The organism is Sphingomonas sp. UYP23, from assembly GCF_054059235.1.
Genome location: NZ_JBSSBX010000001.1, coordinates 1848776 through 1904057 on the forward strand (window position 1 = coordinate 1848776; position 55282 = coordinate 1904057).

Consider the following 55282-nt stretch of genomic DNA (forward strand, 5'->3'; position numbering starts at 1 on the left):
CGTTCTTCGACAAGGGCTTCGTCAAATGGATCACCGACCAGCCCGCCTCGCTGTTCGGGCTCGGCATTCCGCCCGCGCAATATGAAGCGCTGGCCGGTGACGAAAAGATGGCCGTTGTGTTGCGCGAGCGGCTCGAAAAGCTCGCCTGCGACTTCGACATCAAGGACAATTATTTCGCCTGGCAGGCGTTCGGCCGCGGCTATGGCAAGGACGCAAGCGCGCCGCTGCCACCGTATCTCCAACGCGACCATTATGCCGAGATCGTCAAGCGCGCCTCGCGGATCGAAGTGCGCCACACCAATTTCACCGATTATCTGCGCGAGCAGGCCGACGCCTCGCTCGACCGGTATATCCTGCTCGATGCGCAGGACTGGATGACCGATGCGCAGCTGACCGAGCTGTGGAGCGAGATCACGCGCACCGCCAAGCCCGGTGCCCGCGTGCTGTTCCGCACCGCAGGCGAGCCGACGATCCTGCCCGGGCGCGTGCCCGACGCGATCCTCGGCCAATGGCAGTATCGCGCAGAAGACTCGCTCGACTACACCAAGCGCGACCGTTCCTCGATCTATGGCGGCGTCCACCTCTACGTGCTCGGATGAGCGACACGACGATGGCGGCGGGCCATGCCGGGCATATGGATGCGATCTACCGGTCGCAGCGGCATATCTATGATCTGACCCGAAAATATTACCTGCTCGGACGCGATTCGCTGATCGCCGGAATCGCGCCGCCAACCGGGGGCAGCGTGCTCGAGATCGGCTGCGGCACCGGACGCAACCTGATCGCGGCAGCGCGCGAATGGCCCGATGCCCGCTTCTTCGGAATCGATATTTCGGAGGCGATGCTTGAGACCGCACGCGCGAAAGTCGCGGCGGCGGGGTTGAGCGGCCAGATCGTACTTGCGCAGGGCGACGCGACCGCATTCGACGCGACCGCGCTGTTCGGCGTCGCGCACTTCGACCGGATCTTCCAAAGCTACACGCTGTCGATGATCCCCGACTGGCGCGGCGCGATCCGCGAAGGTGCCGCAAAACTCGCGGCCGGTGGGCGGCTCGACGTGGTCGATTTCGGCCAGCAGGAACGTTTGCCGCGTGCCTTCCGCGCCGCCTTGTTCGCCTGGCTCGCCAAGTTCGACGTGGCGCCCCGCGCGACGCTGCAACCCGCGCTGATCGAAGCGGCGAGCGAGGCCGGCGCAACCGCGCGCTTCCGCCCGCTCTATCGCGGCTATGCCTGGTCGGGCAGCATCGTGCGCCCCGCCGCATGAACCCGCCGCAGCTGCCGCGCTGGCTCGGGCTTGCCGGGCTGCTGCCGCAGCTCGCGGCGGCGGCGATCGTACTGAGCGGGGATCCGGCCCTGCGCTTTGCCGCGCTGTCGCTCGGCTATGCTTATGCTGCGCTGATCCTGAGCTTTCTCGGCGGGCTGTGGTGGGGAATCGCGGCGGGCAAGGAGCGCCCGCCCGAATGGCTGTGGGTCGCCGCGATCGTCCCCTCGCTCGTCGCGCTCGCCAGTGCGGTTCCCTGGGCGGTGGGCGAGCCGTGGCCGGGGCCATCACTGATCCTGCTCGGCATCGGCTTGATCGCGGCGCTTGGCGTGGACTGGCTCCTCGCCAAGCGCGGCCTCGTTCCGATCTGGTGGATGCGGCTGCGCATCCCGCTGTCGCTCGGCCTGGGGCTGCTGACACTGTTGATCGGGGCGGTCTGATCAGTGGCCGAAGAGCAGCCACAGCAGCAGAATGACCGGGATCGGCACGCCGATCAGCCACAAGATACAACCCTTACCCATATATTCCTCCATTGATTTCAGAGGCGTAACGAAGCTCGGGCAGGGCGGTTCCGCCGCCGGCGTAGCACGGGAGCCGGTTCGCCGCGTCGGCGAGCCTGTGCCAGAGATGCGGTCGACAGGACGCGACCATGTGCGAATGGATGGCGCCAGGGCCTTCAACGTCATGGATGGCCCGAGGGCCATAGCTATGCCGAGCGCTTGGGCGTTTCGGTCGATCAGATGTTGGCGGAACCGGCCACGTCCGCGACCATCGTCGCCGCTCAGGCGGCCTTGCGCAACTCCAACCGGCTCCAGATCTCGACCAGGGCATTGGTCAGATCACGCATCATCGCCGTGTCGTGCGCCGGACCGGGCGTGAAACGCAGTCGCTCGGTGCCGCGCGGCACGGTCGGGTAATTGATCGGCTGGACGTACACGCCATATTCGGCGAGCAGGATGTCGCTGATCTTCTTGGCCTTGATCGGATCCCCGACCATCAGCGGCACGATATGCGTGGTCGAATCCATCACCGGCAGCCCGGACTCGGCGAACAGCGTCTTGAGCATCGTCGCCGCAGCCTGCTGCCCGTCGCGCTCGACGCTCGACGCCTTGAGGTGGCGCACTGCGGCCAGCGCGCCCGCGACCAGCACCGGCGACAGCGAGGTCGTGAAGATGAACCCCGGCGCGTACGAGCGGATCACGTCGATGATCGTCTGGTCGGCGCTGATATAGCCGCCCATCACGCCGATCGCCTTGCCGAGCGTGCCCTCGATGATCGTCAACCGGTGCGCGACGCCGTCGCGTTCCGAAATGCCGCCGCCCCGCGCGCCGTACATGCCGACCGCATGGACCTCGTCGAGATAGGTCAACGCATTGTAGCGGTCGGCGAGATCGCAGATCTCGGCGATCGGCGCGACGTCGCCGTCCATCGAATAGACGCTCTCGAACGCGATCAGCTTGGGTACTGAAGGATCAGTCGCGGCGAGCAGTTCCTCGAGATGCGCGACGTCGTTGTGGCGGAAGACGTGCTTCTCGCACCCCGAATTGCGGATCCCCGCGATCATCGAGGCGTGGTTGAGTTCGTCCGAGAAGATCACGCAGCCCGGCAGCACCTTGGCGAGGGTCGCCAGCGTCGCCTCGTTCGAGACATAGCCGCTGGTGAACAGCAACGCGCCTTCCTTGCCGTGCAGATCGGCAAGCTCGGCTTCGAGATCGACATGGTAATGCGTGTTGCCGCCGATATTGCGCGTGCCGCCCGAACCCGCGCCGACATCATGCAGCGCGCCTTCCATCGCCGCGATCACATCGGGATGCTGGCCCATCGCGAGATAATCGTTCGAGCACCACACCGTGATCGGCTTGGGGCCGTTATGCCCGGCAAAGCAGCGCGCGTTGGGAAACGCACCCTTGTTGCGCAGGATGTCGATGAAGACGCGATAGCGCCCCTCGACATGCAGACGATCGATCGCCTGCGTGAAGATTCGGGAGTAATCGACTCCGCGAGGCGGTGTGTCCACGTCCATCGCCGCGATCTAGACCTTGATCGCGCGAAATTCCAGCGGGTTTACGCGATCAGCGTGATCGAACGGGTGGTCATAATGTCTCACGTCGTCCGAGACCGAACCGCGCCAGCGCGGACGCCAGCGCCTCGGTCGTCGCGTCGCTCGCGGTGAACACCGCGCGCCCGTCGCCCGCAGCCTTAGGCCAGCCCTGCCCCCGCGTGAGGAACGCGATCCGCCGCGCGATCCCAGCACTGCCATCGACGAAGATCACCGGGTGCGGCGCGGCGGCCGCCAATTCGTCTGCGACGAGCGGGAAATGCGTGCAGGCGTTGACGATCGTGTCGATTCGCCCGCCGCCGGGCTGGCCGAACAATCCGTCGAGGATCGCGGCATAGCGCGCCGGGTCGGTAGCATGGCCGTGGAGCTTGGCCTCGGCGAGCTCGACCAGTTCGGCCGAGCCATGCCGCAACACCGTGCAATCGGCGGCGAATCGCGTCGCGAGATCGTCGACATAGGGCTGGCGCACCGTCGCATTGGTGCCGAGCACCCCGATCACGCGCGTCTTGCTGACCAGGGCGGCGGGCTTGATCGCGGGCACCGTCCCCACCACGGGCACGTCGAGCGCCTCGCGCACCGCGGCGAGCGCGATCGTCGAGGCGGTGTTGCACGCGATCACGATCAGCCGCGGGCGATAGCGCTCGGCAAGCCGCCCGAGCAGCGCTGGCACGCGCGCGGCGATCTCGGCCTCGCTCTTGGTGCCGTACGGAAACCCCGCCGAATCGGCGACATAGACGACCGGCATCTGCGGCAGCAGCGCGCGCGCCGCGGCGAGCACCGACAGGCCGCCGATCCCGGAATCGAAAAACAGAACGGGTCGTGAATCCATCGCCGCGCCATAACCCAGCGCAGCGATTTGACAAATCATCCCGGTCCGGGAGAGGTGCCCAATATCCGCGCGATATGCTATGCGCAGGGCGCTTGGGGGCTGAAACCGTGTCGATCGTTACTCTCTGGATGGCACCTGCCGCCGCGCTGGTGCTTGGCTATCTGCTGGGCTCGATCCCGTTCGGCGTCTTGCTGACGCGGATGGCGGGCGCGGGCGATCTGCGCACGATCGGATCGGGCAATATCGGCGCGACCAATGTGCTGCGCACCGGGCGCAAGGGCCTGGCGGCGGCAACGCTGCTGCTCGATGCGTTCAAGGGTTTTGCGGCGGTGTGGATCGCCGAGCGCTATCTCGGCGGGAACGGCGTGATCGCCGCGGCGGCCGCGTTCCTCGGGCATTGCTACCCCGTCTGGCTCGGCTTCAAGGGCGGCAAGGGCGTCGCGACCTTGCTCGGGATCGTGCTCGCGCTGCATTGGCCGATCGGGCTGGTCTATGCGCTGGTGTGGATCGCCTTGCTCGCGATCTTCCGGATCTCGTCGCTCGCCGGAATGCTCGCCGCGGTCAGCGCGCCGCTGAGCGCGGCGTATTTCTCGCAGTTCGACGTCGTCCTGCTGCTGCTTGCGCTCGCGTTGCTGGTGGTGTGGAAACACCGCGCGAACATCGAACGGCTGGTCAGCGGGGTCGAGCCGCGCGTCGGCAGCAAACATGGCTGATGGCGGGCGGGAGACCGGCGCTATCGCCCGCCTCCGCCTGATTCGCACCGCGCAGATCGGCCCGGTCAGCTATGCGCAGTTACTCGCGCGCTTCGGCAGTGCCGCCGCCGCGCTCGAGGCGCTGCCGCATTTGGCCGCACGCGGCGGCGGCACCCCGCCACCCGTCGCCCCGGTCGCGCTCGCCGAGCGCGAACTGGCGCTCGTCGCACGACTCGGTGCGCGCCACCTGTTTCTCGGCGATCCCGATTATCCCGATCTGCTCGCCCAGCTCGATGATGCGCCGCCCGCCGTCATCCTGCGCGGGCGAAGCGAGCTGCTCGCGCGCATGACGATCGCCCTGGTCGGCGCGCGCAATGCGTCGGCCGCGGCGTGCCGCTTCGCCCGCCAGCTCGCCGCCGAACTCGGGCAGGACGAGGTCGCGATCGTCTCGGGGCTCGCGCGCGGGGTGGATACCGCGGCGCATATCGGTTCGATCGAGACGGGCACGATCGGCGTGATCGCGGGCGGGATCGACGTGGTCTATCCACCCGAAAACGCCGCGCTGCAGGAGCGGATCGCGCGCGAAGGGCTGCTGATCGCCGAGCAACCGCCGGGCACCGAGCCGCGCGCGCGCCATTTCCCCTATCGCAACCGCATCATCGCGGGTCTCGCGCTCGGCACGGTGGTGGTCGAGGCGGCGCCCAAATCGGGGTCGCTGATCACTGCGCGATTGGCCGGCGAGCTCGGCCGCGAAGTGATGGCGGTCCCCGGCAGCCCGCTCGACCCGCGCGCGCAAGGCTGCAACGGGCTGATTCGCGACGGCGCGACGCTGGTGCAGAGCGCCGCCGACGTGCTCGAAAGCGTACGCCCGATCGACCGGCGGATGGTCCGCACCAGCCGCACGCCGTTTGCCGCCCCCCCGCCCGCCGATGCCAGCGCCGAAGAGCGCCGGGATATCGTCGGCTTGCTCGGCCCCGTTGCGGTCGCGATCGACGAACTAATCCGGCAGTCGGGCCATGGTCCGGCGATCGTCCAGACCGTGCTGCTCGAACTCGAACTCGCCGGCCGGCTCGAGCGCCACGCCGGAGGGCGGGTCGCTTTGCTCTTCTCTGCCGACGGATGAACATCGGCCACCCGAGCCAAGCGTAACCGCCGTCGCGACACACTTGCGCTCCGACTATCGCGCTTATCGGGCGCCATAGAAACTTCGGCTTGCGTCGATTGTTACTGCAGCGCAGCAGACCTGCTCATCGCCGGAGCCGATTCCTTGCCCTTTCTGCACAGTCCGACACGGTTTTTGATCCACTATGTCGCCGCGCGCCCGTGGATCTTCCTGGCGCTCGGCCTGCTCGTCGCCGCCGCCTCGATCAGTTCTATCGGGATCCAATATGCGATGAAGCTGCTGATCGACGCGATGACCGGCGGGGTTCGCGCGCGCGGCACGGTCTATGCGTCGCTCGCGGTGTTTCTCGGCTTGGTCATCGTCGAAAGCCTGTTGCAGCGCGCCTCTGCGCTGACGCTCGGGCAGGCGACGGTCAGCTCGGGGGTCGGCATCCGGCTCGACATGGTCAACTACCTGACCGGCCACCAGATGCCCTTCTTCCAGAACCAGCGCGCGGGCTCGCTCGGCCACCGCATTTCAGGGCTGGCGGGGATCTTCGGCGCGATCATGCACCGGCTGCTGCGCGAAGTGACGCCGCCGCTGATCGCCTTTGCCGGCGCGATGCTGATCTTCGTAACGATCGATGCCGCGATGGCGGCGATCCTCGGCGGCGTCTTCCTGCTCGTCACCGTCGCGCTGATCCTGCTGGGCCTGCGCGGCCATGTCCACCACACCGCCTTTGCGCAGCATGCGGGGCGCGCGGGCGGCGAGCTGATCGACATGATCGGCAATATCTGGGTGGTCAAGGCGTTCGCCGCGCGCGACCGCGAGCTCGACCGCCTCGAGGGCTTCCTCGACAAGGAGGCCGATGCACAGCGCCGTGGCTGGTTCTTCGTCGAACAGATGCGCGGGCTGCACGATCTCGCGCTCGCCGTGCTGGTCGGCGGCACGCTGATCTGGGCGATCGGTCGCTGGTCGACCGGCGCGATCTCGACCGGCGACGTCGTCATCATCAGCACGATGACCTTCCGCATCCTCAACGGCTCGCGCGATCTTGCGATGGCGGTGATCGATACCAGCCAGCAGTTCAGCTATCTGCGCGAGACGCTCGACATCATCGGCGTTCCACAGACGCTGAGCGATGCGCCCGACGCGACGCGGCTGCGCGTCGGCGAGGGCACCGTCGATCTTGCCAACGTCACCTTCGGGTACGATCCGCGCGACCCGATCATCCACGATCTCTCGCTCACCGTCCCTGCCGGACAAAAGGTCGGCATCGTCGGCGCCTCGGGCGCGGGGAAATCGTCGCTGCTCCAGCTGATCCAGCGCTTCCACGATCCGCAGATCGGCCATCTGACCATCGACGGCCAGCGGATCGACCATGTCACGCAGGAATCGCTGCGCGACGCGATCGCGGTCGTGCCGCAGGAGGTGCTGCTGTTCCACCGCTCGGTGATGGACAATATCCGTATCGCCCGCCCCGATGCGAGCGACGAGGACGTTCATGCCGCCGCCGACGCCGCGGGCTGCGACGATTTCATCCGCCGTCTCTCGCACGGCTACGACACCGTCGTCGGCGAGCGCGGTGCCAATCTATCGGGCGGGCAGCGCCAGCGCATCGGCATCGCGCGCGCCTTCCTCAAGAACGCGCGGATCGTACTGCTCGACGAGGCGACCAGCGCGCTCGATTCGGAGAGCGAGCTCGAGGTGCAGAACGGGCTCGACGCGCTGGTGCGCAACCGCACGGTGATCGCGGTGGCGCATCGGCTGTCGACGATTGTCGGGTTCGACCGCGTGATCGTCGTCGACAAGGGCCGGATCGTCGAGGACGGGCCGCCGCAGCTACTGCTGCGCCAGAAGGGCGGGGCGTTCCGGCAATTGTGGGTGATGCAGGTCGAAGGGCTCGATCGAGCGCAGAGCCGCTCGCTCGATCTCGCCGCGGCGGGCGGGCGGCTGCGCGACGCGTCGGTGGAGCACGGGCGCAAATTGGGCGGCGCGATGCTGACCGCCTGGAGCAACCTGGCCGAGCGCGAGCGGGGGTAACGCCCCCCTTGCGCGGCGCAGCCGGCGCGGCGCGACAAATCGCTGTCCCCCGGCGCGGCGCTTGTGGCAGAAGGCGCCGCGATGCGCCTCCCCCTCCCCTTCTTGCCGCGGCGCGCACCACCCCCGGAAACGCTGTGCCGGCGCGTGGCAGGGTGCAGACGTAGCGATCCGCCCGTTTGCGTGTTCGAGCCGGCCGCCTGGCCACGGCTTGACGCCGCCGCCTTCGTCTCTCCATCCTCGCGCGTACACGTAAGGACGCTTTGAACCACCATGCAGCTTGTCATCGTAGAATCGCCCGCCAAGGCGAAGACCATCGAGAAATATCTCGGTTCTGACTATCGCGTCCTGGCCTCCTACGGCCATGTCCGTGATCTGCCGCCCAAGGACGGATCGGTGAACCCCGACGCGGGCTTCGCGATGGAGTGGGAGAATTACGCCGACAAGACCAAGCAGTTGAAGGCGATCACCGATCTCGCCAAGACCGCCGACCGCCTGATCCTCGCGACCGATCCCGATCGCGAAGGCGAGGCGATTTCGTGGCACGTCCAGGAAGTGCTGCGCAACCGCAAGGCGCTCCCCAAGGACGTCCAGCGCGTCACCTTCAACGCGATCACCAAGGCGACGGTGACCGAGGCGATGAAGCATCCGCGCGAGCTCGATACCGATCTCATCGACGCGTACCGCGCGCGCCGCGCGCTCGACTATCTCGTCGGCTTCACGCTCTCGCCGGTGCTGTGGCGCAAGCTCCCCGGCGCCAAGTCGGCAGGCCGCGTCCAGTCGGTCGCGCTGCGCCTGATCGTCAGCCGCGAGCGCGAGATCGAAGCCTTCCGCGCGCAGGAATATTGGTCGGTCGTGGCCGACATGGAGCAGGACGGCACCCCCTTCCAGGCGCGCCTCGTCCAGTTCGAGGGCAAGAAGCTCGACCGCCTGTCGATCGGCGAAGAGGGCGTGGCGATGCGCGCCAAGGCTGCTGTCGAAGCCGGCAAGTTCACCGTGCAAACGGTCGAAGTGAAGCCCGCGACGCGCAACCCGCCGCCACCTTTCACCACCTCGACGCTGCAGCAGGAAGCTTCGCGCAAGCTCGGTTTCTCGGCGGATCACACGATGCGGATCGCGCAGGGCCTCTACGAGGACGGCGCGATCACTTACATGCGTACCGACGGCGTGCAGATGGATTCGAGCGCGATCTCGGCCGCGCGGCTTGCCGTCGCCAACCGCTATGATGCGAGCTACGTCCCCGACAAGCCGCGCGTCTATCAGACCAAGGCGAAGAACGCGCAGGAAGCGCACGAAGCGATCCGCCCGACCGACTTCGGCAAGGACAAGGCCGGCGGTGGTGACCATGCGCGGCTGTACGATCTGATCTTCAAGCGCGCGCTCGCCAGCCAGATGGCGTCGGCGCGGATGGAGCGCACCACGGTCGAGATGCTCGATGGTACCGGCCAGACGGGCTTGCGCGCGACCGGACAGGTCGTGCTGTTCCCCGGCTATCTCGCGCTTTACGAAGAAGGTTCGGACGACACGCAGGACGAGGACGCGCGCCGCCTCCCGCGTCTCCGCGAGGGCGATGCCCCCGCCAAGAAGGGCGTCACCGCCGAGCAGCACTTCACCCAGCCGCCACCGCGCTTCTCCGAAGCCTCGCTGGTCAAGCGCCTCGAAGAACTCGGCATCGGTCGCCCGTCGACCTATGCCTCGATCATCAAGACCTTGAAGGACCGCGAATACGTCCGCGTCGAGAAGAACCGCTTCTTCGCCGAGGAATCAGGTCGCCTCGTGACGGCGTTCCTCGAACGCTTCTTCGAGAAATATGTGAGTTACGATTTCACCTCGGGCCTTGAGGACGAGCTCGACGAAGTCTCGGGCGGGCGCGCCGAATGGCAAGCCGTGCTCGAGGCGTTCTGGCGCGATTTCAAACCGCGCACCACCGAGGTGATGGAGCAGAAGCCGTCCGAAGTGACCGCCGAACTCGACAAGTTCCTCGCGCCCTACCTTTTCCCGCCGATGGCCGATGGCAGCGATCCGCGGCTGTGCCCGAATTGCGGCAAGGGCCAGCTCGCGTTGCGCGGCGGCAAGTTCGGCGCGTTCGTTGCCTGCTCCAACTATCCCGACTGCAAATACACGCGGCGCTTCGGCCAGCCCGGCGCAGACGGCGAGGGCGTGGATACGGGTCCGGAGACGCTCGGCAACGATCCTGAAAGCGGCCTGCCGGTCGAGCGCAAATCGGGACGCTTCGGTCCCTATATCCAGATCGGCGAGGGGGAGACGCGCAAGATGGCGTCGATCCCGAAGGACATTGGCGAGCTCGATCTCGAATGGGCGTTGAAGCTGCTGTCGCTGCCGCGCACGATCGGCACGCATCCCGAAACCGGCGAGCCGATCACGGCGGCAATCGGTCGCTATGGCCCGTATCTGAAGCATGCCGGCAAATATGCGCGGCTGACGTCGACCGACGACGTGTTCGAAACGGGCATGAACGCTGCGGTCGTCAAGCTCGCCGAGGCGGCAGCAGGCGGCGGGCGGCAGCAGCGCGGCGCGCAGGCACCGCTGAAAGTGCTCGGGCTGCACCCGCGCAGCGAAGCCGAGATCAAGCTGATGGAGGGGCGCTACGGCGCGTACGTCACCGATGGCACGACCAACGCTACGCTGCCCAAGTCGATCGAGAAGGATGCGCTGACGCTTGAGGAAGCGGCGGAACTGATCGACGCGCGCGCGGCGGCGGCACCGCCAGCCAAGGGCAAGAAGAAGGCAGCGGCCAAGAAGGCGCCTGCCAAGAAAGCGGCCGCCAAGACGCCTACGGCCGCAGCCGCAGCCGCAGCCGCCGCAGGAGGCGAGCCCGCCGTCAAGAAGGCGCCCGCGAAGAAGCCGGCGGCTAAGAAGCCCGCGGCTAAGAAGGCCCCTGCCAAGAAGGTCGTGGCAGCGGCGGAGTAAAAATCAGGCCGCGCGGCGCTGTCGGCTGACGAGCACGGCACGCGCCGCGGCCTGGGCGGCGGCGATCTCGCGCGCCGTCATGTCCTCGGCGATGTCGCGGCGGCAATCCTTGGCGATCTCGCTGCCGGCGACGGCGGCGAGGTTGAACCATTTATGCGCTTCGATCAGGTCGACCCCGACACCGGCGGCGCCGCTCGAATAGACCATGCCGAGTTCGTAACAGGCGTCGGCATCCCCCAGTGCCGCGTCGGCGACGCGACTGTCGGTCAGGAATTGTGCGTGCTTCAGGCTCGTGCCCATGTCGTAAACCCCCGTTAACCATTTCTGTTGAAACGACCATGCCGCAGCGGTCTCAACAAATGGTTAACGGCAATTAGGCATGATTGCGCGGCGGCACGGCGAGATTGTCGATCAGCCGCGTCGCGCCGATTTTCGCCGCCGCGACGAGCCGGCGCGCGCGCTCGGGGTCAGTCCCGGGAGTCAGCGTGAGCGCGTCGACCAGCTCGAGATAATCGACCGCGAATCCCGCCGCGATCAGCGCCTCGCGCGCGCTCGCCAGCGTTCCGTCGGTATCGTCGCCGCGTACGATCGCCTTGGCCGCGACGCCGAGCGCACGCGGCAGCGCGACCGCAGCGGCGCGCTGCGCATCGTCGAGATAGATGTTGCGCGACGACAGGGCGAGCCCGTCATCGTCGCGCTGCGTCGGTACGCCCTGGATCTCGATCGCGAAATCGAGATCGGCGACCATCTGGCGGATCACCGCGAGCTGCTGGAAATCCTTCTCACCGAACAGCGCGACATCGGGCCGGACCTGGTTGAACAGTTTGGCGACGACGGTCGCGACGCCGTCGAAATGCCCGGGTCGCGAAATCCCGTCGAGCCCCTCGCTCACCCCCGAGACCGAAATCTTGGTGGCGAAGCCCGCCGGGTACATCACCTCGACCGGCGGCAGCCACAGCAGGTCACAGCCCGCCTCGGTCAGCATGCGCGCATCCGCGCTCTCGCGGCGCGGATAGCGTGAGAGGTCCTCATTGGGCCCGAACTGGGTCGGATTGACGAAGATCGACGCGATCACCTTGCGCCCCGGCCGCTTCGCCGCCTCGATCAGCGCGAGGTGCCCGGCATGCAGCGCGCCCATCGTGGGGACGAGCGCGATGCTCGCACCGCCGTCGCGCAAGGCGCCAATCCCGGAACGGAGCGCTTCGAGGGTACGGATGGTTTGCACGGGTCGGTGCCCTTCGGTAAAGACGCTTGGATTGGGCGCGCCTTCTATGAGGCTCGCCCCCACCGAACAAGACGGGAAGCAACCACGTTGGCGACTGCTGCGCGAAAGCCACATATCATTGTCTTTGCCAACGAAAAAGGCGGCACGGGCAAATCGACCACGGCGGTTCACGTCGCGATCGCGCTGCAGACGCGCGGCGCGCACGTCGCCGCGTTCGACCTCGATCATCGCCAGCGCACGATGGGCCGCTACTTCGACAATCGTGCCGCAACGGTACAGCGCACCGGCCGCGAGCTGCCGATTCCGCGCCACGCGACGCATGACGGCGAAAGCGACGACCGCTTCAACGAGGTTTTCGAGTCGCTGGCACAAGGCGCCGACTTCCTGGTGATCGACACGCCCGGCCGCGACGATCCGTTCGCACGACTTGCCGCGAGCCGCGCCGATACGCTGGTCACCCCGATGAACGACAGCTTCGTCGATTTCGACCTGATCGGCCAGGTCCATCCCGAGACCTACAAGGTCACCCGCCCGAGCTTCTATGCCGAATTGATCTGGGAGGCGCGCAAGGCGCGCGCCAAGGCCGACGGCTCGACGATCGACTGGGTCGTACTGCGCAACCGCGTCCAGCACATCGAGGCGCGCAACATGCGCCGCGTGTCCGAAGCGCTCGACCAGCTCGCCAAGCGCGTCGGTTTCCGCATCGTGCCGGGTCTCGGCGAGCGCGTGATCTATCGCGAGCTGTTCCCCGCCGGCCTGACGATGCTCGATTCGGGCGAATTCGGGTCGATGGGGCTGGCACACGTCGCCGCGCGGCAGGAGCTGCGCGAGATGATGGGCGCGCTTGCCTTGCCCGAAACGGTCCCGCCGCTCTTCGCCTGATGGGCAAGCTGCTCCTCATCGCCGCGATCCTGATCGGCGGATGGCTGCTGCTGCGCCCGCGGCCCAAGCCGGTCGTGCGCGTCGACGAAGCCGAAGCGCGCGCGGTGCTCGGCGTCGGCGCGGGGGCCGACGAAGCGGCTATCCGCGCGGCGCATCGGCGGCTAATCAGCGCGGTGCACCCCGACCGGGGTGGCTCGGCCGATCTTACACGGCGGATCAACACCGCCCGCGACGTCCTACTCAAACGCTAACGTATCGACCCATCCTCCCTTGCCGCCAGGCAAGCGATTCCACAGCAGGAGCCCGCATGACGCATCGTTTCGACCCTACCTCGCTGCGCGAATATGACATTCGCGGAATCGTCGGGAAGACGCTTGGCGTCGCCGATGCCGATGCGATCGGTCGCGGTTTCGGCACGCGCGTGCGCCGCGCCGGCGGCACCCGCGTCGCGGTCGGCTATGACGGCCGCCTGTCGTCGCCCGAGCTCGAGGCCGCGCTCGTCGGCGGACTGACCGCGGTCGGCGTCCATGTCGTGCGGATCGGCATGGGCCCGACGCCGATGCTCTATTACGCAGAGGCCACGCTAGAAGTGGATGGCGGCATCGAGATAACCGGCAGCCACAATCCCGCCGAGTATAACGGCTTCAAGATGGTGCTGCAGCACAAGCCGTTTTTCGGCGCCGACATCCAGGAGCTCGGCCGCATGGCGGCGGACGGCGATTGGGACACGGTTGCCGACGACGCCGACACGGGCACCGTGACGACCGCCGATATCGAGGACGACTATGTCGGTCGCCTGGTCGCGGGCTACGCCGGCGGCAGCTACAAGATCGGCTGGGACGCGGGCAACGGCGTGTCGGGCCCGATCATCGAGAAGCTCGTCAAGCTCCTGCCGGGCGAGCATCATCTGCTGTTCACCGATGTCGACGGCAATTTCCCCAATCATCATCCCGATCCCACGGACGAAAAGAACCTCGTCGATCTCAAGCGTCTCGTCGCCGAGAAGCAGCTCGATTTCGGACTGGCGTTCGACGGCGACGGCGACCGGATCGGCGCGATCGACGGCCAGGGCCGCGTGATCTGGGGCGATCAGATCCTCTCCATTCTGGCTGAACCTGTCCTCAAGGAGATTCCCGGCGCGACGATCATCGCCGACGTCAAGGCCTCGCAGATGCTGTTTGACCGGGTGAGCGAGCTCGGCGGCACGCCGCTGATGTGGAAGACCGGCCATTCGCTGATCAAGATGAAGATGAAGGAAACCGACAGCCCGCTCGCCGGCGAGATGAGCGGCCACATCTTCTTCGCGCACGAATTCTATGGCTTTGACGACGCGCATTATGCCGCCGTCCGGCTGATCCGCGCGGCGCACATGATCGGCCGCTCGATCACCGAGCTGCGCGGCGCGATGCCGGCGCTGGTCAATACCCCGGAAATGCGCTTCCAGGTCGATGAGAGCCGCAAGTTCGCAGTGGTCGAGGAAGTGCTCGCGCGGCTTGAGGCCGAGGGCGCCGACGTCAACCCGACCGACGGCGCCCGCGTCAACACGCCCGACGGCTGGTGGCTGCTGCGCGCCTCGAACACGCAGGACGTGCTCGTCGCGCGCGCCGAGGCGACCGACCAGGCCGCGCTCGACCGCCTGTTGGGCATGATCGATGACCAGCTCGGCAAGAGCGGCGTCGTGCGCGGGGAGCAGGCGGCGCACTAAGCCGGTTTGTTCGTGCGCAGGCGCGCGACGCGGAGGGGGTGGGCGCAAGCTCGCCTCTCCCGCGTTCCCCGCATCGGATCTCGCTGCTGTGGTGGCGCAGGCGTATCCGTGGGTTGGACGCGGGACTGCGCATGATGCGCAACACCTCCGCGTCCTCCGCGCCCCTGCGCGAACAAACCGTCTTCTTCGCTCGCAATCGCGCCCAGAACACGCCACCTAGACGCGATGCCTCCCCCGCCCCCCCAGATCATCCGCGTCATCGATCTCGAAACCACCGGTGAAGCCCCACCGCTCCACGGCGTCTGCGAGATCGGCTGGCAGGACGTCGCGCTCGGTAAAGACGGCCGCTGGGATATCCAGGGCGAGGGCGGATCGCGGCTCGTCAATCCCGGCCGCCCGATCCCGCCGTTGACGCAGGCGATCCACCACATCCTCGACGAACAGGTCGCCGATGCCCCCTTCTGGCACGACGTCGCGCGCGGCGTGCTCGATCCCTATCCGCGCCGCGTCGCGCTCGCCGCCCATCGCTCGGCGGCGGAGGAGAAGTTCTGCACGCCCGCGCTGACCCGCGACGCGCCGTGGATCTGCACCTGGAAATGCGCGCTGCGGCTGTGGCCCGACACGCCGAGCTTCTCGAACCAGATGCTGCGCTATTGGCGCAAGCCCGAGGGCCTCGAGCACGAACGCGGCCTACCCGCGCATCGCGCCTTTCCCGATGCCTATGTCACCGCATTCCATCTGCGCGACATGCTCAATCTCGTCGGCCCGGCGCAGTTGATCGCCTGGTCGAGCGTCCCCGGCCTACTCCCACGCGTGATCCGTCCCGGGCCCGATCGCGGCAAGGATTGGGACGAGCTCAGCGACGACTCGCTCGCCATCATGCTGGGGGACCGCGACGAAGACGTACGCTTCACCGCCGAGACCGAGCTCGCGCGACGGCGTGGCGGCGGGCTGCGCGCCTGACACGCGAACGATCCGGCCAAACTTGATTTGGGTCAACCCAGCCATACTGGTTATTTTTGTTGTCGCTGCGTAAGGACGTGTGGATGTTCAAGCGTTTCCCCCTCGGTTTCGGCGTAAGCGAGGGGCGCATGGGCCGATACCTCGTGGCCTGTATGGCGCTTGGCTTCGCAGCCTTGATTGCGGCCGGTATCTCCGCCGCCTGGTCGACTGCGCAGAACGAAAGCCACACGCGCGACGTCAACCATACCTATGAGGTCGAACTCGCGATCGGTCGCGCACGGATCCTGATCGAGCAGACCGAGACCGCGCGGCGCGGCTATGTCCTGACCGCCAAGCAGGTCTATCTCGACACCTATCGCAAGACGATGGGACAGCTGCCCGCCAACCTCGACATGATCGCCAGGTTGACGCAGGACAATGCGCGCCAACAGCGCAACATCCTGAGCCTGCGCATCTTGGTCGACGCGCTCTCGCGTCAGCGCGAGCAAACAATCGCGCTGACGCGGAGCGGCGAACGCGAACGCGCGGTCACGCTCTTCCAGGGTGAGAGCAACGCGCAGCGCATGCTCGTGATGCGCGCGCGCGCCGATGCGATGATTGCCGAGGAGCAGCGCCTGCTCGCGATCCGCGACGCCGCGCAACAAGCCAGTGTGCGCATTTTCTACGCGACGCTCGCCATCGCCGGGCTGCTGCTGGTGCTTGTGGCGGCCGCCACGTTGCTGACCGTGCTGCGCTATACGCGCGATCTGGCCACCTCACGGGATGCGCTGCGCGATTTTGCCGATACGCTCGAGGAGCAGGTTCAAGAGCGTACCGCCGATCTGACGCGCGCGAACGAGGAGATCCAGCGCTTCGCCTATATCGTCAGCCATGATTTGCGCAGCCCGCTGGTCAACGTGATGGGCTTCACCGCCGAACTCGAAAGCGCGACCACGGAGATCGGCGCGCTGATCGACCGCGCCGAAGCACATGCGCCCGAGATTGTCACCGAGGATGCCAGGCTCGCTGCGCGCGAGGATCTGCCCGAGGCGATCCGCTTCATCCGCACATCGACGCAGAAGATGGACCGGCTGATCAATGCGATCCTCAAACTGTCGCGCGAGGGCCGCCGCGTCATCGCACCGCAGCGGCTCGACGTCACCGCGATGGTCGAGGCGATCGGGGCGAGCCTGCAGACGCAGATCGAGGCGCGCGGCGCGACGCTGGTGATCGACGCGCCGCTGCCAGGCCTTGTCAGCGACAGGCTCGCGATCGAGCAGATCTTCTCGAACCTGATCGAGAATGCCGTCAAATATCTCAGCCCCGATCGCGCCGGCCATATCGTCGTGCGCGGCAAGACGCATGGCAAGCGCGTGACCTTCGAGTTCGAGGACGACGGCCGGGGCATCGGACCCAACGATCACCAGCGCGTGTTCGACCTGTTCCGGCGTGCCGGGAATCAGGATCAACCCGGCGAGGGGATCGGACTCGCGCATGTCCGTGCCTTGGCGTATCGCCTCGGCGGCGTTATCGACGTCACCTCGGAGCTCGGGCGGGGCTCGACCTTCCGGTTGAATTTGCCCAAGATCTTCGTCGACCCCAACACTGCAGACACGCGGGAAACCCAGAGATGACCGATCATAAGAGCGTCAGCATCGTGATGATCGAAGACGATGAGGGGCATGCGCGCCTGATCGAGAAGAACATCCGCCGCGCGGGCATCCTCAACGCGATTACGCATTTCACCGACGGCACGACCGCGCTCGATTATCTGTTCAACAGCGAGGACGGCCCGCAGCGTAACGGCCCCGCGCTCGTGCTGCTCGATCTCAACCTGCCTGACATGAGCGGCACCGACATCCTCGCCAAGATCAAGGCGGCCGACGGTCCGCTCCGTCGCACTCCCGTCGTCGTCCTGACCACGACCGACGACAAGGTCGAAATCCAGCGCTGCTACGATCTCGGCTGCAACGTCTACATCACCAAGCCGGTCAATTATGAGAGCTTTGCGACGGCGATCCGCCAGCTCGGCCTGTTCCTTTCGGTGATTCAGGTACCTGACATCGAGCCCAAGGGGTGAACCAAGCCGCCGGCGCTGCGATCCTCTATATCGACGACGACGCGGGCCTGCGCCGCCTCGCCGTTCGCACGCTCGCGCGTTACGGCTACACGCTCACCGTCGCCGAGGGCGGAGCCGAGGGGATTGCGCTCGCTCAGGCGGCGGTCGCCGAGGGCCGGCCGTTCGATCTGATCGCGGTCGACCATTACATGCCGGGGATGGATGGACTCGAGACGCTCGAGCGGCTGCGGGTCCTGCCGGGGATGCCGCCGGTCGTCTATGTCACCGGCTCCGAAGAGGGCCGGATCGCGGTCGCCGCGCTGAAAGCGGGCGCGGCCGATTATGTCGTCAAGACCGTCGGGACAGACTTTTTCGACCTGCTCGCCAGCGCCTTCGGCCAGGTGCTCCAGCGCGCCGCGCTCGAACGCGACAAGACCGCCGCCGAGGACCAGCTGCGCGCGAGCAACGCTCGGCTCGAGGCGCTCTTGCGCGAGGTCAATCACCGCGTCGCGAACTCGCTGCAGATCGTCTCGGCGATGGTCCGGATGCAATCGACCGCACTGACCGACGAAAACGCGCGGCTGGCGCTCGAGGATACGCAGCGCCGCATCGCTGCAATCGCGCAGGTCCATCGCCGGCTCTACACCAGCAACGATGTCGAGCAGGTCGACATGCGCGAATATCTCGGCGCGCTGGTCGACGAACTGGGCGAGACCTGGTCGACCCCGGGCGCGCCACGCGTGCTGTCGCTCGCCGCCGAGTCGATCCGGCTGTCGACCGATCGTGCGGTGTCGCTCGGCGTGATCGTTACAGAACTGGTCAGCAACGCCTGCAAATACGCCTATCCAGCGAGCGGCGGCGAAGTGCGCGTTTCGCTCACCGGCGATGGCGACGGGCATTTCCGGCTCGCGGTCGAGGATGACGGGGTCGGCATGGTCGCCGACGCCGCACCGCGTGGGACGGGGGTCGGGACCAAGCTGATCCGCGCAATGGCGCAGAGCCTGCAGACGATCGTCGAATACGAGACCGCGAGCCGCACCGGCGTCCGCGCGACGCTCCGAGCCGCGCTCGATTAAACCATCAGGGCCGTCACCCCGGCCGCGTGCCGGGGCCCACGGCAGCGGCAAACAATGGCTTCAGTATCTGCGGCGCGGTGGGATGCCGGGACGAGCCCAGCGTCCCACCGATGGGTGAGTGCTTACCGTCAGCGCGGCTTGCGGAACTTCAAGACGAACTGGTCGGTCTTGCCGCGGATCGCCGGGTCGAACACCTTGGCGCTGTGATCGTCGGCCGGATTGCGCAGCACATCGCTCTCTCCGACGAACTGGAAACCGGCCTTGGCGACCTCGGTCTTGACCACTGCCGGGTCGATCCGGTGCTTGGTGTCGGTCCCGGTCAGTCCCGTGCCCGCGGCATCGGCATGGTCGATCACGAGATAGGTGCCGCCCGGCTTGAGCGCCTTGAACGCCTCGGCATTCATCTGGTCGATCCCGGCTTCGCCCGCGCCGTTATTGGCGAGATCGTGATAGTTCTGCACGCTCCAGACCAGGTCGACCGGCTCGGACGCCGCGACGATGCCCGATCCGAGCACCTTGACGGTCACGTTCGACAGATGCCGATCCTCGAGCGCGGTCGCGCCCTTGCCGGCATATTTCGCCATCGCCGCAGGCCATACCGAATAGACATGCCCCGACGTGCCGACGACGCCCGTGAAGATGCGCGTCCAATAGCCAGAACCCGGCAGGAAATCGAGCACCTCGTCGCCCGGACCGACGCCCGAGAAAGCGAGCACTTCGGCCGCCTTGCGCCGCGCGTCATCGGTCGCCTGATCGGCCCGCGCTGGGCTGGCGAGCGCGGTCGCGACCGCCTTCTGGGTCTGCTTCGCGTTGTGCACCGAGGCCGGGACCCCGGCTGCGCTTGCCACCGTGGCGATCAACGCCGTTGCCGCCACGCCCGTCAGAAATGCTCGCATGTGCCGTCTCCCCTCGTGTGATGCTCCCGCTAGACGTCGAGATTGGCGACGTTCAGCGCATTCTCCTGGATGAACTCGCGCCGCGGCTCGACCACGTCGCCCATCAGCCGCGTGAAGATCTCGTCGGCGACGTCGGCCTGTTCGATCTCGACACGCAGCATCGAGCGGACCTGCGGATCGAGCGTAGTTTCCCACAATTGCTCGGCATTCATCTCGCCGAGACCCTTGTAGCGCTGGATCGCGAGCCCCTTGCGGCCCGCAGCGAGGATCGCATCGAGCAGCTGCGACGGGCGTGCGACCATGGTCGAGCCCTTGGCAGCGGTCGCCACCGGCGCCTGCGCCGGCGCCTCGGTCGCTGCCGTCTCATCCTCGGCCGCATCGGCTTCGGCCTGCGCAGCGGCGGCCGCCTTGGACGAGACGATCCGCGCGGTCTGCTCGTAGGCTTCCTGCTGCTCGACCGCGAGGCCGTGCAGCTTGCGCGCCTCGGCCGAGCCGAGGAACGCGCCTTCGATGATGTGATGATCGGTCACGCCGCGCCACACGCGCTCGACATGGAAGCCGCCATCTTCGGCGAGCCTGGCCGACCAGCGCGCCTCGGGATCTCCGGCGTCGAGCCCGCGCACGACCTGGACGACGACTTCGCGCCGCGCCTCGAGATCGAGCGCCGGATCGAGCGCACCGCCCATCGCCAGCGCCTCGACGATCGTCGGATCGTAGCGCCGCGGGATGTAGCGCATCAGCGTCCGCATCCGCCGTGCATGGTCGACCAGCATCCGCAGATCCTGCCCCGAGCGCGAACCGCCCTGCACGCCCTCGAGCACGGTGCCGGCGACACCCGCCTCGACGAGATATTCGTCGAGCGCGCTATCGTCCTTGAGATACACTTCCGACCGCCCGCGCGTCGCTTTGTAGAGCGGCGGCTGCGCGATGTAGAGGTGGCCGCCGGTGATGATCTCGGGCATCTGGCGATAGAAGAAGGTGAGCAAAAGCGTGCGGATATGCGCGCCGTCAACGTCTGCGTCGGTCATGATGACGATCTTGTGGTAGCGCAGCTTTTCGACGTTGAAATCGTCGCGGCCGATGCCGGTGCCCATCGCCTGGATCAGCGTGCCGATCTCCTTCGACGACAACATCCGGTCGAACCGCGCGCGCTCGACGTTGAGGATCTTGCCGCGCAAGGGGAGGATCGCCTGGAAGTGGCGGTCACGCCCCTGCTTGGCCGAACCACCGGCCGAGTCACCCTCGACCAGGAACAGCTCGGACTTGGCGGGGTCACGCTCCTGGCAGTCGGCGAGCTTGCCCGGCAGCGAGGCGATGTCCATCACGCCCTTGCGCCGCGTCAGTTCGCGCGCCTTCTTGGCGGCTTCGCGCGCGGCGGCGGCGTCGATGATCTTGGCGACGATCGCCTTGCCGTGCGCCGGGTTCTCCTCGAGCCACTCAGCCAGTTTGTCTGCCATCAGCGATTCGAGCGGCTGGCGCACCTCGGACGAGACGAGCTTGTCCTTGGTCTGCGAGCTGAACTTGGGATCGGGCAGCTTGACCGAGACGATCGCGGTCAACCCTTCGCGCATGTCGTCGCCGGTCAGCGTGACCTTCTCCTTCTTGAGGAGCCCCGATTTCTCGGCATAATTGTTGAGCGTCCGCGTCATCGCCGCGCGGAACGCCGCCATGTGCGTGCCGCCGTCGCGCTGCGGGATGTTGTTGGTGAAGGCGAGGACGTTCTCGTAATACGAGTCGTTCCACTCGAGCGCGACGTCGATCGTCACGTCGTCGCGCGTCCCCGAGATCGCCACCGGCTCGGGCATCAACGGCACCTTGTTGCGATCGAGATACTTCACGAACGCGGCGATCCCGCCCTCGTAATAGAGCTCGACCGTCTTGAGGTCGGCATGGCGCGCATCGTTGAGATACAGCCGCACGCCCGAGTTGAGGAAGGCGAGCTCGCGGTAGCGATGCTCGAGCTTGTCGAAGTCGAATTCGGTGATCTTGAAGGTGGCGGGGCTCGGGAAGAAGGTGACGCGCGTCCCCTTCTTGCCCGGCGCGGGGCCGACGATCTTGAGCGGGGCAACGGCATCGCCGAACGCGAAGCGCATGTAATGCTCCTGCTCGTCGCGGAAGATCGTCAGATCGAGCCATTCGCTGAGCGCGTTGACGACCGAGACGCCGACGCCGTGCAGGCCGCCGGAAACCTTGTACGCATTGTCGTCGGAGGTGTTCTCGAACTTCCCGCCGGCGTGGAGCTGGGTCATGATGACCTCGGCCGCCGAAACGCCTTCCTCGGTGTGGATGCCGGTCGGGATGCCGCGGCCGTTATCCTCGACCGAGACCGAGCCGTCGGCGTTGAGCGTGATGTCGATCCGGTCGCAATGCCCGGCGAGCGCTTCGTCGATCGCGTTATCCGAAACCTCGAACACCATGTGGTGGAGGCCCGAGCCATCGTCGGTATCGCCGATATACATGCCGGGGCGCTTGCGGACTGCGTCGAGGCCTTTGAGCACCTTGATCGAGTCGGCGCCGTAATCATTCGTATTGGGGTCTTCTGCCATGCCGAGCATATAGGGTCGATGGCCGGAAAACGGAAGCAAAATGGCACTTTCCGGCCCGGGACTCGCGGTCCCGGGCCGGATGCGCGTCACTTGCCCATGATGAAGGGCAATTGCCCGCCGCCCGCGCTATAGGTGGGCAGCTTGCCGTCCCATTTCTCGATCGCGCGCTGGCGCAGGATCTCGGGATTGGCGCGCAACGCATCACCCTCGATCTGCGACGATTTCGCCTTGCCCTCGGCGTCGGCGATCCGCGCATCGGCATTGGCTTTGACCGTCGCAACGTTCGCCTGCGCCGCCAATGCCGCCTGCTCGTTGGCGATCTTGGTGTTGATCTGGTTCAGCACCTGATCGGGCACGCGGATGTTCGACGCCCAATAGAGCTGCTCGACATGCAGCCCGACGGGTTCGAAATAGCGATCGACGTCGCGCTGCACTTTAGACAACAAGGCCGCCTTTTTCGGGCCATAGATCTCCTCGACGCCGAGCCCGGCCGCCTCCTCGTTGAGCGCGCTGCGCACTGCGTTGCGCAAGGGTCCCGCGACGATCCCCGCCATGTCGATCCGGTATTTCTGGAACAGGATCGGCGCCTTCACCGGATCGACGCGATACGCCACCGACACGTCGGCCGAGAGGTTCAGGCCGTTGCGATCCTGGAAGGGGAATTCCTCGTCGACGCCGGTCTGTTCGGTCGCCGACTTGGTCCAGGCATAGGTCGAGGTGTAGATCGGATATTCGAAGATGTTGGTGCCGAACGGGGTGAAATACCAGCCGACTCCCAGGGCTTGGTCGGCAACGCCTGCCGAACTGCCGAAATTGCTCACCTTGATTCCGACATGCCCTGGCTCGACGCGGCTGCACGAACTCATCGGCAGGATCGCGAGCAACGGGATCAGCAACAGCGGTGCGAAACGAACGAGTTTAGTCATGGTCCTTGTCCAGCAGGAGGAGGGTGAATTCGCGCGTCAGCGCGGTCACCGACAGAAAGCCGGCGACGAGCGCGATCAGCGCCGCGCCGACATCGGCCGCGTCGCTATGCAGGTTGAACAGCGAGGGGATGACGAAGCCGAAACAGGCCAGCTCGCAGACGAGCAGCCCCGCGCAGCGCAAGCCAAAGCCGACGAGCCACAGATCCAGCGATTTCATGGGAAGACCGAGCCTTCGAACGCCCCCGATTGGATGCCGGGGCCGCAGTGCATCGAGGGATGCGCGAGGCGGAATATCTGCTTGTTACGGGAGCGCTACAACGGGAATCGGCATCCGCGGAGCGCAATCATGCATGCAGTGGCTGCACGATGAAAAACGGCCCCGGCGAGGATCGCCGGGGCCGTGAGTAGGATCAGAAGCGGTCGGCGCGCTGGCCGAGCAGGGTGACCTCGACGCGGCGGTTCTGGCGCATCCCCTGGGGCGTGGTGTTGGGCGCGACCGGGCTCGCCTCGCCATGCCCGACGACCGAGAAGCGCGCGCGCGTCACCCCCATCTGGTCGAACGCGGTGCGGACCGCATCGGCGCGGCGCTCGGACAGCGCCTGGTTGTGCGCGTCAGTGCCACGCGAGTCGGTATAGCCGTCGATCGCGACGCGCACGCCCGACTCCGAGCGCAGATAATTGGCGAGCGTGCGCAGCTTGTCGATCGCGCCGGGGCGCAGCACCGCGCTGTCGGTCGCGAACAGCACATCCTCGTCGAGCCGCATCATCGCACCGCGCGAGGTCTGGCGAAAGCCATAGCCGCGCATCGCGCCGCGATCCCAGCCACCGCCCTGTGGGCCGCGCTGCTCGACAACGACGACACGGTCGCGCGATTCCCAGTCGAAGCGGTCGCGACGCGGGCCGGCGACCTGGGCGAAGGCGCGATTGGCGGCGTCGGCCTCGCGCGGCTGGACGCGCCCGTCGCGGTTATAGTCGAAATTGCGCATCACGAACGCGCGGCCACGGTTGGTCGAGCGCAATTCGGGGTAGAGGATCGGCACGCCGGCGCCGATCAGGCGGTACTCGCGGTCGCCGTGGCGGCCACCACCCCAGTCCCAGCGGTCCTGCGCGGATGCGGGGGCAACGCCCGCGCCAAGCGCGATCGCGGCAGCGGTTGCGGCGAGAATGGTCTTGCGGAATGTCGTCATCGCATACTCTCCATGGCCCCCGCCATGCAGGGAGCGATGCAGCCGATCGCTTGAACGCGGCGTGAGTTCCGCCGACAGGCTGCGTTCAGGCGCCGCGCAGCGTCAGCCGCACCGCATCGTCCCCGAGATCGGTGAACAGCGCATCCTCGGTTCCGGTCATCCACACCTGGCCCTTGCCCGCGAGCCGTTCGAACAGCGCCGCGCGCCGCACCGGATCGAGATGCGCCGCCACTTCATCGAGCAGCAGCACGGGCGCGCTGCCGGTCCGCTCGGCGACGAGCTCGGCATGCGCGAGGATGATGCCAAGAAGCAGCGCCTTCTGCTCGCCGGTCGAACACAGGCCCGCCGCCTGGTTCTTGCCGAGATGGGTCACCGCCAGATCTGCGCGATGCGGCCCGATCAGCGTGCGCCCCGCAGCGGCGTCGCGCGCGCGGCTCTGCGCGAGATCGGCGGCGAGCGTCGCACCTGCGCCGGTCCACCCCTCGAGCGCAAGCCCAGCGCGCGCGAACGGTCCGTCGGCCTGTCCCGCCAGTCGCTCGGCAAGCGCCGCCACCGTGTCGCGCCGCGCCGCATCGATCGCCGCGCCATGCTCGGCCATTTGCGTCTCGAGCGCAGTAAGCCAGTCCCGGTCGGGCGGCACGTCGTCCGCCAGCAACCGGTTGCGCGCACGCATCGCAGCCTCGTAGCGATTGGCGTGGACCGCGTGCCCCGGCGCGAGCGCCAGCGTCAGCCGGTCGAGGAAGCGGCGTCGCTCGCCCGCGGGTTCGACGAACACTCGGTCCATTGCCGGGGTCAGCCACAGCACCGTCAGCCACTCGGCGAGCGCGGTCGCGGCGACCGGCGATCCCTGGACGCGGACGATGCGCCGCTCGGGCGCTGCGGCTTGCGCGCCGGTCGCGATCGCGACGTCGCCGGTCAGCTCGGCGGCGACGCCGAAGCCCCCTGCCCCGCTTTGCCGCGCCATCTCGCCCAACGCCGCGCGGCGTAGGCCGCGGCCCGGCGCAAGCAGCGATACCGCTTCGAGCACATTGGTCTTGCCCGCCCCATTCTCGCCGGTGAGGACGATGAAGCCGGGTCCTGCCGCGATCGTCAGATCGGCGTGGTTGCGAAAATCGGTCAGGACGAGACGCGTCAACATTGTCGAGGGCCTTAGCCGGTTTCGCGCAGAGATCATGAGCCTTTTGTCATGGAACGTTTCGCCAGCACCACGCGCTACCCGATCGATCTTCCAAGGAGACCCGCCTTGCGTTTGCCCCCGATCGCGCCCGCCGACCTTACCGACGCGCAAAAGCCGCTCTACGACGATATGAAGCACGGCATCGCCTCGAGCTTCAGCGCCTTCAAGACGATCGGCGCGGGTGGCGCGCTGATCGGGCCGTGGAATCCGTGGCTGCACGAACCGGTGATCGGCAAGGCCGTGTGGGACCTGACCAAGGCGATGACCGCGCAGGCGACGCTCAAGGACAAGCCGCGCCAGATCGCGATCCTCGTCACCGGCGCGCATTTCGATGCCGCGTATGAAATCTACGCCCATGTCGCTGTCGCCGAAAAAGAGCAGATGTCGCCGCAGCGTCTGTCGCAGCTGTGCGCCAACATCAAGCCGGGCGACCTCAACGCCGAGGAGAGCGTCGCGTACGACGTCGCCTTCGCGCTGGTGAACGGCGGGGTGCTGCCCGAGCCGTGCTACGCGCTCGCGCTCGATACGTTCGGGCAGCATGGCACCAACGAACTGATCTACCTTGTCGGGCTGTACGCGCTCGTGTCGATGACGCTCAACGGCTTCAACGTGCCGGTGCCCGAACGCGCGTAACCGCCGCGGCACCCCTCAAAAAAGTCGTGTCTTATCCAATGGATCGCACGGAACATCCCGCCAGTGCGATCGTATTGACCCAAGGCCCCGACCGCGCGCGCCGAACGAAAGGTATCCCGTGACCGATACGAACCGAACCGTGGCGGTGCCCGTCATCCGCCACCCGATCCATGCGTTTCTGGGGCCGGTGCCGATCGTCTGCGTCACCGGCGCGCTCGCCACCGACCTCGCCTATGCAGCGAGCGCCGATATGCAATGGGCGAACTTCTCGGCGTGGCTGCTGTTCGTCGGCATGGTCTTCGCAGTCCTTGCGGCGATCGCCGGGATCATCGATTTTAGCCGCAAGCGCGGGATCCGTCAGCAGCGTCCCGCACGGTTACACAGTGTCGGAAATTTGGTCGTGATGGTGCTCGCGCTCATCAACAACTTCGTTCACAGCCGCGACGCCTGGACCTCCGTCGTCCCCGCCGGACTGACGCTATCGGTGCTGACCGTCGCGGCGATGATCGTCACCGCGCTGATCGGTCGCCCGATCGCCTACCGCACCACACATGGGGAGATCCAGTAATGCGCGCTCTGCTTCGCACCGCCGCGCTCCCTTGCGTCGCGCTGCTCGCTCTGGCCGGCTGCACCGATAGCGGCGCGTCGTTCGATCGCGACAGCCAGGTCGGCCCCAATCCGGTGCTGCCCGCGCCCAACCAGTATCTCATCCCCCCGATGCACATCGCCAAGGCGGTCGGCTGGAAGGCGGGCGAAACGCCGCACGTTCCAGCCGGGCTGCAGATCCGCGCCGTCGCCACCGGGTTGCAGCACCCGCGCCAGCCCTATGTCCTTCCGAATGGCGATATCCTCGTCGTCGAATCGAACGGCCCGGGCACCGAACCGATCGAGCGCCCAAAGGACTTCATCATGGGCTGGGTCCAGGGCTTCGCCGGCGCCGGCGCCAAAGGCGGCAACCGCGTGACGCTGCTGCGCGATACCAATGGTGACGGCATTCCCGATCAGCAGAGCGTCTTCCTTGACCACCTCTATTCGCCGTTCGGGATCGTGCTTGTCGGCGGCGATCTGTACGTCGCCAATACCGATGGCATCGTGCGCTTCCCCTATGTCACCGGCCAGACGAAGATCACCGCGCGCGGCACGCTGCTGACCGCGCTGCCGGGCGGGCCGATCAACCATCATTGGACCAAGAGCCTCACCGCCAGCCCCGATGGCAGCAAGCTCTATGTCGGCATCGGCTCGAACAGCAACATCCTCGAGAATGGCCGCGCCGCCGAGGAAGAGCGCGCGCGGATCTGGGAAGTCGACCGCGCGACCGGCGCGCACCGCCCCTATGCGACGGGACTGCGCAACCCCAACGGGCTGACCTTCAACCCGCAGACCGGGCAGCTCTGGGCGGTGATCAACGAGCGCGACGAGCTCGGGCCGAACCTTGTGCCCGATTACATGACCTCGGTGAAGGACGGCGCCTTCTATGGCTGGCCGTACAGCTATTATGGCCAGCACGCCGACCCACGCGTGCGTCCGCAGCGTCCCGACATGATCGCGCGGGCGATCGCTCCCGATTATGCGCTGTCGAGCCATGTCGCACCGCTCGGCCTGACCTTCTATACCGGCGCCAATCTGCCCGCCGCCTATCAGAACGGCGCCTTCATCGGCGAACATGGCAGCTGGGATCGCGGCGAACTGAACGGCTATCGCGTATCGTTCGTGGCGTTCGCCAATGGCAAGCCGGTCGGCAAGGCCAAGACGATCGTCGACGGCTTTATCGCGGCCGATGGCGTGGCACGGGGTCGCCCGGTCGGACTCGCGGTCGACAAGCAGGGCGCGCTGCTGATCGCCGACGATCTCGGCGATACGGTGTGGCGCGTGAGCACGGCAGGGAAATAGCACTTAAGCCCCTCCCCTTCAGGGGAGGGGTTTGGGGTGGGGCCGTGCCTGCACCCCAGCGTCGGATTCGTTGAGACGTCCCCACCCCAACCCCTCCCCTTCAGGGGAGGGACCAAGGTAGGTTCAGACGCGCATCGGCATGAGCACGTACAGCGCCGACGACTTGTCATTCTCGCGGATCAGCGTCGGAGCTGCGGCATCGGCAAGGTGGACCTCGATCGTGTCGCCTTCGAGCTGACCGAGGATGTCGAGCAGATAGCGGCTGTTGAAGCCGATCTCGAACCCGAGCGCGACGTATTCGCCGGGCACTTCTTCGGCGGCGGTGCCGTTTTCGGGGCTCGTCACCGACAGGATGATCTTGTCGCGATCGAGCGCCATCTTGACTGCGCGCGTCTTCTCGGTGGCGATCGTCGAGACGCGGTCGACGCCTTCTTCGAAGCTGCGCGGATCGATCTTCAGGATCTTGTCGTTGCCGGTCGGGATAACGCGGCTGTAGTCGGGGAAGGTCCCGTCGATCAGCTTCGAGGTCAGCAGCGCCTGCCCTAGATCGAAGCGAATCTTGGTCGGCGACAGCGACACGCCGACCGAACCATCGACCTCGTCGAGCAGCTTGCGCAGTTCGGCGATGCACTTCCGCGGGATGATCACGTCCGGCATGTTTTCGGCGCCCTCGGGCCGCGGCATCGTCACGCGCGCAAGACGATGGCCGTCGGTCGCGGCGGCCTTGAGCACGGGCACGGGATCGTCCGACACGTGCCAGAAGATACCGTTGAGATAGTAGCGCGTTTCCTCGGTCGAGATCGCGAAGCGCGTCTTGTCGATGATCTGCTTGAGCGTCTCGGCCGGCAGTTCGAACGACACCGGCAGCTCGCCCTCGGCGATCACCGGGAAATCGTCGCGCGGCAGCGTGCCGAGCTGGAACTTCGCGCGGCCGGCCATGATCGTCATCTTGCCGTCAGCCGCGGCCAGGCTGACCTGGCTGCCCTCGGGCAGCTTGCGGCAGATGTCGAAGAAGGTGTGCGCCGACACCGTCGTCGCGCCGGGCTGATCGACCGCGGCGGCGATCGTCTCGTTGATCTGCAGGTCGAGGTCGGTCGCCATCAGCTTGAGGCCGCCCTCGGCCGTCGCCTCGATCAGCACGTTCGACAGGATCGGGATGGTATTGCGCCGCTCGACCACGCTTTGCACGTGGCTGAGGCCCTTCAACAGGGTCGCGCGTTCGATCGTCGCCTTCATGTCGTTCCCCCGGGCCAAAGTCGCCCAAACATCCCACCGAATCCATGCGCTTTTCGGCGCATTCGGGGGCAATACGCCGTGTCCCTTTCCTTAAACATAAAAGGGGCCGGAGCAAGCGCTCCGACCCCCTTCACACTCCGGCAAAATCTTGCCGTTGTGGCTCAGAAACGGACACCCAGCCCGACGACGACCTGATGACGGTCGGTGTTGACGTCGAAATTGTTGGTGTTGCCGCCATTTGCATATTCGAGCCGCGCATCGCCATAGTTCGAATAGCGATACTCGACCTTGGCGTAGGTGGTGCGGCCGATCTTCTGCTCGACACCCGCGCCGACGCGGTAGCCGTCGAGGTTATAGTGGTTGCCGGTGGTGGTCGTGCCGTTGTTCGCGGTCAGGTCAAGCCGCGCATTGGTGTAGCCGCCCTTGGCATAGATCATCGTCTTGGGGGCGACGACATAGCCGAGGCGCCCGCCGACATAGAGATCGCGGCCGGTCTTGACGCGGCCATAGCCGAGCGCGCCGGCGCTGGTGGGGGCATTGCTGACATCGGCGGTAGACCCGGTGACTTCGCCCTCGACGCCGACCACGACGCCATGGAACGCGGCGTCATAGCCGATATCGCCACCATAGGTCAGGCCGTCGGCCTTGCGATTGCTGTCGATGTCCGAATTCGGGCCACGACCGGGCTGCAGCTTGTCATAGCCGAGGATCACGCCGGCGCGGGGACCGGTGAAGGTCGCGTCATCGCGAACGCTGGAGGGCGGCGGGCCGTCCTGGGCGAAAGCGGGGGCAGCGAGGCCGAGCGTGAGCGCTGCGGTTGCAGCGGTGAGAGCGAACGTGCGCATTGGGGTAACTCCGTTGGTAAACATCCACCGATCCCTGGTGGGACTGCTCAAATAGGCGTGGAGCGACGACGTTGCATGAACCTCAGACAACGGGATAAGGCGTTGCTATTGCGCCACACGGGGTTGAAAGCGACGTCATGGAGACCAACGCCCAGAAGCCGCCACGAAGCGGCCGCGATTATATCGCGCGGCATGGCGAGACGGTGTTCAACGCCGCCGGGCGGCTGCAGGGCGATCATCCGCACACCCCGCTGACGCGCGCTGGATTTGCCCAGGCCGATGAAATGGGGCGTGCGCTACGGGCGCAGTTGGGGGCCAAACCCGTACTGACCTTATGGGCCTCCCCCACCGGGCGCGCGCTGCAGACGCTGGCGGTGATCGCCGAGCATCTCGAGCTCGACTGGCATGCCGCGCGGACCGATGTCCGGCTCGTCGAGATCGGCACCGGAAGCTGGGGCGGGCGCTATTATGCCGATCTCGCCGACGCCGGCGTCACGGTCGTCGATCGGGCGCACGGGCTGCTTTTTCCGGCAGAAGATGGCGAAACCTATCCCGAAATTGTGGCGCGTGTGTCAGGATGGCTGTCCGATACCGACGGCGATTCCGGCGACCGTCTTATCATCATGCACGGAATTTCGAGCCGCGTTCTGCGCGGCGTGATGACGGGTTTCGCGAATCTCGACGGCTATGGCGCGCCTGCCGCACCGGGTCTGCCGCAAGGATCGGTCGTGCTGATCGAGCGCGGGGCCGAGTCGATCGTCCATCGCGGCGCCGGGCACGCGCCGGCATGATACAACTGGCGGCGCTCGCGCTGCTGGTCGCCACGCCCGTCCCGGCGCGCGAATCCCTCGGCGTGTTCGATCGGTGGGGTGCCTTTAGCGATGCGACGCCGCGCCGCTGCTACGCGATCGCGCAGCCGGTCCAGGCGGGCGGGGCGTCGCGCTGGCGTCCGTTCGCGAGCGTCGCGACCTGGCCCGGTCGCGGCATCCGCAACCAATTGCACATCCGCCTGAGCCGCGAGCGCAACCCGCAGTCGCGCGTCACGCTCTCAGTTGGCGAGCGGCGTTTCGAACTGGTTGCGGGCCCGACCGATGCCTGGGCCCCCGACGCACGCACCGACTCGGCGATTGTCGCCGCGCTGCGTGCGAGCCGCAGCATGAGCGTCGAGACGCTCGCCAAGACCGGCGCGCCGTTTGCCGACGTCTATGCCTTGCGCGGTGCGGCGACCGCGATCGATGCGGCGTCGCTCGGGTGCGTCGCGCGCTAGCGCCGGACACCACTCCCCGTCATCCCCGCGAAAGCGGGGATCCCGCTACCTGGTCCCCGTCAGTAGAAGAAGCGGGACCCTCGCTTTCGCGAGGGTGACGGGGTACACTCGCGGGCGCGTCGCGCACCGGTAGAAAAACGCGCCGAAACGCGCTATATGCGGCCCATGCCCAACTCTGCGACGACTTTGATGGCCATCCCCGGCCATATCGACCCCGTGCCCGTGCCCCGCACACTTGTACCGCGTGCCGACGGGCGGATCGACTTGCTTGGCCTCTCGAAGGCCGATCTGCGGCTCGCGCTCGAGACCTCGCAGCTCGACCCCAAACAGGCGAAACTGCGTGCGAAACAGCTGTGGCACTGGATCTACAATCGCGGCGTGCGCGACTTCGCGCTGATGACCGACATCGCCAAGACGATGCAGCCGTGGCTCGAGCAGCGATTCGTCATCTCGCGCCCGCAAGTGGTCGAGGCGCAGGTGTCGAACGACGGCACGCGCAAATGGCTGCTGCGCTCGGACGACGGCAATGATTACGAGATGGTGTTCATCCCCGATGCCGACCGCGGGACGCTGTGCGTATCGAGCCAGGTCGGCTGCACGCTCAACTGCAGCTTCTGCCACACCGGCACGATGCGGCTGGTGCGCAACCTGACGGCAGGCGAGATCGTCGGGCAGGTGATGCTCGCGCGCGACGCGCTCGGCGAATGGCCGAGCCAGCCCGAGGGGCGGATGCTCACCAACATCGTGATGATGGGGATGGGCGAGCCGCTCTACAATTTCGACAATGTCCGCGATGGCTTGAAGATCGTGATGGATGGCGACGGGCTCGGTCTGTCGCGCCGCCGGATTACGCTGTCGACCTCGGGCGTCGTGCCGTTGATGGCGCGCGCGGGCGAGGAGATTTCGGTCAACCTCGCGATCTCGCTCCATGCCGTCACCAAGGAAGTCCGCGACGAATTGGTGCCGATCAACAAGAAATACGGCATCGAGGAATTGCTCCAGGCGTGCGCCGATTATCCCGGTACGAACAATGCGCGGCGGATCACCTTCGAATACGTCATGCTCAAGGACAAGAACGACAGCGATGCCGATGCGCGCGAGCTTGTCCGGCTGCTCAAGCATTACGATCTGCCGGCGAAGGTGAACCTCATCCCGTTCAACCCGTGGCCGGGCGCGCCGTACGAATGCTCGACGCCCGAGCGGATCAAGTCCTTCTCGAACATCGTGTTCGACGCCGGGATCAGCGCGCCGGTGCGCACCCCGCGCGGGCGCGACATCGATGCGGCGTGCGGCCAGTTGAAGACAGCGAGCGAGAAGCAGAGCCGCGCCGAGCTCGATCGCCAAGCCGAGGCGAAGCTCGCCGCGCTGGGCTGACCTCGACGGTCATCCCGGGCTTGTCCCTGGGTCCACCGTGCAGCAAGAGCGCCGTGGGCAGGATGTGCGGTGCAATCGACTCCGCGACAGGCCCGACATGACGAGGTTTGAGTGGACCTGACGACAATCGCGCTCGCCGCGGGCGCCGGCATCCTCGGCGGCGCAATGAACGCGCTTGCCGGCGGCGGCACTTTCGCAACGCTGCCAGCGCTGATCGCGCTAGGTCTCCCGGCCAATACCGCCAACGCGACCTCAAATGTCGCTTTGCTTCCGGGGGCTGCGACCAGCGCCCGGGCATTCCGCGACGAACTCGCGCCGATCGGCGGCGTTCGCGTGCGGACGCTCGCGGCGATCACCTTCGGCGGCGGGCTGGCGGGCAGCGCCCTGCTCGCGCTCACCCCGACGCACGTGTTCGACCTTGTCATTCCCTGGCTATTGCTCTTCGCCTTCGGCGTGCTCGCCTTTGGTGCGGGCGCGGCCGAGGCGCTGCGCCGTCGCGTCGCGATCGGCACGCGGACGCTGATCGTCGCGCAAGGCTTGCTCGGCATCTATGGCGGCTATTTCGGCGGTGGCGTCGGGCTGATGACGACCGCGATCTACGGCCTGCTCGCAGGCGTGTCGCCGCGCGCGCTGTTCGCGCCGCGCACGCTGATGCTCGCGGTCGCCAATGCGGCGGCGGCGATCGTGTTCATCGCGGTCGGGCTGGTGGCGTGGAGCGCGTGCCTGCCGATGCTCGCCGGCGGGATGCTCGGCGGCTGGGGGGGCGCGCATATCGGCAAGCGACTGCCCGCCGGCGTGGTGCGCGGCTGGACGCTGCTCGTCACAGCGGTGACGACCGGCGTGTTCTTCTGGCGCGCCTACGCCTGACGCCGTTCAGCGCGCTGCGCCGCCCTGCAGCGCGATCAACGCCGCCACGAGCTTGGGATCGTCCGACTCGGCGATCGTCGCCTTGTACGCGGTGCGCATCTTGGTGACTTCGGCGGCCCATTGCTCGGGCTTGAGCTTGGGCTGCGTCAGGATCAGTTCGGCCGAGTGGCAGGCGGTGCAGTTCGTGCTGACGATCTCGGCGCTCGCCGGAAGCACGACGGTCTCGGTCGGCAGCGTCATGCTTTGCGAACTCAGCGCGATCGTCTGCGGCGCGCCGCCGCCGTCATGCGTCTCGCCCGGCGTCGCATACCGCTGGCAGCCGCCGAGCACGAGCAGCAGCGCGATGATAAGAAGCGCGCGGCTCATGCCACGGTGACCTTCGCGGTCTCGATCACGTTGCGCATATAGCCGCCCGGGTTCCAGATCGGATCGGCGGCTTGCACGACGCCGCGCAGATTGGTCGTGCGCACCGCAACCGTGTGGCTGCCGCGCGGCAGGACCGCGGCCCAGCGCCGGAAGCCATACGGCCCGTGATCGCGCCCGAGCTGTGCCGCATGCCAGCTCTTGCCCGCATCGATCGACCAGTCGACCTTCGCGACACCGGCGTCGCCGCCCATCGCGATCCCGCGCACGGCCTGCGCATCGGCCTTGGTGAAGAAGGCGCGCGGCAGCATTCGGCCGATCGGTGCGGTCGGGAAATCCTTCGCGCCGGGGACGACGCTCGCGCGCGGCGCGGTCGGGATGCGATACGCCTTGTCCATCCAATAGCCCGTGTCGGGGGCGGTCAGTACCTCGATCGAATCGAGCGCCTTGACCCAATAGGTGGAATAATAGCCCGGCACGATCAGCCGCAGCGGGAAGCCGTTGAGCAGCGGCAGCTGCACCCCGTTCATCCCGTACGCGACGATCACGTCGCGGCTGCGCGCCTGCGCGAGCGTCAGCGTCTTGGCGAACCACGGCGCATCGCCCGGCGGCCGGTCGAGCCCCGCGAAGCGGACATGCTGCGCGCCAGCGGCGATCCCCGCCCGGTCGAGCAGGTCGGAAAGCCGCACGCCGGTCCACACCGCATGCCCCATCGCGCCATTGCCCCATTGCGCGCCGGGGACGCGCGGGGCGAACAGCCCGCGTGAGTTGCCCGAACATTGGTTGACCGCGGCGATCTCGACCGCGGGCAAGCTCTGGATCGCATCTAGCGACAACGACAGAGCCCGGTTGACCGCGCCCTTGATGTGCAGACGGAACGCGGCAGCGTCGACCGACAATGGAATGTCGGCATAATGCCAGCGCACGAAGAAGCGGTCGTTGGGCGTCGCCGGATCGTCCGACAGCGCGCCGTCGAACGCCGCCATCGGCGTCTCGAGCAAAGGTCCGCGCGTGCGCTGCAGGATCATCCCCGTCTTGCCGGGGAAGGCGTCGGTCAGCGGGCGTCGGCCATCCTTCTCGGAAAAGCCGAGATCGACGAGCGACTGCGCCCACAGCGGGCTGCTTGCCAGCGCGCCTGCGCCGAGCGCGAGCGCGCCGCGCCGGCCGATCTGCTGGCGCAGCGCGTCATCCATGCTGGATCGCCAGCGGGGCAAAGCGCGCGACCTGCTGGCCGACCATCCGCAACTGCTCGAGCACCGCGGGATCGTTCGCGCCACCTTCGTCGTCGAACTTGGTCACCTGCGAGTTGACCGCTGCGGCAAACGGCGTCGGCCAGCCGCGCAGCGCGTGGACGATCGAGCGCAGCGCGGCGATCGTGCTGCCCGTCGCCTGCCAGCCATAGGCCGTCGCGATCAAACCGACCGGCATGTCGGCAAGATACGGCCGATGCGGATCGCGCGCGGTTTCCTCGAGCAGATCGAGCGCGTTCTTGACGACGCCCGAAATGCTGCCGTGATAGCCGGGTGACGCGATGATCAGCGCCGACGCCTGGCGCACCGTATCGACGAAATCGCGCTCCTCCGGGGTACGCGAGGTTGCCTTGGGATCATAGAGCGGCAACCGCCCCATCTCGGCGCCGCCGAACAGCCGCGTGCGAAATCCCTCCTTGCCCGCCGCCTCGAGCGCGATCGCGAGCGCGCGCTCGGTCGAGGAGGTGCCGCCGATCGTGCCGCCGATGCCGACCACCAAGGGCTGGCTGGATGCAGGCGAAGCAGAGGGAGCGTCGGACATGAACAAGGCTTTCGGCAGAGTGGCGCGACCGCCTGACGCCATTGTGATAGCGTTGTCAGGGGCTCGCCTCAAGATGGAAGTCGTGCGTGATCCTACGCTGCGGCGCCCGGATTCGGCAAGCGATGCCGGTCGTCGCTACGGGGAACGTCTCGCTTGCTCGCGCGTCGGCTGCTACAGCCATGGCAATGTCCGCTCCCCGCTTGCACCACCTGTTATACATGACTAATACACACGCTCGTCGTTGCGGGATCTAGTCATGCGTTTCTTCTCCTCCGGTCGTGACGCGGACGCGCGCGACGCCGACGATGCGCTCGAACTGACGCACGGCATGCCGCCGCCCGAGCGACGGGTCGACCCGGCCTATCCGCCGCAGCCAGCCTTCGATTACGAGCGCTATGCAGCACAGATCCCGACGGTACGCCGCCGCAAGTATATGCGCTGGATCATGCGTGGCGTTGCGGCGCTGATCGTATTGTTCGTGTTCGCGGTCGGCTGGCTCGCGGTCACCGCGCCCTTGTCGAAATCGCTCCAGCCGCCGACGCCACCCAGCATCACCCTGCTCGCCGACGACGGCAGGCCCTTCGCGCGGCGCGGGGCGGTAATCGACGCGCCGGTCGACGCGGCGAAGCTGCCGAAAAACGTCACCAACGCCTTTCTCGCGATCGAGGACCGGCGCTTCCGCTCGCATTGGGGAATCGACCCGCGCGGCATCGCGCGCGCCTTCTGGCACAATCTGACCTCGAAGGGGCGCGACCAGGGCGGCAGCACGATCACGCAGCAGCTCGCCAAGAACGCCTTTCTCGATTCGGATCGCACCGCCGCGCGGAAGATCCGCGAAGTGATGATCGCCTTCTGGCTCGAGGCGTGGCTGACCAAGGATCAGATCCTGTCGCGCTATCTGTCGAACGTGTATTTCGGCGACAACGTCTATGGTCTGCGCGCTGCGGCGCGGCACTATTTCGCGCGCCGCCCCGAGAATTTGTCGATCGGCCAGGCGGCGATGCTCGCCGGGTTGGTCAAGGCGCCCTCCAAGCTCGCGCCAACGACCAACATTCAGGGCGCACGCGATCGGGCGCGGCTGGTGGTCGCCGCGATGGTCGACGCCAAGTTGCTCGACAAAGACGAAGCGGCCGATGTGCGCCCCGCCCGCGTCGTACCCGAAGCAAAGGCGCCGCTGCCCAACGGCACCTATTTCGCCGATTGGGTGCTCCCCGCCGCGCGCGACCATGCCGGTGAGATCGCAACCGAATCGACCGTGCGGACGACGCTCGACCGCCGGCTGCAGGCCGCCGCCGAGCGCGCGGTGAAGCGCGCGGGGCTCAAACAGGCGCAGATCGCGCTGGTTGCGATGCGCCCCGACGGACGCGTCGTCGCAATGGTCGGCGGGCGGTCCTATGCCGACAGTCCGTTCAATCGTGCGACGCAGGCGCAGCGCCAGCCGGGGTCGGCGTTCAAGCTGTTCGTCTATCTCGCCGCGATGCGCAGCGGGATGACGCCCGATTCGGTGGTCGACGACAAGCCGATCACGATCGCCAACTGGAGCCCGAAAAACGCCGATGGGCGCTATCTCGGGCCGATCACGCTGCGCCAGGCGTTCGCGCGCTCGTCCAACGTCGCCGCCGCGCGGATCACGCAGCAGGTCGGCGTCGCCAAGGTGATCCAGGCGGCGCGCGATCTCGGCGTTTCGACGCCGATCCCGAGCGAAGCGACGATCGCCCTCGGCACGTCGAGCATGTCGCTGCTCGACCTGACTGCCGCTTATGCCGCGGTCGCCGCCGAGCAATATCCGGTGCGCCCGCGCGGGCTCGAGGATCCGCCCGAGCGCGGCGTGCTCGCGACGCTGACTGACCGCACGCATGCGCTCGACGGCACGGTGCACGACGAGATGCTCGACCTGCTGTCGGCCTCGGCCGAGACCGGCACGGGACGCGCCGCCGCGCTGTCGGTCAAGACCTATGGCAAGACCGGCACGACGCAGGACAATCGCGATGCGCTGTTCGTCGGCTTCGCCAATGGCCTGGTCGTTGGCGTGTGGGTCGGCAATGACGACAATACGCCCAATGCCGGCCTGTCGGGGGGCGGCGTACCGGCACGCGTCTGGCGCGATTTCATGCAGCAGGCGCTGGGGGTCGGCGCCGCGCAAGTCGCCGCACCCGCCGAAGACGAAATGGTCGATCCCGACGCCGCCAACGGCTTTGGCGAGACGCTCGAGAATTTCCTCGATCCGTCGAACATCCCGCCGGTCGAGGGCGAAATCCCCGGGATCGGTCGCGTGCGGTTGCGCAATGGCGAGCTCGACTTCCAGTCGAACCGCCCAGACGAGCGCGATCGCCGCCGGAGTTACCCGGAGGAACGCGCCCCGCCCCGCGATTTCGGACGCGATCCGGAGCGCGGTGGCCGCGACGATCGTCGCGACTCCCGGGATTATGAGGACGATCGCTGATCGGGCGAGTTGACGGCGCCCGACCGGCCCCGCAAGACCGCGCCATGCGCTTCTTCTCCGACAATGCCGCCCCGGTCCATCCGGCGATCTTCACCGCGATGGCCGACGCCAACGTGCTCGACACCGCGTATGATGGCGACCGCTGGAGCAAGCAGCTCGACGCGCGCTTTTCCGAGCTGTTCGAAACCGAGGTGCGCGCGCTGTGGGTGCCGTCGGGCACCGCGGCGAATTGCCTCGCGCTGGCCGCGCTATGCCCGCCACACGGCAGCATCGTCTGCCACCGCGAATCGCACATCCAGAATGACGAATGCGGCGCGCCCGAATTCTTCACGCACGGCGCCAAGCTGTTCCTCGCCGACGGCGAAGGCGCAAAGCTGACGCCGGAAACAATCAGCGCGGTGCTCGACGCGACGCGCTACGACGTCCACCACACGCAGCCGCACGCGATCTCGATCACCAACGCGACCGAATATGGCCGTGTCTATTCGCCCGCCGAGGTCGCCGCGATCGGCGATCTCGCCAAGGCGCGCAAGCTCGCGCTGCACATGGACGGCGCGCGCTTCGCCAATGCGGTCGCCTCGCTCGATTGCGCGCCCGCCGACGTGACGTGGCGCGCGGGCGTCACCGCGCTGAGCTTCGGCTTCATCAAGAATGGCGGGATGAACGCCGAGGCATTGATCTTCTTCGACACCGACCTCGCCGATGCGACGCTCTATCGCCGCAAGCGCGCCGGCATGTTGCTGTGCAAGGGGCGCTACCTCGCGGCGCAGTTGCTTGCGATGACCGAGGGCGATCTGTGGCTCGATCTCGCGCGCAACGCCAATGCCGGCGCGGCGCTGCTCGCACAGGCGGCGGGCGACCGGCTGGTGCATCCGGTCGAGGCGAACGAGGTGTTCATCCGCGTCACTGCCGCCGAGGCCGCGAGCCTGCGCGCGCTCGGCTTCGATTTCTACGATTGGGGACCGGGCGAAGCGCGGCTCGTCATCTCGTGGAACCAGGACCCGGCCGACATCCGTCCGCTCGCCGACGCGATCGCGGCGCTTTGAGCACTGGGCCCACGCCCAATTCGAGCAAACTCGCGATCCTGATTCCGTTCGGGATCGTCACGCTGATCTGGGGTTCGACCTGGCTCGTGATCCGCGGGCAACTCGGGGTCGTACCGGCGAGCTGGTCGGTGACCTACCGCTTCCTCGTCGCTGGCCTGGTGATGTGCAGCCACGCGCTGATCCGACGCGAATCGCTGCGGCTCGATGCACGCGGGCTGCGCTTCGCGGTCCTGCTCGGGCTTGCGCAATTCTGCCTCAACTTCAACTTCGTCTATCGCGCGGAGATGCACATTACTTCGGGGCTCGTGGCGGTGGTGTTCGCGCTGATGCTGCTGCCCAATGCGGTGTTCGGGCGGATCTTCCTGGGCCAGCAGCTCGGGCGCCAGCTGATCCTCGGCATGGCGGTGGCGATGGCAGGCGTCACGCTGCTGTTCGTGCGCGAGATCCGGGTCGATCCGCACGGCCCGGTCGAGGCGCTGACCGGGATCGGCTTCACGCTGCTGGCGATCGTCTCGGCCTCCTCGGCGAACGTGATGCAGGGCACGCAGACCGCGCGCGCTTATCCGATGATCCCGATGCTCGGCGTCGCGATGCTGCTTGGGGCAAGCTTCGACGGGGCGTTTGCGTGGGTGACGACCGGGCCGCCGGTGATCGAACTCACGCCTGCCTATCTCGCCGCGACGCTGTATCTCGGCGTGTTCGCCTCGGCGATCGCCTTTCCGCTCTATTTCGGCGTGCTGCGGGTGATCGGACCGGCCAAGGCCGCTTACTCGGGCGTGCTTGTTCCCGTCATCGCGATGTGCCTGTCGACGCTGTTCGAGGGCTATCGTTGGTCGCTGCTCGCGGGGGCGGGCGCGGCGCTGGTGGTCGGTGGGCTGGTCATTGCGCTAAGGGCGCGCAGACCCGCGCGGTAATCGGGGTACGCCGGGCGCCAGCCCAGCACACGCTTGGCCTTGCCGTTGGCGATGCGGCGATTCTCGGCATAGAAACCGCGCGCCATCGGCGAGAGCGAGTCGAGCGGCACGAACGGCGGCGGATCGCGCCCCAGCAGCGCTGCCGCGAAGGCGATGACGTCGTTCTGGCTCGCCGGCACATCATCGGCGAGGTTGTACGCGCCCGCCGGCGCATCGAAGCCCGCGATCACCCCGGCGATGATATCGGCAACATGCGCGCGGCTGAACACCTGGCCCGGCGCTTCGACGCGGTGCGCCGCGCCCGTCGCGACGCGATCGAGCGGGGAACGCCCCGGCCCGTAAATGCCCGGCAAGCGAAACACACGCGCGCCAAGCGTCAGCCAGGCCGAGTCGGCTTCGGCGCGGGCGCTGCGACGCCCTGTTCCGGTCGCCGCGCTTTCATCGACCCACGCACCCGCCGCATCGCCGTAGACGCCGGTCGAGGACAGATAGCCGAGCCACGCCCCGCTCCGCGCTGCTGCTGCGCCATAGGTGACGAGCACCGGATCGATCTCGCCCGCCGGAGGAACGGATGACAGGATGTGGGTCGCAACCGCGATCTCGCGTGCGAGTGCCACGCTATCGTCGAAGCGGATCGTGTCGCCACGGCCATCGCGCGTCGTGCCGACGACCTGCCAGCCCGCGCCGCGCAACCGCGCAGCCAGTGCCTGCGCGGTATAGCCGAGGCCAAAGATCAGGAGACGCATGTCTTACCCCTCCGGCGAGATCATTTCGCGCCATAGCCATGATAGAGCAACCCGAAGAAATCGCCCTTGTTCCATCGCGGCCGCGCATCACCGTCGGCGTTCGCGCGCGCGATTGCATAGTTGGCGTCGACGAAGCGGATCCCCTGCCGCCAGTCGATCGGCTGCGACAAATCGTCCGACGGCTGATGATAGCGATGCGCGAAGAAGTCGGCGGTCGCCGCCTTGCCCGGCCCCTTCTGACCCGGCCACAAAAAGACCGGGGGCACGCCCTGCTGAACGAAGCGATAATGGTCCGAGCGCACGAAGATGCCCTGCGCCGGATCAGGATCGGGCGACATCGTCACGCCGAGCGTGCCAACTGCCTGTGCGACGATCGGCCCGAGCGTCGAGCGGTCGGCGCCGAACACCGTCATGTCTTCGAACGCGTAGGACAGGATCGGCATGTCGAGATTCACATCGGCGACGATCGACGCGATCGGCACGGTCGGGTGCTTCGCGAAATAGTCAGAACCGACCAGACCCTTCTCCTCCGCGGTGACCGCGAGGAACAGGATCGAGCGGCGCGGGGACTTTCCCGATGCCTTGAAGCGCCGCGCTTCCTCGATCAGCGCGGCAATGCCGACGGCATTGTCCTCGGTGCCGTTGTAGATTGTGTCGCCCTTCGCATCGGGTGTGCCGACGCCGAGATGGTCGAGATGCGCCGACAGCACGACGACCTCCTTGCCCAGCTTGGGATCGCTGCCGGGGATCATCCCGGCGACATTGCCGCTGGTCGCAGGCTCGAAGCGCGTCTTCAGCGCGACCGTCGCACCGATGTTGAGCGGCATCGCGCGAAAGGTCGCGTTGCTATCGGCGCCACGTGCCGCGATCCCGGTCCAGGGCGTCTTGGCCTGCGCGAACAGTTTGGCCGCGCCGCTCGCGCTGAGGGTCGCAAGGATCGGCACGCCCGGCGCCTCGCCCGTGCCGTCGGCGCGCGCCCAGGTCGTGCGCGCCCGGTCGAAGTTCGCGCCACTTTGCGGCAACGCCGCGCGCGTCAGCACGATCGCGCCAACCGCACCGTGCGCCGCCGCGATCACCGCCTTGGTCGCCGCACTCGAGAAATGCGCGCGCTCCTCGCTCTGGAAGCTGAGCGGCGCGCCGCCGAAAAACGCGACGATCTTGCCGCGCACATCGACCCCAGCATAATCGTCGCGCTTGTAGTCCGGCGCGACGAGCCCGTAGCCGACGAACACCACCGGCGCATCGAGCGCGGTCTGCGCCGCGCCGGCGACCACGCCCGGCATGTAATCCTCGCCGAACACCAGCCCGACGGGCGCCGCACCGGGCCGCGTCAACACGACATCGCCCTTGTCGGCGGCGCGATACGTGACGAGCGGCACCTTCTGGATATAGCTGCCGCCATCGCCCGCGGGCTTGAGCCCCGCGGCAAAGAATTGCGCGGCGACATACTCCGCGGTTATGCGATATTCGGGGCTCCCCGCCTCGCGCCCGCGCAAGGCGTCGGAGGCAAGGAACAGCACATGCGCCTTCATCGCGGCCTGATCGTCGGGCAGCGGCGCGTCCTGTGCGATCGCCTGCGGCGCCATGACGATCGCCGCCAGCGCGAGGAACCGGATCTTCATGTCTGCCCTCATTCTGTGTTTGGCCGCGGTAGCACAGGGCCGCGCACGCACAAGCGGCGCGATTTCGGTAGCGAGCGGCAAACAGCCACCCTACATCTCACGCAATGCTCGATCTCCAGACCAGCCTCGCCCAGCCCCATGTCACGCGCCGCGCGGAATATACGCCGCCGGACTGGCAAGTGCCCGAAATCGCGCTCGACTTCGCGCTCGATCCCGCGGCGACGCGCGTGAAGGCGACGCTGCACGTTCAGCGCGGCGACGCGCATCGCCGTCCGCTGCGGCTCGACGGCGCGGGGCAGACCTTGCTGTCGGTCAAGGTCGATGGCGTCGCGGTCAACGACTGGTCGGTCGAGGGCGAGACGCTCGTTCTGCCGCTGAGCGGCTCGGCCCATGTCATCGAAACCGAGGTCGAGATCGCGCCCGAGCGCAATACGCAGTTGATGGGGCTCTATGCCTCGGGCGGCAATCTGTGCACGCAGTGCGAGGCCGAGGGCTTCCGCCGCATCACCTACTTCCCCGACCGGCCCGACGTGCTCAGCCGCTATCAGGTGCGGATGAGCGCCGACAAGGCGCGCTATCCGGTGCTGCTCGCCAATGGCGATCCGATCGCGTCGGGCGAGCTCGAGGGTGGCCGGCATTGGGCCGAGTGGCGCGACCCCTTCCCCAAGCCGTGCTACCTCTTCGCGCTGGTCGCGGGCGATCTGGCGGTCAATCGCGGCAGCTTCGTGACGATGTCCGGGCGCGAAGTGGAGCTGGGCATCTGGGTCCGCGCGGCTGACATCGACCGCACGCATCATGCGCTCGACGCGCTCAAGACGTCGATGGCGTGGGACGAGCGCGTCTATGGCCGCGAATATGATCTCGACGTGTTCAACATCGTGGCGGTCGACGATTTCAACTTCGGCGCGATGGAGAACAAAGGCCTTAACGTCTTCAATTCGCGCTACATCCTCGCCGATCCCGACACCGCGACCGATTATGATTACGACGCGATCGCCGCGGTCGTCGCGCACGAATATTTCCACAATTGGTCGGGCAACCGCGTCACCTGCCGCGACTGGTTCCAGCTGTCATTGAAGGAAGGCTTCACGGTCTACCGCGACCAGGCCTTCTCGGCCGACCAGGGCTCGGCCGCAGTCAAGCGGATCGAGGATGTCCGCGGGCTGCGCGCGTCGCAATTTCCCGAGGATGCCGGCCCGCTCGCGCATCCGATCCGCCCCGACGAATATCAGGAAATCTCCAACTTCTACACCGCCACGATCTACAACAAGGGTGCCGAGATCATCGGCATGCTCGCCACGATCCTCGGCCGCGAGAAATTCCGCGCCGGGACCGATCTCTATTTCGACCGCTTCGACGGCACCGCCGCGACGTGCGAGGATTTCGTCGCGAGCCTGGAAGATGCGAGCGGGATCGACCTGACGCAATTCCGCCGCTGGTACGGCCAGGCGGGCACGCCGCGCGTCACCGCGTCGTTGCACCACACCGAAGGCTCGGGCCGCGCCGAGCTCGTGCTCGCGCAGCGCACGCCGCCGACACCGGGCCAGGAGCACAAGCTGCCGCTCGTGCTGCCGCTGCGCATCAAGCTGTTCGGTGCGGAAACCGCGCAGACCGTCGCGCCCGAGCAGACGATCCTGCTGACCGATGCCGAGGAGCGCATCGTGTTCGAGGGCGTCACCGAACGCCCGGTGCTGTCGATCAACCGTGGTTTCTCGGCGCCAGCGATCCTCGAGACCGACCGGACGCCCGCCGATCTCGCCTTTCTCGGCGCGCACGATGACGATCCGTTCGCGCGCTACGAGGCGCTGCAGCAATTGATGCTCGACACGCTGGTCGCGGCCGCGGGCAACAACCGCGCCGACACCGCCGCGGTCGTCGCGGCGGTTGCGGGGACGCTCGCCGATGCGACGCTCGATCCGGCCTTCATCGCCGAGGCGGTGTTGCTCCCCTCCGAAAGCTTCATCGGCGACCAGATGGCGGTGGTCGATCCCGACGCGATCTTCCGGACGCGCGAGGCGCTGCGGCGCGAGATCGGGCGGACGCTCGAGCGCGACTGGCGTGCCGCCTATGACGAGTCGCAGGCGACGGGCTCACATTATATCTATTCGCCCGAGGCGAAGGGCCTGCGCCGGCTCAAGGCAGTCGCGCTCGGCTACATCGCCGCCTCGGGTGCGAGCGATGCCGCCGCGCTCGCCTTCGCGCAGTTCGAGGCCGCCGACAACATGACCGACCGGCAGAGCGCGCTGACCACGCTGGTCGCCGGCGACTCGTCCGAGCGCATCGCGGCGCTCGACATCTTCTATAATCGCTACAGCGACAATGCGCTGGTGCTCGACAAATGGTTCTCGGTGCAGGCGATGGCGCCGCGCGACGATACCGGCGCGGTGGTCGCCGAATTGCTGCGGCATCGTGCCTTCACGCTCACCAACCCCAATCGCGCGCGCGCGTTGATCGGCGCGTTCGGTGTGAACCAGCGCGCGTTCAATGCGGTCGACGGGTCGGGGTATCGCTTCCTCGCGGACCAGCTGATCGCGCTCGACCGGATCAATCCGCAGACCGCCGCCAAGCTGATCGCGCCGCTTGGGCGCTGGCAGCGCTACGATGCCGTGCGTGGGAGCCTGATGCGCGCCGAACTCACACGGATCGTCAAGACGCCCGGTCTGTCGAAGGATATGTTCGAGCAGGCGTCGAAGAGTCTCGACGCCTGAGGGGCAGCGCGGGGGCGCTTAGCGTGCGGCGGTGACCTGGCTCGCCGTCGCGGCGCGCGCCGAGTCCATCGGATGCAGCGTCACGAGCGCCAGCGCACCAAGCGCAAACCCACCGACGAACTTCCACAGGAAATCGGACTTCAAGACGCTACGCATTGCTTCTGACCTTTCGCGCCCGGCCCCGCGCCGAATCGCTGCAGTGCAGCAAATCGGCTTCTCGGGGTCGTTTCGCAAGCGGCTTATTGGCAACCCAGCGTTAACGGAAACTGACCGTTAGCGCAGATTCGCGCACGCCGTCTGGATCCGCTGACACGCCTTAGTGAGCAGCGCGTCCGACGTTGCGTAGGAAATCCGCATCGCCGGCGACAGGCCGAACGCCGCGCCTTGCACCGCCGCGACCTTGGCATCGTCGAGCAGATAGCCGACGAACGCTTCGTCGGTGTCGATCAGCTTGCCCGCGGGCGTCGACTTGCCGATCACCCCCGACAGGTCGGGATAGACATAGAACGCGCCCTGCGGCCGCGGGCAGGTGATGCCGTCGGCCTGGTTGAGCATCGACACGACGAGATCGCGGCGACCCTGGAAAATACGCGCCCAGTCCTTGAGGAAGCTCTGGTCGCCATTGAGGGCCGCGGTCGCCGCGGCCTGTGCGATCGAGCAGGGGTTGCTGGTCGATTGCGACTGGAGCTTCGCGATCGCCTTGATCAGCCACGACGCGCCGCCGGCATAGCCGATCCGCCAGCCGGTCATCGCATAGGCCTTCGAGCAGCCGTTCGCGGTCAGCGTGCGCTCGTAGAGCGACGGGCAGACCTGCGCGATCGTCGCGAACTCGAAGCCGTCGTAGAGGATATGCTCGTACATATCGTCGGCGAAGATCCAGACGTGCGGATGGCGTTCGAGAACTTCGCCGAGCGCCTTCAGCTCGGCGGCGGTATAGGCAGCGCCGGTCGGGTTCGACGGCGAGTTGAGGATGACCCACTTCGTGCGCGGCGTGATCGCCGCCTCGAGCTGCTCGGGAAGCAGCTTGTAGCCCTGCGATGCGCCCGCCGCGACGAACACCGGCGTGCCGCCCGCGAACAGCACGACGTCGGGATAGCTCACCCAATAGGGCGCCGGGATGACGACCTCGTCGCCGGCGTCGAGCGTCGCGACCATCGCGTTGAACAAGGTGTGCTTGCCACCGACGTTCACCGTGATCTGGTCGGGCGTATAGTGCAGGCCGTTGTCGCGCGCGAACTTGGCGACGATCGCGGCCTTCAGTTCGGGCGTGCCGTCGACATTGGTGTATTTCGTCTTGCCGTCGCGGATTGCCTGGATCGCGGCGTCCTTGATGAAATCGGGCGTGTCGAAATCGGGTTCGCCCGCGCCAAGGCCGATCACATCGACGCCGGCGCGTTTCAGCTCCTGGACGCGCGTGGTGATCGCGAGCGTCGGCGAGGGCTTGATGCGAACGAGCGCGGCGGATGGCTGCATGAGAAGGACCTTGCGGAAATGCCGCGGTGCGGCGGGTTCGCGCGAGCGCTTATCGTGCCGGGACGTTTGTCGCAACCACGCGTCGCGCACGAATAAGTCCGCGCAGGGCATTGCCGACGAAAAATTCCTGCGTCAGGTCCTGCTCGGTGAGCACATCCTCGACCGCTCGACCGTGCGCGATGAGATCGGCGCGCAGCACGCCGGGCAGCAGCCCATCGACAAGCGGCGGAGTGACGAGCTGATCGCCGCGCGGCACAAACAGGGTCGTGAAGCTCCCCTCGGTCAACCGTCCATCGGGGCGCACGAACACCACTTCGTCACTCCCGGCGGCGCGGCGCGCAGCATCGTAGAAACCGCGATCGCTGGTCTTGTGGCGCAAGCGGATGTCCGAAGGGGTGACGGGCAAGGGCACCACCGCGATCAGCAGCGGCAGATCGCGCGCCACGGGCAACGGCGCCACTTCGATCGCCACCGCGCCACTGCGCCCGAGCAGCAGCCGGACCTTCCGCGCGGCGCGGAGCCGAAAGGTCGCGGCCTGGAGTTCGTTGCGCGCGCTATGCCGATCGAACGCGAAGCCGAACGCACGCGCGCTCGCGGTCAGCCGCTGAAGATGGAGGTCGAGCCGGAGAATGCCGTGCTCGGGATCGAACGCCATCGTCTCGATCAGATCGAACGGCCGCGGATCGCGTGTCAGGAAGGCGGTCTTCGCCGTGGCTTCGTCCCACTCGGCGTCTGCGTGCGAATCGGCGACGATGCCGCCCCCTGCCCCGTAATGCGCGTGGGTCGCGCCATGCGGCAGCGCCAGCGTGCGGATCGCGACGTTGAACATCGCATCGCCGTCAGCATCGAAACGGCCGATCGCCCCGGTATAAAGCCCGCGCGGCCCCTGCTCGATCTCGGCGATCGCCTGCATCGCCGCGATCTTCGGCGCACCGGTGATCGATCCGCACGGGAACAGCGCGGCAAGCACGTCGAGCGCGTCGGTCCCGGGCGCGATCTGCGCGGTGACCGTCGAGACGAGCTGGTGGACGGTCGGATAGCGCTCGACCTCGAACAACCGCGGCACCGCGACCGAACCCGCGCAAGCCACCCGCGCGAGATCGTTGCGCATCAGATCGACGATCATCAGATTTTCCGCGCGCTGCTTGGGGTCGTCGGCCAGCGCGATGGCGGCGGCGGCATCCTCGGCCGGTGTCGCGCCGCGCCGCGCCGTCCCCTTCATCGGGCGGCACGTCAGCGCCTCGCCCTCGAGCGCGAAGAACAGTTCGGGCGAGAGCGACAGGATCGTCGCGTCGCCCGTGTCGATCAGCGCGCCGAACCCGGCGCGTGCGGTTCGGCGCAACCGCGCATAGGCAGACAGCGGATCGCCAAGCACCGCAATCTGGCCGAGATGCGTGAGATTGGCCTGATACAGATCCCCCGCCGCGATCAGCGCCTGAACCGCTGCGAATTGCGTATCGTAGCGGCTCTTGTCGATCGTCGACTCGGGCGGGCCGATCCAGGCGCCAGCGGGGTCGGGCAACAGGCCTGGAACATCCTCTGCCGCGATCTCGGCAAAGTCGGCGAACAGCCCGAACCACAGCAACGGCATGTCCGATACAGGCGGTTCGCCAAGCGCTGGCTCGAACGCCGCCGCTGCGTCGTACGACAGATACCCCGCCGCGTGCAGCCCGTCGCGCTGGGCAGCCCGCAGCTCGGCCAGCGCGGGTGAAATCTCCGAGAGAGCCCGCGCCACGACGATCCGCGCCGGATCGCGATAGAGCCGCGCAGGCACACCGCCGTCACGGGCATCGTCGAGCAGGACGAAAGGCGGGGAAAGACGCGTCACCATATGCCATCTGGCAGATGCCCCGGCTTTGCTGCCCGGGGCAACCCTTGGTTTTCCGATCCACTCGCCGTATCTCGGGCAGATGAGCACCCCGCCCCCCCTGCCGCCGCTCCGCGCCGCGATCCTCCCGGTCACCCCGCTTCAGCAGAACTGCACGCTCCTGTGGTGCACCGCGACGATGCGCGGCGCGTTTGTCGACCCCGGCGGGGATCTCCCCAAGCTGCTCGCCGCGGCGCAGGAGCATGGGGTCACGGTCGAGAAGATCATCCTGACGCATGGCCATATCGATCATTGCGGCGAGGCCAAGCCGCTCGCCGAACAGCTTGGCGTGCCGATCGAGGGCCCACACGAGGAAGATCGCTTCCTCACCTGCGCGCTGTCCGAAAGCGGCGCGCAATACGGCATCCCCGGCGTCAATTTCGAACCCGATCGCTGGCTGGTCGAGGGCGACACCGTCAGCGTCGGCGATCTTGTGCTCGATGTGTACGAGACCCCCGGCCACACGCCCGGCCATGTCATTTTCCACCACGTGCCGTCGAAACTGGCGATCGTCGGCGACGTGCTGTTCGCCGGCTCGATCGGCCGCACCGATTTCCCGCGTGGCAATCACCCGCAATTGCTCGAGTCGATCGTCACCAAGCTGTGGCCGCTCGGCGACGACACCACCTTCCTGCCCGGCCATGGCCCGGCGAGCACCTTCGCGCACGAACGCCGCACCAACATGTTCGTCAGCGACGCAGCGATCGCGGCCTGACCGCGGTGGCTGGCACGACCAAAGCGGGCGAGATCCGGATCGGCATCGGCGGCTGGACGTACGAGCCGTGGCGCGGCAGCTTCTTCCCGGAGAAATGGCCGCACAAGCGCGAGCTCGACTATGCGGCGAGCAAGCTCACCGCGATCGAGGTCAACGGCACCTATTATTCGTCGCAGAAGCCCGCGACCTTCGCGTCCTGGGCGAAGACGGTGCCCGACGGCTTCGTCTTCGCGCTGAAGGCGTCGCGCTATTGCACCAATCGCAAGGTGCTCGCCGAAGCGGGCGAATCGATCGCGCGTTTCACCGGCCAAGGCATCGTCGAACTGGGGGACCGGCTCGGGCCGATCCTGTGGCAGTTCATGGCGACCAAGAAGTTCGACCTCGAGGATTTTGGCGCGTTCCTCAAGCTGCTACCCGCAAAGCAGGACGGCGTCGCGCTCCGCCATGCGGTGCAGGTTCGCCACGAAAGCTTCCAGACGCCTGAATTCGTCGCCCTGGCGCGCGCCGCCTGGGTGGCGATCGTCTATGCGGATTCGACCGACTATCCTGCGATCGCCGATGTATCGGGTGACTTGGTCTACGCCCGACTCGAGGCTGCGGTCGAGGAAGAACCCGCCGGTTATGCGCCAGCGGCGCTCGATCGCTGGGCAACAGCGGCGCGATGCTGGGCTGAGGGGGGCGCTGCCGCCGACTTGCCGTATCTTGCCGACCCCGCCCCGAAAACGCCGCGCGAGACGTTCGTCTTCTTCATCAACGGCGCGAAAGTCCGCGCACCGCATGGCGCGATGGCGTTGATCGACCGCGTGCGCGGTTAAGGCGTTGCGCCGGCAGCGGTAGCGGGCGTTTGCGCAGGTGCGACCTGCGGTTGCGGCGACGGTGGCGGCGCGACGGCATCGACGCCCGGCGCGAGGATCGCCGCACTCTCGATCGTGTCGAGCGCGCGGCGGACATCGACATACCGCCGTGCCGCGCTGGTCCAGCGATCGGCCTGCGCGACGCCGGGCGTCCGCGACACCTCCGCGAGCGCCGCCTCGACCTGCCCCGCCTCGAGCAACCGCCGCGCACGTGCGACACGATCGACCGGGAGCGGCGAGGGCGTTCCCGCGCGGCGCAGCACGATCAGATGGCCGAACTCGTCGCGCAGGCTTTGCCACCAGCCGTTGCTCGCCGCGCCGGTCAACAATTCGGGCGTGACGCCATCGAGCCCCGCGCGCAGATCCTCGAGCGTGACGGGCTCGCGTGCTGCCTGGATGATCTTTGCGACCGCGGCGGGCTGTACCGCGGCGAACCGCGTGCGCAATTGCCCCTCCAGGAAGCCGAGATTGAGCCCGCGGTCGATCGCGCGGCGCGCGGCAAAGGCGATCATCAACGCCTGGCTGCGCGTCGCATAGGTCGAGGCGCGCTGCGAATCGCGGTTGATCGTCCCGGCGCGTGCCTCGAGCGCGTCGATCTCGGCGGCGAGGGCAGTCTCGCGCGTCGACAAGGCAGCGAGCTCGAGCGCCGGCGCCGTGGCGGTCGCCTTGGTGGGCACGATCACCAGCGGCGCCTGGCCGTTGGCGCCGACCGGCACCGTGACCGTGGCGAGCGGCTTTGTCTCGGTCTTGACGTATTTGACCACGAGCAGCGCGGCGAGGCCCGCGCCGACGAGGAACGCGATCAGCGCGAGCGCGATTCCGGCGCGCCAGCCCGGTCCGCGCGCGGCGCGCGGCGGGGGCGGCGCGGAGAGCGGCGGAAGCAGGCGCGGAACGGGTCGATCGGGGAACGCCGAATCACGGCTGGGCGATCCGGATGTGCCGGGATCGGGGACGGGGAGGGCGGGGTCGTCCATCACCGCCTTATCGGGGCGTCGGCGCGGGCGGTCAATCGCCCGTCGCTGTCGGCAGGCCGAGCGCGGCGCTGAACAGCGCGGCATCGTCGGGGGTGACCGCTGCCACCACGTCGCTCCAGCCCGGGCCGAGCGTGGCGGCGATCGCCGGGCTGAAGGCGGCGATGGCGATGCGCGAGCGGTCCAGCCCGGCTGCAGAGACAAGCGTGTCGAGCCGACGCGCGGCGCGCGCAGAATGGAGCAAGGCGATCGTCCCGTCGAGCGCCTGCAGGACGTCGGGCGCGACGGGTATTGCGACGCTGTGATAAACCGGCAGCACGGTCGCGATCGCGCCACCCGCACCGAGCGTCCGGTCGCGCCCGGTCAGATGCAGTGCCCGGCGAATCCCATGCTCTTGCGCGACCGAAGCGATCTGCGCGCCGTCGCCGCTGCCGATGGCAATGACGTCGAACCCCGCGACGCGCGCCGCAGCCGCGGTATGCGGGCCGACCGCGAGCACCGGCAACCCCGTCACCGCGGCAATCCCGGCGCCGCCAAAGCGCAGCGTATTGGCGCTGGTCAGGATCAGCGCGTCGTGCTGCGCGGGATCGGGGACGTCCCAGTCGAGCGCCTCCACGGCGAACAACGGCAGGGACAGCGTCTCAAACCCAGCTTCGGCAGCGCGCGCGCAGGTCGCGGCATTGCCCGGCTGGGGCCGCAGCACCGCAAGCGGGCGCGTCACGCCGCGAACAGCCGCCGTACCGCCTCAGGCGCGCGCGCGAGCAGATCGGTGGCGAGCCGATCGGCAAAGGTCCCGTCGCCGATCGCGCCGCGCATCGCGCCGGCCACATGCGCGCTGCCATCCTCGGCGAAGAGTTCGGCGCGCAGCAGGATGCTGTCGCCATCGAACGTCGCGAGCGCGGCGACCGGCGAATGGCAGTCCGCCTGCAAAGCGGCGAGCAGGCCGCGTTCGACGAGCACGCACAGATGCGTCGCCTCATGGTCGATCGCGCCGAGCCAGTCGCGCATCCGGCTGTCGTCGGCGCGCGCCTCGATGCCGACGGCGCCTTGCGCGGGTGCGGGGAGCATGACGTCAGTCTCGATTCCTACCCCGACCGACGGGCGCCCGAGCCGGTCGAGCCCGGCTGCCGCAAGCATCGAGGCATCGACCTCGCCCGCCGCGACCTTGGCGAGGCGCGTGTCGACATTGCCGCGAAAGAGCACCGTCTCGAAATCGGGCCGCAGGCGCTTTAGCTGCGCGACGCGACGCGGCGAACTCGTCCCGATCACGGCACCGTGGCGCAGCGCCGCGATACTCGGCGCACCGATCAGCCGATCACGCACATCGGCACGCGGCAGCATCGCGGCGATCGCGATCGCGCTCGGCCGCACCGTCTCGACGTCCTTCATCGAATGCACCGCGAAGTCGATCGCGCCCGACAGCAGCGCGCGGTCGAGCTCCTTGGTCCACAAGGCCTTGCCGCCGATCTCGGCGAGCGCAACGTCCTGGACGCGGTCGCCGGTGGTCTTGATCGGCACGATCTCGATCGCGTCGATCTGCCAGCCATGCGCGGTGCATAGCGCGTCGCGCACCATATTGGCCTGGACGAGCGCGAGCGGCGATCCGCGCGTGCCGAGTTTGAGCTGGGGATGCGTCAAGAAAGTCCCTCCCTTTTTGTGCCACTGTGGCGAAGCGTCCCGGCTTCGACAAGCCGCCTCCAAGCCGCTACAGGCGATGACATGGCATTGATCCTCGGCCTTGAATCGAGCTGCGACGAAACCGCGGCCTCGCTCGTCACCTCCGACCGCCGCGTCCTCGCGCACCGGCTCGCCGGGCAGGAAGCGGCGCATCGTCCCTATGGCGGCGTCGTTCCTGAAATCGCGGCGCGTGCGCATGTCGAAGTGCTCGCGCCGCTGGTCGAAGCGGCGCTGGCAGATGCCGGCGTCTCGCTCGCGGATGTCGATGCCATCGCGGCGACCGCCGGGCCGGGGCTGATCGGCGGCGTGATGGTCGGGCTCGTCACGGGCAAGGCGCTCGCGCACGCCGCGGGCAAGCCGCTGATCGCGGTCAACCATCTCGAGGGCCATGCGCTCTCGCCGCGCCTGTCGGATCCCGATCTCGACTTTCCCTATCTGCTGCTGCTCGTCTCGGGCGGGCATTGCCAGTTGCTGCTGGTCGAAGGCGTCGCGCGCTACCGTCGGCTCGCGACGACGATCGACGACGCCGCGGGCGAGGCGTTCGACAAGACCGCCAAGGTGCTCGGGCTCGGCTTCCCCGGCGGCCCCGCGGTCGAAGCCGCCGCCGCGCGCGGGCGCGCGATCGTGCCATTGCCGCGGCCGATGAAGGGCTCGGCCGAACCGCATTTCTCGTTTGCTGGGCTCAAGAGCGCCGTGGTGCGCGCGCATGACGCCAAGACCTGGGAGGTCGACGACATCGCCGCCTCGTTCCAGGCAGCTGTGGTCGATTGCCTGCTCGACCGCACGATCCGCGCGCTCGATCGCGCGGGTGACGCGACCGCGTTGGTCGTCGCGGGCGGGGTCGCGGCGAATACGGCGGTACGGACCGCGCTGAGCGGACTTGCCGCAGACCACGGCTTGCGCTTCGTCGCACCGCCGCTGTGGCTGTGCACCGACAATGCCGCGATGATCGGCTGGGCAGGCGCGGAGCGCTTCGCCGCCGGCCTGACCGATCCGCTCGACATCGCGCCGCGGCCACGCTGGCCGCTCGATCCGGGTGCCGAGGCGGTCCGTGGGGCAGGGGTGAAAGCATGAAGATCGGGGTCATCGGCGGCGGCGCCTGGGGCACCGCGCTGGCGCAAGTCGCGGCGCGCGGCGGCGCACCAGTTACGCTGTGGGCGCGCGAAGCCGAAGTCGTCGGCGCGATCAACGAAGCGCATGAGAATACGCGCTTCCTCGCCGGGGTCGCGCTATCGCCGTCGATCCGCGCGACATCGGCGCTCGCCGAGCTCGGCGACTGTGACGCATTGCTGGTGGTCGTACCGGCACAGCATGTCCGCGCGGTGCTGAGCGATACGCCCGTCGGAACGACGCCGCTCGTGCTCTGCGCCAAGGGGATAGAAGCCGGCACGCGGCTGCTCGTCGGCGAAGTTGCGCAAGCGATCCACCCCGCGGCGCCGATCGCGGTGCTGTCGGGCCCGACCTTCGCGCACGAAGTTGCCGCCGGTCTGCCGACTGCGGTGACGCTCGCCTGCGCCGATCCGGCGATCGGCGCGGCGCTCGCCGATCGCCTCGCCGGGCCGAGCTTCCGCCCCTATGCCTCGGATGACGTCATCGGCGCGGAGATCGGCGGCGCAGTCAAGAACGTGCTGGCGATCGCGTGCGGTGTGGTCGAGGGCGCGGGGCTCGGGCAGAATGCCCGCGCCGCGCTGATCGCGCGCGGGTTCGCCGAGATGACGCGCTTTGGCGTCGCCCGCGGCGCGCAGGTCGAGACGCTGAGCGGGCTATCGGGGCTTGGCGATCTCGTGCTCACCTGTTCGTCGACCGCGTCGCGCAATTTCTCGCTCGGCGTGGGGCTGGGGCAGGGCAAGCGCGCCGCCGACCTGCTGTCCGATCGGCTGACCGTCGCCGAGGGCGCCTTCACCGCGCCGGTGCTGCGCGCGGCCGCGGCCGAAGCAGGCGTCGCCATGCCGGTGGTCGAGGCGGTGTGCGCCTTGCTTGACGGTGCTGAAGTCGAGGCGGTGATCGGCGCGCTGCTCGCCCGCCCGCTGACGCGCGAATGATGCGCTGGGCGGCGTTGCTCAAAGGGGTCAACGTCAACGGGCGCAAGCTGCCGATGGCCGATTTGAAGGCGCTGGTCGAAGCGCTCGGCTATTGCGAGGTCGCGACGCTGCTCGCCTCGGGCAATGTCGTGTTCGCATGCGACGAGACCGACGGCGCCAGGGTCGAGGCGAGACTCGAGGCAGCGCTGGACGGCTATGGCCTTAAGACCGACGTGGTCGTGCGCAGCGCCGCCGACCTCCAGGCGATCCTCGCCGCCAATCCTTTTCCAGAAGCGACGCTCGCGCGGTCGAGCCATGTCGTCGTGCTGTTTCATCGCGACTCGGTGTCCGCCGAACGACTCGACGGGCTGCCCGCAGTCTACGCTGGCCGTGAGGCACTCGTGGTGCGGGGCCGAGAGCTCTA

General features: G+C 67.6%; 54 protein-coding genes (2 of these 54 cut by a window edge). 30 read left to right on the forward strand and 24 right to left on the reverse strand.

Annotated elements, in window-relative coordinates:
* The 3 genes in view from ACVWYO_RS09150 to ACVWYO_RS09160 are tightly spaced (each overlapping or abutting the next) and all read left to right on the forward strand, a layout consistent with a single transcriptional unit that may run on beyond the window.
* Positions 1-599, forward strand: partial view of a DUF3419 family protein gene (locus ACVWYO_RS09150; protein ID WP_457350084.1) — the end only. The gene continues 667 nt to the left of window position 1, outside the view; the window shows 599 of its 1266 coding nt (coding positions 668-1266); the start codon falls outside the window, past its left edge; its stop codon occupies positions 597-599.
* Positions 596-1264: a class I SAM-dependent methyltransferase gene (locus ACVWYO_RS09155; protein WP_457350086.1), complete on the forward strand. Its 669-nt coding sequence runs from the start codon at positions 596-598 to the stop codon at positions 1262-1264. Before ACVWYO_RS09150 ends, ACVWYO_RS09155 begins: the two co-directional genes overlap by 4 nt.
* Complete coding sequence (locus tag ACVWYO_RS09160; RefSeq protein ID WP_457350088.1) at positions 1261-1701, forward strand: DUF3429 domain-containing protein; 441 nt, start codon at positions 1261-1263, stop codon at positions 1699-1701. Before ACVWYO_RS09155 ends, ACVWYO_RS09160 begins: the two co-directional genes overlap by 4 nt.
* On the opposite strand, the gene ACVWYO_RS09165 is transcribed toward ACVWYO_RS09160, so the two are convergent.
* The 3 genes from ACVWYO_RS09165 to murI form a co-directional block, all read right to left on the reverse strand.
* The gene (locus tag ACVWYO_RS09165; protein ID WP_457350090.1) at positions 1702-1947 is read right to left on the reverse strand and encodes a hypothetical protein; all 246 of its coding nucleotides are present in this window, start codon (positions 1945-1947) and stop codon (positions 1702-1704) included.
* A gap of 95 nt (positions 1948-2042) precedes the next feature.
* Entirely contained in the window at positions 2043-3284 is a 1242-nt protein-coding gene (gene hemA / locus ACVWYO_RS09170; RefSeq protein WP_457350092.1) for a 5-aminolevulinate synthase, read from the reverse strand.
* Between the two features lie 70 nt (positions 3285-3354).
* Positions 3355-4149 (reverse strand): glutamate racemase, encoded by a 795-nt coding sequence (murI, locus tag ACVWYO_RS09175; RefSeq protein ID WP_457350094.1) that lies wholly within the window; start codon positions 4147-4149, stop codon positions 3355-3357.
* A 128-nt stretch (positions 4150-4277) separates the two neighbouring features.
* Between murI and plsY the strand changes: the two genes are divergently transcribed.
* From plsY to topA, 4 genes are all read left to right on the forward strand, one after another.
* Positions 4278-4862, forward strand: coding sequence for a glycerol-3-phosphate 1-O-acyltransferase PlsY (plsY, locus tag ACVWYO_RS09180; RefSeq protein ID WP_457350096.1), 585 nt, complete (start codon positions 4278-4280; stop codon positions 4860-4862).
* Positions 4855-5964, forward strand: coding sequence for a DNA-processing protein DprA (gene dprA / locus ACVWYO_RS09185; RefSeq protein WP_457350098.1), 1110 nt, complete (start codon positions 4855-4857; stop codon positions 5962-5964). The genes plsY and dprA overlap by 8 nt, the downstream gene beginning before the upstream one ends.
* Before the next feature lie 144 nt (positions 5965-6108).
* Positions 6109-7986: an ABC transporter ATP-binding protein gene (locus ACVWYO_RS09190; RefSeq protein WP_457350100.1), complete on the forward strand. Its 1878-nt coding sequence runs from the start codon at positions 6109-6111 to the stop codon at positions 7984-7986.
* Positions 7987-8256: 270 nt separating this feature from the next.
* The gene (gene topA / locus ACVWYO_RS09195; protein WP_457350102.1) at positions 8257-10914 is read left to right on the forward strand and encodes a type I DNA topoisomerase; all 2658 of its coding nucleotides are present in this window, start codon (positions 8257-8259) and stop codon (positions 10912-10914) included.
* Positions 10915-10917: 3 nt separating this feature from the next.
* Here topA and ACVWYO_RS09200 read toward each other — a convergent pair whose 3' ends face one another.
* Together ACVWYO_RS09200 and panC are read right to left on the reverse strand one after the other, a co-directional pair.
* On the reverse strand, positions 10918-11214 hold the full coding sequence (locus tag ACVWYO_RS09200) for an SEL1-like repeat protein (protein ID WP_140850736.1): 297 nt from the start codon (positions 11212-11214) through the stop codon (positions 10918-10920).
* A 73-nt stretch (positions 11215-11287) separates the two neighbouring features.
* Complete coding sequence (panC, locus tag ACVWYO_RS09205; RefSeq protein WP_457350105.1) at positions 11288-12139, reverse strand: pantoate--beta-alanine ligase; 852 nt, start codon at positions 12137-12139, stop codon at positions 11288-11290.
* Positions 12140-12226: 87 nt separating this feature from the next.
* On the opposite strand from panC, the gene ACVWYO_RS09210 reads away from it, so the two are divergent.
* From ACVWYO_RS09210 to ACVWYO_RS09240, 7 genes are all read left to right on the forward strand, one after another.
* On the forward strand, positions 12227-13021 hold the full coding sequence (locus ACVWYO_RS09210) for a division plane positioning ATPase MipZ (RefSeq protein WP_457350107.1): 795 nt from the start codon (positions 12227-12229) through the stop codon (positions 13019-13021).
* Entirely contained in the window at positions 13021-13272 is a 252-nt protein-coding gene (locus ACVWYO_RS09215; RefSeq protein WP_457350109.1) for a J domain-containing protein, read from the forward strand. The genes ACVWYO_RS09210 and ACVWYO_RS09215 overlap by 1 nt, the downstream gene beginning before the upstream one ends.
* Before the next feature lie 56 nt (positions 13273-13328).
* Positions 13329-14726 (forward strand): phosphoglucomutase/phosphomannomutase PgmG, encoded by a 1398-nt coding sequence (gene pgmG, locus ACVWYO_RS09220; protein WP_457350111.1) that lies wholly within the window; start codon positions 13329-13331, stop codon positions 14724-14726.
* Positions 14727-14951: 225 nt separating this feature from the next.
* A complete protein-coding gene (locus tag ACVWYO_RS09225) occupies positions 14952-15689 on the forward strand; it encodes an exonuclease domain-containing protein (RefSeq protein WP_457350113.1) in 738 nt (245 codons plus the stop codon).
* 83 nt (positions 15690-15772) lie between these two features.
* Complete coding sequence (locus ACVWYO_RS09230) at positions 15773-17302, forward strand: sensor histidine kinase (protein WP_457350115.1); 1530 nt, start codon at positions 15773-15775, stop codon at positions 17300-17302.
* Positions 17299-17748 (forward strand): response regulator, encoded by a 450-nt coding sequence (locus tag ACVWYO_RS09235; protein WP_140850729.1) that lies wholly within the window; start codon positions 17299-17301, stop codon positions 17746-17748. The genes ACVWYO_RS09230 and ACVWYO_RS09235 overlap by 4 nt, the downstream gene beginning before the upstream one ends.
* Positions 17745-18803: a sensor histidine kinase gene (locus ACVWYO_RS09240; RefSeq protein WP_457350117.1), complete on the forward strand. Its 1059-nt coding sequence runs from the start codon at positions 17745-17747 to the stop codon at positions 18801-18803. The genes ACVWYO_RS09235 and ACVWYO_RS09240 overlap by 4 nt, the downstream gene beginning before the upstream one ends.
* Positions 18804-18931: 128 nt before the next feature.
* Here the strand turns inward: ACVWYO_RS09240 and ACVWYO_RS09245 are convergent, their stop codons facing one another.
* From ACVWYO_RS09245 to recF, 6 genes are all read right to left on the reverse strand, one after another.
* On the reverse strand, positions 18932-19699 hold the full coding sequence (locus ACVWYO_RS09245; RefSeq protein ID WP_457350119.1) for a class I SAM-dependent methyltransferase: 768 nt from the start codon (positions 19697-19699) through the stop codon (positions 18932-18934).
* Between the two features lie 29 nt (positions 19700-19728).
* Positions 19729-22245 carry a DNA topoisomerase (ATP-hydrolyzing) subunit B gene (gene gyrB, locus ACVWYO_RS09250; RefSeq protein ID WP_189676450.1) on the reverse strand — a complete coding sequence of 839 codons (2517 nt, stop codon included), beginning with the start codon at positions 22243-22245 and terminating at the stop codon, positions 19729-19731.
* Between the two features lie 86 nt (positions 22246-22331).
* The gene (locus ACVWYO_RS09255) at positions 22332-23171 is read right to left on the reverse strand and encodes an SPFH domain-containing protein (RefSeq protein ID WP_457350122.1); all 840 of its coding nucleotides are present in this window, start codon (positions 23169-23171) and stop codon (positions 22332-22334) included.
* Complete coding sequence (locus ACVWYO_RS09260; protein WP_457350124.1) at positions 23164-23388, reverse strand: hypothetical protein; 225 nt, start codon at positions 23386-23388, stop codon at positions 23164-23166. The genes ACVWYO_RS09255 and ACVWYO_RS09260 overlap by 8 nt, the downstream gene beginning before the upstream one ends.
* 193 nt (positions 23389-23581) lie before the next feature.
* The gene (locus ACVWYO_RS09265; RefSeq protein ID WP_457350126.1) at positions 23582-24358 is read right to left on the reverse strand and encodes an OmpA family protein; all 777 of its coding nucleotides are present in this window, start codon (positions 24356-24358) and stop codon (positions 23582-23584) included.
* A gap of 85 nt (positions 24359-24443) precedes the next feature.
* Positions 24444-25496 carry a DNA replication/repair protein RecF gene (gene recF / locus ACVWYO_RS09270; RefSeq protein ID WP_457350128.1) on the reverse strand — a complete coding sequence of 351 codons (1053 nt, stop codon included), beginning with the start codon at positions 25494-25496 and terminating at the stop codon, positions 24444-24446.
* A 105-nt stretch (positions 25497-25601) separates the two neighbouring features.
* On the opposite strand from recF, the gene ACVWYO_RS09275 reads away from it, so the two are divergent.
* The 3 genes from ACVWYO_RS09275 to ACVWYO_RS09285 all read left to right on the forward strand — a co-directional run bounded on the left by ACVWYO_RS09275 (position 25602) and on the right by ACVWYO_RS09285 (position 28058).
* On the forward strand, positions 25602-26168 hold the full coding sequence (locus ACVWYO_RS09275; RefSeq protein WP_457350130.1) for a carboxymuconolactone decarboxylase family protein: 567 nt from the start codon (positions 25602-25604) through the stop codon (positions 26166-26168).
* A gap of 118 nt (positions 26169-26286) precedes the next feature.
* Complete coding sequence (locus tag ACVWYO_RS09280) at positions 26287-26736, forward strand: DUF2231 domain-containing protein (protein ID WP_457350132.1); 450 nt, start codon at positions 26287-26289, stop codon at positions 26734-26736.
* Positions 26736-28058: a PQQ-dependent sugar dehydrogenase gene (locus tag ACVWYO_RS09285; RefSeq protein WP_457350134.1), complete on the forward strand. Its 1323-nt coding sequence runs from the start codon at positions 26736-26738 to the stop codon at positions 28056-28058. The genes ACVWYO_RS09280 and ACVWYO_RS09285 overlap by 1 nt, the downstream gene beginning before the upstream one ends.
* 123 nt (positions 28059-28181) lie before the next feature.
* On the opposite strand, the gene dnaN is transcribed toward ACVWYO_RS09285, so the two are convergent.
* Positions 28182-29294, reverse strand: a complete 1113-nt coding sequence (gene dnaN, locus ACVWYO_RS09290) for a DNA polymerase III subunit beta (protein ID WP_457350136.1) — start codon at positions 29292-29294, stop codon at positions 28182-28184.
* Between the two features lie 161 nt (positions 29295-29455).
* Positions 29456-30139: an outer membrane protein gene (locus ACVWYO_RS09295; protein WP_457350138.1), complete on the reverse strand. Its 684-nt coding sequence runs from the start codon at positions 30137-30139 to the stop codon at positions 29456-29458.
* A gap of 137 nt (positions 30140-30276) precedes the next feature.
* Between ACVWYO_RS09295 and ACVWYO_RS09300 the strand changes: the two genes are divergently transcribed.
* From ACVWYO_RS09300 to ACVWYO_RS09315, 4 genes are all read left to right on the forward strand, one after another.
* On the forward strand, positions 30277-30930 hold the full coding sequence (locus tag ACVWYO_RS09300) for a histidine phosphatase family protein (RefSeq protein WP_457350140.1): 654 nt from the start codon (positions 30277-30279) through the stop codon (positions 30928-30930).
* Positions 30927-31406 (forward strand): hypothetical protein, encoded by a 480-nt coding sequence (locus ACVWYO_RS09305; RefSeq protein WP_457350142.1) that lies wholly within the window; start codon positions 30927-30929, stop codon positions 31404-31406. The genes ACVWYO_RS09300 and ACVWYO_RS09305 overlap by 4 nt, the downstream gene beginning before the upstream one ends.
* A 165-nt stretch (positions 31407-31571) precedes the next feature.
* Complete coding sequence (rlmN, locus tag ACVWYO_RS09310; RefSeq protein WP_457350144.1) at positions 31572-32780, forward strand: 23S rRNA (adenine(2503)-C(2))-methyltransferase RlmN; 1209 nt, start codon at positions 31572-31574, stop codon at positions 32778-32780.
* 111 nt (positions 32781-32891) lie between these two features.
* A complete protein-coding gene (locus tag ACVWYO_RS09315) occupies positions 32892-33647 on the forward strand; it encodes a TSUP family transporter (protein WP_457350146.1) in 756 nt (251 codons plus the stop codon).
* 6 nt (positions 33648-33653) lie between these two features.
* On the opposite strand, the gene ACVWYO_RS09320 is transcribed toward ACVWYO_RS09315, so the two are convergent.
* From ACVWYO_RS09320 to ACVWYO_RS09330, 3 genes are read right to left on the reverse strand one after another with little or no spacing between them, the layout of a single operon-like run.
* Positions 33654-34013 carry a cytochrome C nitrite reductase gene (locus ACVWYO_RS09320; RefSeq protein ID WP_457350148.1) on the reverse strand — a complete coding sequence of 120 codons (360 nt, stop codon included), beginning with the start codon at positions 34011-34013 and terminating at the stop codon, positions 33654-33656.
* Complete coding sequence (locus tag ACVWYO_RS09325) at positions 34010-35203, reverse strand: molybdopterin-dependent oxidoreductase (RefSeq protein WP_457350150.1); 1194 nt, start codon at positions 35201-35203, stop codon at positions 34010-34012. The genes ACVWYO_RS09320 and ACVWYO_RS09325 overlap by 4 nt, the downstream gene beginning before the upstream one ends.
* On the reverse strand, positions 35196-35801 hold the full coding sequence (locus ACVWYO_RS09330) for an NADPH-dependent FMN reductase (RefSeq protein WP_457350152.1): 606 nt from the start codon (positions 35799-35801) through the stop codon (positions 35196-35198). The genes ACVWYO_RS09325 and ACVWYO_RS09330 overlap by 8 nt, the downstream gene beginning before the upstream one ends.
* A 256-nt stretch (positions 35802-36057) precedes the next feature.
* Between ACVWYO_RS09330 and ACVWYO_RS09335 the strand changes: the two genes are divergently transcribed.
* Genes ACVWYO_RS09335 through ACVWYO_RS09345 form a run of 3 tightly spaced genes read left to right on the forward strand, consistent with a single transcriptional unit; the run spans position 36058 to position 40204 of the window.
* Positions 36058-38244, forward strand: coding sequence for a transglycosylase domain-containing protein (locus tag ACVWYO_RS09335; RefSeq protein ID WP_457350154.1), 2187 nt, complete (start codon positions 36058-36060; stop codon positions 38242-38244).
* Positions 38245-38288: 44 nt separating this feature from the next.
* Positions 38289-39290: a threonine aldolase family protein gene (locus ACVWYO_RS09340; protein WP_457350156.1), complete on the forward strand. Its 1002-nt coding sequence runs from the start codon at positions 38289-38291 to the stop codon at positions 39288-39290.
* Positions 39287-40204, forward strand: coding sequence for a DMT family transporter (locus ACVWYO_RS09345; RefSeq protein WP_457350158.1), 918 nt, complete (start codon positions 39287-39289; stop codon positions 40202-40204). Before ACVWYO_RS09340 ends, ACVWYO_RS09345 begins: the two co-directional genes overlap by 4 nt.
* Here ACVWYO_RS09345 and ACVWYO_RS09350 read toward each other — a convergent pair.
* Together ACVWYO_RS09350 and ACVWYO_RS09355 are read right to left on the reverse strand one after the other, a co-directional pair.
* On the reverse strand, positions 40114-40950 hold the full coding sequence (locus ACVWYO_RS09350; protein ID WP_457350160.1) for an NAD(P)-dependent oxidoreductase: 837 nt from the start codon (positions 40948-40950) through the stop codon (positions 40114-40116). The genes ACVWYO_RS09345 and ACVWYO_RS09350 overlap by 91 nt on opposite strands.
* Positions 40951-40970: 20 nt before the next feature.
* Positions 40971-42572: a M28 family peptidase gene (locus ACVWYO_RS09355; protein ID WP_457350162.1), complete on the reverse strand. Its 1602-nt coding sequence runs from the start codon at positions 42570-42572 to the stop codon at positions 40971-40973.
* A 104-nt stretch (positions 42573-42676) separates the two neighbouring features.
* Between ACVWYO_RS09355 and pepN the strand changes: the two genes are divergently transcribed.
* Positions 42677-45280, forward strand: a complete 2604-nt coding sequence (gene pepN / locus ACVWYO_RS09360; RefSeq protein WP_457350164.1) for an aminopeptidase N — start codon at positions 42677-42679, stop codon at positions 45278-45280.
* Between the two features lie 18 nt (positions 45281-45298).
* Here the strand turns inward: pepN and ACVWYO_RS09365 are convergent, their stop codons facing one another.
* From ACVWYO_RS09365 to pabB, 3 genes are all read right to left on the reverse strand, one after another.
* Positions 45299-45436 (reverse strand): hypothetical protein, encoded by a 138-nt coding sequence (locus ACVWYO_RS09365; protein WP_457350166.1) that lies wholly within the window; start codon positions 45434-45436, stop codon positions 45299-45301.
* A 117-nt stretch (positions 45437-45553) separates the two neighbouring features.
* Positions 45554-46753, reverse strand: coding sequence for a pyridoxal phosphate-dependent aminotransferase (locus tag ACVWYO_RS09370; protein ID WP_457350168.1), 1200 nt, complete (start codon positions 46751-46753; stop codon positions 45554-45556).
* A 49-nt stretch (positions 46754-46802) separates the two neighbouring features.
* On the reverse strand, positions 46803-48584 hold the full coding sequence (gene pabB / locus ACVWYO_RS09375; RefSeq protein ID WP_457350170.1) for an aminodeoxychorismate synthase component I: 1782 nt from the start codon (positions 48582-48584) through the stop codon (positions 46803-46805).
* A 79-nt stretch (positions 48585-48663) separates the two neighbouring features.
* Here pabB and ACVWYO_RS09380 point away from each other — a divergent pair, with 79 nt between their 5' ends.
* Both ACVWYO_RS09380 and ACVWYO_RS09385 read left to right on the forward strand, forming a co-directional pair.
* On the forward strand, positions 48664-49335 hold the full coding sequence (locus ACVWYO_RS09380) for an MBL fold metallo-hydrolase (RefSeq protein WP_457350172.1): 672 nt from the start codon (positions 48664-48666) through the stop codon (positions 49333-49335).
* A 5-nt stretch (positions 49336-49340) separates the two neighbouring features.
* Positions 49341-50150, forward strand: coding sequence for a DUF72 domain-containing protein (locus ACVWYO_RS09385; protein ID WP_457350174.1), 810 nt, complete (start codon positions 49341-49343; stop codon positions 50148-50150).
* On the opposite strand, the gene ACVWYO_RS09390 is transcribed toward ACVWYO_RS09385, so the two are convergent.
* The 3 genes from ACVWYO_RS09390 to hemC are packed head-to-tail and all read right to left on the reverse strand — an operon-like array spanning position 50147 to position 52798.
* On the reverse strand, positions 50147-51163 hold the full coding sequence (locus tag ACVWYO_RS09390; RefSeq protein WP_457350176.1) for a hypothetical protein: 1017 nt from the start codon (positions 51161-51163) through the stop codon (positions 50147-50149). The genes ACVWYO_RS09385 and ACVWYO_RS09390 overlap by 4 nt on opposite strands.
* Positions 51164-51194: 31 nt before the next feature.
* Positions 51195-51881: a uroporphyrinogen-III synthase gene (locus ACVWYO_RS09395; RefSeq protein WP_457350178.1), complete on the reverse strand. Its 687-nt coding sequence runs from the start codon at positions 51879-51881 to the stop codon at positions 51195-51197.
* Positions 51878-52798: a hydroxymethylbilane synthase gene (gene hemC, locus ACVWYO_RS09400; RefSeq protein ID WP_457350180.1), complete on the reverse strand. Its 921-nt coding sequence runs from the start codon at positions 52796-52798 to the stop codon at positions 51878-51880. Before hemC ends, ACVWYO_RS09395 begins: the two co-directional genes overlap by 4 nt.
* 81 nt (positions 52799-52879) lie before the next feature.
* On the opposite strand from hemC, the gene tsaD reads away from it, so the two are divergent.
* The 3 genes in view from tsaD to ACVWYO_RS09415 are tightly spaced (each overlapping or abutting the next) and all read left to right on the forward strand, a layout consistent with a single transcriptional unit that may run on beyond the window.
* Positions 52880-53911 (forward strand): tRNA (adenosine(37)-N6)-threonylcarbamoyltransferase complex transferase subunit TsaD, encoded by a 1032-nt coding sequence (gene tsaD, locus ACVWYO_RS09405; protein ID WP_457350182.1) that lies wholly within the window; start codon positions 52880-52882, stop codon positions 53909-53911.
* A complete protein-coding gene (locus tag ACVWYO_RS09410) occupies positions 53908-54879 on the forward strand; it encodes an NAD(P)H-dependent glycerol-3-phosphate dehydrogenase (protein ID WP_457350184.1) in 972 nt (323 codons plus the stop codon). The genes tsaD and ACVWYO_RS09410 overlap by 4 nt, the downstream gene beginning before the upstream one ends.
* A protein-coding gene (locus ACVWYO_RS09415) for a DUF1697 domain-containing protein (protein WP_457350186.1) crosses the window boundary here: on the forward strand, positions 54876-55282 show its 5' portion. 130 nt of this gene lie beyond the right edge of the window; 407 of the gene's 537 nt are visible here — the first part of the coding sequence; it begins with the start codon at positions 54876-54878; the stop codon falls past the right edge of the window. The genes ACVWYO_RS09410 and ACVWYO_RS09415 overlap by 4 nt, the downstream gene beginning before the upstream one ends.

Excerpts from the sequence above, each read along its gene's own strand:
- ACVWYO_RS09320 (WP_457350148.1), bottom strand. The coding sequence starts at position 34,013 with ATGAGCCGCGCGCTTCTTATCATCGCGCTGCTGCTCGTGCTCGGCGGC.
- gyrB (WP_189676450.1), bottom strand. The coding sequence starts at position 22,245 with ATGGCAGAAGACCCCAATACGAATGATTACGGCGCCGACTCGATCAAG.
- ACVWYO_RS09155 (WP_457350086.1), top strand. The coding sequence starts at position 596 with ATGAGCGACACGACGATGGCGGCGGGCCATGCCGGGCATATGGATGCG.
- pgmG (WP_457350111.1), top strand. The coding sequence starts at position 13,329 with ATGACGCATCGTTTCGACCCTACCTCGCTGCGCGAATATGACATTCGC.
- pabB (WP_457350170.1), bottom strand. The coding sequence starts at position 48,584 with ATGGTGACGCGTCTTTCCCCGCCTTTCGTCCTGCTCGACGATGCCCGT.
- plsY (WP_457350096.1), top strand. The coding sequence starts at position 4,278 with ATGGCACCTGCCGCCGCGCTGGTGCTTGGCTATCTGCTGGGCTCGATC.
- ACVWYO_RS09370 (WP_457350168.1), bottom strand. The coding sequence starts at position 46,753 with ATGCAGCCATCCGCCGCGCTCGTTCGCATCAAGCCCTCGCCGACGCTC.
- ACVWYO_RS09355 (WP_457350162.1), bottom strand. The coding sequence starts at position 42,572 with ATGAAGATCCGGTTCCTCGCGCTGGCGGCGATCGTCATGGCGCCGCAG.
- ACVWYO_RS09165 (WP_457350090.1), bottom strand. The coding sequence starts at position 1,947 with ATGACGTTGAAGGCCCTGGCGCCATCCATTCGCACATGGTCGCGTCCT.
- ACVWYO_RS09300 (WP_457350140.1), top strand. The coding sequence starts at position 30,277 with ATGGAGACCAACGCCCAGAAGCCGCCACGAAGCGGCCGCGATTATATC.
- ACVWYO_RS09365 (WP_457350166.1), bottom strand. The coding sequence starts at position 45,436 with ATGCGTAGCGTCTTGAAGTCCGATTTCCTGTGGAAGTTCGTCGGTGGG.
- ACVWYO_RS09230 (WP_457350115.1), top strand. The coding sequence starts at position 15,773 with ATGTTCAAGCGTTTCCCCCTCGGTTTCGGCGTAAGCGAGGGGCGCATG.
- tsaD (WP_457350182.1), top strand. The coding sequence starts at position 52,880 with ATGGCATTGATCCTCGGCCTTGAATCGAGCTGCGACGAAACCGCGGCC.
- ACVWYO_RS09245 (WP_457350119.1), bottom strand. The coding sequence starts at position 19,699 with ATGCGAGCATTTCTGACGGGCGTGGCGGCAACGGCGTTGATCGCCACG.
- ACVWYO_RS09330 (WP_457350152.1), bottom strand. The coding sequence starts at position 35,801 with ATGTCCGACGCTCCCTCTGCTTCGCCTGCATCCAGCCAGCCCTTGGTG.
- dprA (WP_457350098.1), top strand. The coding sequence starts at position 4,855 with ATGGCTGATGGCGGGCGGGAGACCGGCGCTATCGCCCGCCTCCGCCTG.
- ACVWYO_RS09215 (WP_457350109.1), top strand. The coding sequence starts at position 13,021 with ATGGGCAAGCTGCTCCTCATCGCCGCGATCCTGATCGGCGGATGGCTG.
- ACVWYO_RS09305 (WP_457350142.1), top strand. The coding sequence starts at position 30,927 with ATGATACAACTGGCGGCGCTCGCGCTGCTGGTCGCCACGCCCGTCCCG.
- ACVWYO_RS09340 (WP_457350156.1), top strand. The coding sequence starts at position 38,289 with ATGCGCTTCTTCTCCGACAATGCCGCCCCGGTCCATCCGGCGATCTTC.
- ACVWYO_RS09200 (WP_140850736.1), bottom strand. The coding sequence starts at position 11,214 with ATGGGCACGAGCCTGAAGCACGCACAATTCCTGACCGACAGTCGCGTC.
- topA (WP_457350102.1), top strand. The coding sequence starts at position 8,257 with ATGCAGCTTGTCATCGTAGAATCGCCCGCCAAGGCGAAGACCATCGAG.
- ACVWYO_RS09160 (WP_457350088.1), top strand. The coding sequence starts at position 1,261 with ATGAACCCGCCGCAGCTGCCGCGCTGGCTCGGGCTTGCCGGGCTGCTG.
- murI (WP_457350094.1), bottom strand. The coding sequence starts at position 4,149 with ATGGATTCACGACCCGTTCTGTTTTTCGATTCCGGGATCGGCGGCCTG.
- ACVWYO_RS09410 (WP_457350184.1), top strand. The coding sequence starts at position 53,908 with ATGAAGATCGGGGTCATCGGCGGCGGCGCCTGGGGCACCGCGCTGGCG.
- ACVWYO_RS09390 (WP_457350176.1), bottom strand. The coding sequence starts at position 51,163 with ATGGACGACCCCGCCCTCCCCGTCCCCGATCCCGGCACATCCGGATCG.
- ACVWYO_RS09265 (WP_457350126.1), bottom strand. The coding sequence starts at position 24,358 with ATGACGACATTCCGCAAGACCATTCTCGCCGCAACCGCTGCCGCGATC.
- ACVWYO_RS09285 (WP_457350134.1), top strand. The coding sequence starts at position 26,736 with ATGCGCGCTCTGCTTCGCACCGCCGCGCTCCCTTGCGTCGCGCTGCTC.
- ACVWYO_RS09325 (WP_457350150.1), bottom strand. The coding sequence starts at position 35,203 with ATGGATGACGCGCTGCGCCAGCAGATCGGCCGGCGCGGCGCGCTCGCG.
- ACVWYO_RS09295 (WP_457350138.1), bottom strand. The coding sequence starts at position 30,139 with ATGCGCACGTTCGCTCTCACCGCTGCAACCGCAGCGCTCACGCTCGGC.
- ACVWYO_RS09335 (WP_457350154.1), top strand. The coding sequence starts at position 36,058 with ATGCGTTTCTTCTCCTCCGGTCGTGACGCGGACGCGCGCGACGCCGAC.
- ACVWYO_RS09380 (WP_457350172.1), top strand. The coding sequence starts at position 48,664 with ATGAGCACCCCGCCCCCCCTGCCGCCGCTCCGCGCCGCGATCCTCCCG.
- ACVWYO_RS09225 (WP_457350113.1), top strand. The coding sequence starts at position 14,952 with ATGCCTCCCCCGCCCCCCCAGATCATCCGCGTCATCGATCTCGAAACC.
- ACVWYO_RS09235 (WP_140850729.1), top strand. The coding sequence starts at position 17,299 with ATGACCGATCATAAGAGCGTCAGCATCGTGATGATCGAAGACGATGAG.
- recF (WP_457350128.1), bottom strand. The coding sequence starts at position 25,496 with ATGTTGACGCGTCTCGTCCTGACCGATTTTCGCAACCACGCCGATCTG.
- ACVWYO_RS09260 (WP_457350124.1), bottom strand. The coding sequence starts at position 23,388 with ATGAAATCGCTGGATCTGTGGCTCGTCGGCTTTGGCTTGCGCTGCGCG.
- dnaN (WP_457350136.1), bottom strand. The coding sequence starts at position 29,294 with ATGAAGGCGACGATCGAACGCGCGACCCTGTTGAAGGGCCTCAGCCAC.
- ACVWYO_RS09350 (WP_457350160.1), bottom strand. The coding sequence starts at position 40,950 with ATGCGTCTCCTGATCTTTGGCCTCGGCTATACCGCGCAGGCACTGGCT.
- rlmN (WP_457350144.1), top strand. The coding sequence starts at position 31,572 with ATGCCCAACTCTGCGACGACTTTGATGGCCATCCCCGGCCATATCGAC.
- hemA (WP_457350092.1), bottom strand. The coding sequence starts at position 3,284 with ATGGACGTGGACACACCGCCTCGCGGAGTCGATTACTCCCGAATCTTC.
- ACVWYO_RS09255 (WP_457350122.1), bottom strand. The coding sequence starts at position 23,171 with ATGACTAAACTCGTTCGTTTCGCACCGCTGTTGCTGATCCCGTTGCTC.
- pepN (WP_457350164.1), top strand. The coding sequence starts at position 42,677 with ATGCTCGATCTCCAGACCAGCCTCGCCCAGCCCCATGTCACGCGCCGC.